At 34.0% G+C, this 57,671-nt stretch carries 54 protein-coding genes and 3 tRNA genes (2 of these 57 only partly in view); 21 read left to right on the top strand and 36 right to left on the bottom strand.

The features are described 5' to 3' along the window. Together GAPWK_RS13945 and cysE are read left to right on the top strand one after the other, a co-directional pair. A protein-coding gene (locus GAPWK_RS13945) for an oligosaccharide MFS transporter (RefSeq protein ID WP_038517635.1) crosses the window boundary here: on the top strand, positions 1-190 show its 3' portion. 1,046 nt of this gene lie to the left of the window's left edge; the window shows 190 of its 1,236 coding nt (coding positions 1,047-1,236); its start codon lies off the left edge, out of view; its stop codon occupies positions 188-190. A 172-nt stretch (positions 191-362) separates the two neighbouring features. Then, positions 363-1,142 (top strand): serine O-acetyltransferase, encoded by a 780-nt coding sequence (gene cysE / locus GAPWK_RS13940; protein ID WP_038518644.1) that lies wholly within the window; start codon positions 363-365, stop codon positions 1,140-1,142. Between the two features lie 58 nt (positions 1,143-1,200). Here cysE and GAPWK_RS13935 read toward each other — a convergent pair whose 3' ends face one another. The 6 genes from GAPWK_RS13935 to GAPWK_RS13910 all read right to left on the bottom strand — a co-directional run bounded on the left by GAPWK_RS13935 (position 1,201) and on the right by GAPWK_RS13910 (position 7,691). Continuing rightward, positions 1,201-2,037 carry a mechanosensitive ion channel domain-containing protein gene (locus tag GAPWK_RS13935; protein ID WP_038517632.1) on the bottom strand — a complete coding sequence of 279 codons (837 nt, stop codon included), beginning with the start codon at positions 2,035-2,037 and terminating at the stop codon, positions 1,201-1,203. Positions 2,038-2,097: 60 nt separating this feature from the next. Then, complete coding sequence (gene slmA / locus GAPWK_RS13930) at positions 2,098-2,691, bottom strand: nucleoid occlusion factor SlmA (RefSeq protein WP_025316823.1); 594 nt, start codon at positions 2,689-2,691, stop codon at positions 2,098-2,100. Continuing rightward, positions 2,688-3,146: a dUTP diphosphatase gene (gene dut, locus GAPWK_RS13925; protein WP_025316822.1), complete on the bottom strand. Its 459-nt coding sequence runs from the start codon at positions 3,144-3,146 to the stop codon at positions 2,688-2,690. The genes slmA and dut overlap by 4 nt, the downstream gene beginning before the upstream one ends. Next, positions 3,130-4,356 carry a bifunctional phosphopantothenoylcysteine decarboxylase/phosphopantothenate--cysteine ligase CoaBC gene (coaBC, locus tag GAPWK_RS13920; protein ID WP_025316821.1) on the bottom strand — a complete coding sequence of 409 codons (1,227 nt, stop codon included), beginning with the start codon at positions 4,354-4,356 and terminating at the stop codon, positions 3,130-3,132. The genes dut and coaBC overlap by 17 nt, the downstream gene beginning before the upstream one ends. Before the next feature lie 53 nt (positions 4,357-4,409). After that, positions 4,410-6,071 (bottom strand): DNA repair protein RecN, encoded by a 1,662-nt coding sequence (gene recN, locus GAPWK_RS13915; RefSeq protein WP_025316820.1) that lies wholly within the window; start codon positions 6,069-6,071, stop codon positions 4,410-4,412. Between the two features lie 267 nt (positions 6,072-6,338). Beyond that, positions 6,339-7,691, bottom strand: a complete 1,353-nt coding sequence (locus GAPWK_RS13910; protein WP_025316819.1) for an Nramp family divalent metal transporter — start codon at positions 7,689-7,691, stop codon at positions 6,339-6,341. Between the two features lie 350 nt (positions 7,692-8,041). Between GAPWK_RS13910 and GAPWK_RS13905 the strand changes: the two genes are divergently transcribed. Further along, positions 8,042-8,593, top strand: a complete 552-nt coding sequence (locus GAPWK_RS13905; protein WP_025316818.1) for a YagU family protein — start codon at positions 8,042-8,044, stop codon at positions 8,591-8,593. 171 nt (positions 8,594-8,764) lie between these two features. Here GAPWK_RS13905 and GAPWK_RS13900 read toward each other — a convergent pair whose 3' ends face one another. Continuing rightward, entirely contained in the window at positions 8,765-9,025 is a 261-nt protein-coding gene (locus GAPWK_RS13900) for a hypothetical protein (RefSeq protein WP_025316817.1), read from the bottom strand. Between the two features lie 200 nt (positions 9,026-9,225). Here GAPWK_RS13900 and metE point away from each other — a divergent pair, with 200 nt between their 5' ends. Together metE and metF are read left to right on the top strand one after the other, a co-directional pair. Next, positions 9,226-11,499, top strand: coding sequence for a 5-methyltetrahydropteroyltriglutamate--homocysteine S-methyltransferase (gene metE / locus GAPWK_RS13895; protein ID WP_025316816.1), 2,274 nt, complete (start codon positions 9,226-9,228; stop codon positions 11,497-11,499). 112 nt (positions 11,500-11,611) lie between these two features. Continuing rightward, on the top strand, positions 11,612-12,487 hold the full coding sequence (gene metF, locus GAPWK_RS13890; protein ID WP_025316815.1) for a methylenetetrahydrofolate reductase [NAD(P)H]: 876 nt from the start codon (positions 11,612-11,614) through the stop codon (positions 12,485-12,487). 40 nt (positions 12,488-12,527) lie between these two features. Here the strand turns inward: metF and GAPWK_RS13885 are convergent. Together GAPWK_RS13885 and GAPWK_RS13880 are read right to left on the bottom strand one after the other, a co-directional pair. After that, positions 12,528-12,604 (bottom strand) — tRNA-Met (locus GAPWK_RS13885). A gap of 662 nt (positions 12,605-13,266) precedes the next feature. Continuing rightward, positions 13,267-14,538: a 3-deoxy-D-manno-octulosonic acid transferase gene (locus GAPWK_RS13880; protein ID WP_080692519.1), complete on the bottom strand. Its 1,272-nt coding sequence runs from the start codon at positions 14,536-14,538 to the stop codon at positions 13,267-13,269. Positions 14,539-14,727: 189 nt separating this feature from the next. Between GAPWK_RS13880 and GAPWK_RS13875 the strand changes: the two genes are divergently transcribed. Beyond that, positions 14,728-15,147, top strand: coding sequence for a GFA family protein (locus tag GAPWK_RS13875; protein WP_025316813.1), 420 nt, complete (start codon positions 14,728-14,730; stop codon positions 15,145-15,147). Between the two features lie 59 nt (positions 15,148-15,206). On the opposite strand, the gene carB is transcribed toward GAPWK_RS13875, so the two are convergent. Then, positions 15,207-18,422 carry a carbamoyl-phosphate synthase large subunit gene (gene carB / locus GAPWK_RS13870; RefSeq protein WP_038517629.1) on the bottom strand — a complete coding sequence of 1,072 codons (3,216 nt, stop codon included), beginning with the start codon at positions 18,420-18,422 and terminating at the stop codon, positions 15,207-15,209. A gap of 1 nt (position 18,423) precedes the next feature. Continuing rightward, positions 18,424-19,584, bottom strand: a complete 1,161-nt coding sequence (gene carA, locus GAPWK_RS13865; protein WP_025316812.1) for a glutamine-hydrolyzing carbamoyl-phosphate synthase small subunit — start codon at positions 19,582-19,584, stop codon at positions 18,424-18,426. Between the two features lie 268 nt (positions 19,585-19,852). Between carA and argF the strand changes: the two genes are divergently transcribed. Continuing rightward, a complete protein-coding gene (gene argF / locus GAPWK_RS13860; protein WP_025316811.1) occupies positions 19,853-20,863 on the top strand; it encodes an ornithine carbamoyltransferase in 1,011 nt (336 codons plus the stop codon). 92 nt (positions 20,864-20,955) lie between these two features. After that, the gene (locus tag GAPWK_RS13855; RefSeq protein ID WP_038517626.1) at positions 20,956-21,456 is read left to right on the top strand and encodes a phosphatidylglycerophosphatase A family protein; all 501 of its coding nucleotides are present in this window, start codon (positions 20,956-20,958) and stop codon (positions 21,454-21,456) included. Between the two features lie 99 nt (positions 21,457-21,555). On the opposite strand, the gene nadK is transcribed toward GAPWK_RS13855, so the two are convergent. Beyond that, positions 21,556-22,431 (bottom strand): NAD(+) kinase, encoded by an 876-nt coding sequence (nadK, locus tag GAPWK_RS13850; RefSeq protein ID WP_025316810.1) that lies wholly within the window; start codon positions 22,429-22,431, stop codon positions 21,556-21,558. 158 nt (positions 22,432-22,589) lie between these two features. Between nadK and grpE the strand changes: the two genes are divergently transcribed. Then, positions 22,590-23,174: a nucleotide exchange factor GrpE gene (grpE, locus tag GAPWK_RS13845; protein WP_025316809.1), complete on the top strand. Its 585-nt coding sequence runs from the start codon at positions 22,590-22,592 to the stop codon at positions 23,172-23,174. Between the two features lie 56 nt (positions 23,175-23,230). Here the strand turns inward: grpE and def are convergent, their stop codons facing one another. After that, on the bottom strand, positions 23,231-23,743 hold the full coding sequence (def, locus tag GAPWK_RS13840) for a peptide deformylase (RefSeq protein WP_025316808.1): 513 nt from the start codon (positions 23,741-23,743) through the stop codon (positions 23,231-23,233). Positions 23,744-23,901: 158 nt separating this feature from the next. Here def and dprA point away from each other — a divergent pair, with 158 nt between their 5' ends. After that, on the top strand, positions 23,902-25,005 hold the full coding sequence (gene dprA, locus GAPWK_RS13835; RefSeq protein ID WP_038518641.1) for a DNA-processing protein DprA: 1,104 nt from the start codon (positions 23,902-23,904) through the stop codon (positions 25,003-25,005). A gap of 86 nt (positions 25,006-25,091) precedes the next feature. Here the strand turns inward: dprA and rraA are convergent, their stop codons facing one another. From rraA to GAPWK_RS13810, 5 genes are all read right to left on the bottom strand, one after another. Then, positions 25,092-25,580 (bottom strand): ribonuclease E activity regulator RraA, encoded by a 489-nt coding sequence (gene rraA / locus GAPWK_RS13830; protein WP_025316806.1) that lies wholly within the window; start codon positions 25,578-25,580, stop codon positions 25,092-25,094. A gap of 90 nt (positions 25,581-25,670) precedes the next feature. After that, positions 25,671-26,573 (bottom strand): 1,4-dihydroxy-2-naphthoate polyprenyltransferase, encoded by a 903-nt coding sequence (locus GAPWK_RS13825; protein ID WP_025316805.1) that lies wholly within the window; start codon positions 26,571-26,573, stop codon positions 25,671-25,673. A 72-nt stretch (positions 26,574-26,645) separates the two neighbouring features. Further along, entirely contained in the window at positions 26,646-27,833 is a 1,188-nt protein-coding gene (locus GAPWK_RS13820; RefSeq protein WP_025316804.1) for an ABC transporter permease, read from the bottom strand. A gap of 14 nt (positions 27,834-27,847) precedes the next feature. Further along, the gene (locus GAPWK_RS13815; protein ID WP_038517623.1) at positions 27,848-28,987 is read right to left on the bottom strand and encodes an ABC transporter permease; all 1,140 of its coding nucleotides are present in this window, start codon (positions 28,985-28,987) and stop codon (positions 27,848-27,850) included. Beyond that, a complete protein-coding gene (locus GAPWK_RS13810) occupies positions 28,969-29,940 on the bottom strand; it encodes an HlyD family secretion protein (RefSeq protein ID WP_025316803.1) in 972 nt (323 codons plus the stop codon). The genes GAPWK_RS13815 and GAPWK_RS13810 overlap by 19 nt, the downstream gene beginning before the upstream one ends. A 336-nt stretch (positions 29,941-30,276) precedes the next feature. Here GAPWK_RS13810 and GAPWK_RS13805 point away from each other — a divergent pair, with 336 nt between their 5' ends. Beyond that, positions 30,277-31,566 carry an NAD(P)/FAD-dependent oxidoreductase gene (locus GAPWK_RS13805; RefSeq protein ID WP_202961666.1) on the top strand — a complete coding sequence of 430 codons (1,290 nt, stop codon included), beginning with the start codon at positions 30,277-30,279 and terminating at the stop codon, positions 31,564-31,566. A gap of 100 nt (positions 31,567-31,666) precedes the next feature. Next, positions 31,667-32,266: a YiiX family permuted papain-like enzyme gene (locus GAPWK_RS13800; RefSeq protein ID WP_025316802.1), complete on the top strand. Its 600-nt coding sequence runs from the start codon at positions 31,667-31,669 to the stop codon at positions 32,264-32,266. Between the two features lie 6 nt (positions 32,267-32,272). Here GAPWK_RS13800 and rnhB read toward each other — a convergent pair whose 3' ends face one another. From rnhB to fabZ, 4 genes are read right to left on the bottom strand one after another with little or no spacing between them, the layout of a single operon-like run. Beyond that, positions 32,273-32,863, bottom strand: coding sequence for a ribonuclease HII (gene rnhB, locus GAPWK_RS13795; RefSeq protein WP_025316801.1), 591 nt, complete (start codon positions 32,861-32,863; stop codon positions 32,273-32,275). A 35-nt stretch (positions 32,864-32,898) separates the two neighbouring features. Continuing rightward, a complete protein-coding gene (gene lpxB / locus GAPWK_RS13790) occupies positions 32,899-34,041 on the bottom strand; it encodes a lipid-A-disaccharide synthase (RefSeq protein WP_025316800.1) in 1,143 nt (380 codons plus the stop codon). Further along, entirely contained in the window at positions 34,041-34,820 is a 780-nt protein-coding gene (gene lpxA, locus GAPWK_RS13785; RefSeq protein ID WP_025316799.1) for an acyl-ACP--UDP-N-acetylglucosamine O-acyltransferase, read from the bottom strand. The genes lpxB and lpxA overlap by 1 nt, the downstream gene beginning before the upstream one ends. A gap of 42 nt (positions 34,821-34,862) precedes the next feature. Further along, entirely contained in the window at positions 34,863-35,309 is a 447-nt protein-coding gene (fabZ, locus tag GAPWK_RS13780) for a 3-hydroxyacyl-ACP dehydratase FabZ (RefSeq protein WP_025316798.1), read from the bottom strand. 237 nt (positions 35,310-35,546) lie between these two features. Here fabZ and fkpA point away from each other — a divergent pair, with 237 nt between their 5' ends. The 3 genes from fkpA to tusC are packed head-to-tail and all read left to right on the top strand — an operon-like array spanning position 35,547 to position 37,161. Further along, positions 35,547-36,392, top strand: a complete 846-nt coding sequence (fkpA, locus tag GAPWK_RS13775) for an FKBP-type peptidyl-prolyl cis-trans isomerase (RefSeq protein ID WP_025316797.1) — start codon at positions 35,547-35,549, stop codon at positions 36,390-36,392. 17 nt (positions 36,393-36,409) lie between these two features. After that, positions 36,410-36,778 carry a sulfurtransferase complex subunit TusD gene (gene tusD, locus GAPWK_RS13770; protein WP_025316796.1) on the top strand — a complete coding sequence of 123 codons (369 nt, stop codon included), beginning with the start codon at positions 36,410-36,412 and terminating at the stop codon, positions 36,776-36,778. Between the two features lie 29 nt (positions 36,779-36,807). After that, on the top strand, positions 36,808-37,161 hold the full coding sequence (gene tusC, locus GAPWK_RS13765; protein WP_025316795.1) for a sulfurtransferase complex subunit TusC: 354 nt from the start codon (positions 36,808-36,810) through the stop codon (positions 37,159-37,161). Positions 37,162-37,350: 189 nt separating this feature from the next. Here the strand turns inward: tusC and nagE are convergent, their stop codons facing one another. Next, positions 37,351-38,832, bottom strand: coding sequence for an N-acetylglucosamine-specific PTS transporter subunit IIBC (gene nagE / locus GAPWK_RS13760; protein ID WP_025316794.1), 1,482 nt, complete (start codon positions 38,830-38,832; stop codon positions 37,351-37,353). A gap of 247 nt (positions 38,833-39,079) precedes the next feature. Between nagE and nagB the strand changes: the two genes are divergently transcribed. Genes nagB through GAPWK_RS13745 form a run of 3 tightly spaced genes read left to right on the top strand, consistent with a single transcriptional unit; the run spans position 39,080 to position 42,308 of the window. Beyond that, complete coding sequence (gene nagB / locus GAPWK_RS13755; protein ID WP_025316793.1) at positions 39,080-39,886, top strand: glucosamine-6-phosphate deaminase; 807 nt, start codon at positions 39,080-39,082, stop codon at positions 39,884-39,886. 11 nt (positions 39,887-39,897) lie between these two features. Next, entirely contained in the window at positions 39,898-41,040 is a 1,143-nt protein-coding gene (gene nagA, locus GAPWK_RS13750) for an N-acetylglucosamine-6-phosphate deacetylase (RefSeq protein WP_025316792.1), read from the top strand. A 35-nt stretch (positions 41,041-41,075) separates the two neighbouring features. After that, positions 41,076-42,308: an ROK family protein gene (locus GAPWK_RS13745; protein WP_025316791.1), complete on the top strand. Its 1,233-nt coding sequence runs from the start codon at positions 41,076-41,078 to the stop codon at positions 42,306-42,308. A 46-nt stretch (positions 42,309-42,354) separates the two neighbouring features. Here GAPWK_RS13745 and asd read toward each other — a convergent pair whose 3' ends face one another. The 10 genes from asd to GAPWK_RS14370 all read right to left on the bottom strand — a co-directional run bounded on the left by asd (position 42,355) and on the right by GAPWK_RS14370 (position 51,996). Then, complete coding sequence (gene asd / locus GAPWK_RS13740) at positions 42,355-43,458, bottom strand: aspartate-semialdehyde dehydrogenase (RefSeq protein ID WP_025316790.1); 1,104 nt, start codon at positions 43,456-43,458, stop codon at positions 42,355-42,357. Between the two features lie 176 nt (positions 43,459-43,634). After that, positions 43,635-45,704 (bottom strand): prolyl oligopeptidase family serine peptidase, encoded by a 2,070-nt coding sequence (locus GAPWK_RS13735; RefSeq protein ID WP_025316789.1) that lies wholly within the window; start codon positions 45,702-45,704, stop codon positions 43,635-43,637. Positions 45,705-45,919: 215 nt separating this feature from the next. Then, a complete protein-coding gene (locus GAPWK_RS13730) occupies positions 45,920-46,351 on the bottom strand; it encodes a PTS sugar transporter subunit IIA (RefSeq protein WP_025316788.1) in 432 nt (143 codons plus the stop codon). Between the two features lie 17 nt (positions 46,352-46,368). Next, on the bottom strand, positions 46,369-47,367 hold the full coding sequence (locus GAPWK_RS13725; protein WP_025316787.1) for an SIS domain-containing protein: 999 nt from the start codon (positions 47,365-47,367) through the stop codon (positions 46,369-46,371). Between the two features lie 2 nt (positions 47,368-47,369). Further along, a complete protein-coding gene (locus GAPWK_RS13720) occupies positions 47,370-48,449 on the bottom strand; it encodes an SIS domain-containing protein (RefSeq protein ID WP_025316786.1) in 1,080 nt (359 codons plus the stop codon). A 12-nt stretch (positions 48,450-48,461) separates the two neighbouring features. After that, the gene (locus tag GAPWK_RS13715) at positions 48,462-49,283 is read right to left on the bottom strand and encodes a PTS system mannose/fructose/sorbose family transporter subunit IID (RefSeq protein ID WP_025316785.1); all 822 of its coding nucleotides are present in this window, start codon (positions 49,281-49,283) and stop codon (positions 48,462-48,464) included. Beyond that, positions 49,264-50,097 carry a PTS mannose/fructose/sorbose/N-acetylgalactosamine transporter subunit IIC gene (locus GAPWK_RS13710; RefSeq protein ID WP_025316784.1) on the bottom strand — a complete coding sequence of 278 codons (834 nt, stop codon included), beginning with the start codon at positions 50,095-50,097 and terminating at the stop codon, positions 49,264-49,266. Before GAPWK_RS13710 ends, GAPWK_RS13715 begins: the two co-directional genes overlap by 20 nt. Positions 50,098-50,114: 17 nt before the next feature. After that, entirely contained in the window at positions 50,115-50,582 is a 468-nt protein-coding gene (locus GAPWK_RS13705) for a PTS sugar transporter subunit IIB (protein ID WP_025316783.1), read from the bottom strand. Positions 50,583-50,593: 11 nt separating this feature from the next. Beyond that, the gene (locus GAPWK_RS13700; protein WP_025316782.1) at positions 50,594-51,277 is read right to left on the bottom strand and encodes a GntR family transcriptional regulator; all 684 of its coding nucleotides are present in this window, start codon (positions 51,275-51,277) and stop codon (positions 50,594-50,596) included. Beyond that, positions 51,274-51,996 carry a GntR family transcriptional regulator gene (locus tag GAPWK_RS14370; RefSeq protein ID WP_025316781.1) on the bottom strand — a complete coding sequence of 241 codons (723 nt, stop codon included), beginning with the start codon at positions 51,994-51,996 and terminating at the stop codon, positions 51,274-51,276. Before GAPWK_RS14370 ends, GAPWK_RS13700 begins: the two co-directional genes overlap by 4 nt. A 1,306-nt stretch (positions 51,997-53,302) precedes the next feature. Here GAPWK_RS14370 and GAPWK_RS13690 point away from each other — a divergent pair. Together GAPWK_RS13690 and GAPWK_RS13680 are read left to right on the top strand one after the other, a co-directional pair. Next, positions 53,303-54,193: a pepsin/retropepsin-like aspartic protease family protein gene (locus GAPWK_RS13690; protein ID WP_025316780.1), complete on the top strand. Its 891-nt coding sequence runs from the start codon at positions 53,303-53,305 to the stop codon at positions 54,191-54,193. Between the two features lie 1,019 nt (positions 54,194-55,212). Next, positions 55,213-55,425 (top strand): hypothetical protein, encoded by a 213-nt coding sequence (locus GAPWK_RS13680; RefSeq protein WP_025316778.1) that lies wholly within the window; start codon positions 55,213-55,215, stop codon positions 55,423-55,425. Positions 55,426-55,691: 266 nt separating this feature from the next. Here GAPWK_RS13680 and GAPWK_RS13675 read toward each other — a convergent pair. From GAPWK_RS13675 to GAPWK_RS13665, 3 genes are all read right to left on the bottom strand, one after another. Beyond that, a tRNA-Pro gene (locus GAPWK_RS13675) sits at positions 55,692-55,768 on the bottom strand. A 21-nt stretch (positions 55,769-55,789) separates the two neighbouring features. Beyond that, positions 55,790-55,865, bottom strand: a tRNA-His gene (locus GAPWK_RS13670). A gap of 124 nt (positions 55,866-55,989) precedes the next feature. Beyond that, positions 55,990-57,285, bottom strand: coding sequence for an L-cysteine desulfidase family protein (locus GAPWK_RS13665; RefSeq protein ID WP_025316777.1), 1,296 nt, complete (start codon positions 57,283-57,285; stop codon positions 55,990-55,992). 359 nt (positions 57,286-57,644) lie between these two features. Here GAPWK_RS13665 and GAPWK_RS13660 point away from each other — a divergent pair, with 359 nt between their 5' ends. Further along, positions 57,645-57,671, top strand: the 5' end (the start) of a protein-coding gene (locus GAPWK_RS13660; protein ID WP_025316776.1) for a response regulator transcription factor. Its footprint extends 654 nt past the window's final position; 27 of the gene's 681 nt are visible here — the first part of the coding sequence; the start codon lies at positions 57,645-57,647; the stop codon falls past the right edge of the window.

The following is a 57,671-nucleotide window of genomic DNA, read 5'->3' as shown; positions in this document are numbered from 1 at the left end:
TACTTTGTATTTAGTCGGCTTTAATATTTCATCAAATGTTGGTGTTATTGTTTTATCATGGTTAGTGGGTAAATTATTTGATAACACAGGTTATTCAACAACATTTTATGTATTGGCAAGTATTGTGTTATTTATTTTGATAATCTCAATATTTACTTTAAGTGATGATAAAAAAACCAAACAACCATAATATCAAAACGTCTGGTATGCCGTATTATTTAGTATCAAAATGGGAACATTTGCTTTCCATTTTGATTTTTAATTAGGATAAATGAATACAAAACTTGCTTCCTGCATAAGTTTGCGAAACAATGTTAGCAATGCTATTTAATATATAAGGACTTGTTGTGAACGATGCAAAAATAGTTGTTAAGCCTGATTTGTTATGGCAAACCATCCGGCAAGAAGCATCTAAATTGGTCGAAAGTGAACCGATGCTTGCTAGTTATTTCCATGCTACTTTACTCAATCATGAAAACCTAGGCAGTGCTTTAAGCTATATTTTAGCCAATAAGCTTGCGACACAGGTTATGCCTGCTATTGAAATTCGTGAAATTGCTCGGCAAGCCTATCAAGCGGATGAAAATATTATTAAGTCAGCAATAAGTGATATTATTGCTGTTTATATTCGTGATCCCGCGACCAATCATTACTCAACTCCACTTCTTTATTATAAAGGCTTTTTATCATTACAAGCTTATCGAATCGCACATTGGCTTTGGCGGCAAAATCGCAAGTCTTTGGCGATTTTTTTGCAAAGTCAGATTGCAATAGTGTTTGGCGTTGATATTCACCCTGCAGCTAAGATTGGCTGTGGGGTAATGTTTGATCATGCAACGGGTATTGTCATTGGTGAAACTGTTGTTATTGAAAATGATGTTTCTATTTTACAATCAGTGACGTTAGGCGGTACGGGCAAAGAAAACGGTGATCGTCATCCTAAAATTCGTGAAGGGGTGATGATTGGCGCCCATTCGACTATTTTAGGTAATATTGAAATTGGAAAAGGGGCTAAAATTGGTGCCGGCTCAGTCGTTTTGGAACCTGTACCGAAACATACAACGGTTGCAGGCGTTCCTGCCAAAATTGTTGGTTGCCCTGACTGTGATAAACCTGCATTAAATATGGATCAAGATATTTAGTTTTATAAGGAAATTTGTATTCCGTTGCTGATTAACAACGGAATACATCAATTGAAGATTATGACTGGGTGTTTAGATTTACATCCATAGTTGGGTATGGAATATTAATACCATTCTCGGTTAATCCATTTTTAATATTTTCCAGTAATTCAGCTTTAACCGGTCCGTAATTGGCATTTGTTGTCCAAACTAAAACATTGAAATTCATTGATGAAGCATCTAACTGATCTAAGCGAATAGTCGGCTCTTTATTTGTTAAAATATTGCTAGTTTTGTCAACGGCTTGTTTTAAAACTTCATAAACTTTTCGAATGTCAGAATCATACCCAACATTAACAACTAGATCTAATCGTCTTTCTGGTAATCTGGTATAGTTAATAATATTGGCGCCGACTACCTGACTATTGGGTATTACTACTAATTCGTTGGTTGGCGTAACGATAGATGTTGAAAAAATTTGAATCGAATCAATAACCCCTTTTTGGTTATTAATAATCACGGTTTCACCCACTTTGAACGGACGGAAAATAATTAGAATAACCCCAGCAGCAAAGTTAGACAGTGAACCTTGTAATGCCAAACCGACAGCTAAACCTGCAGCACCAATAATGGCAACAATTGATGCAGTTTGTACGCCAAGTTGCCCTAACACAGCCACAAGTGTCATTACAATAATGGCATAATAGGATAAAGAACTTACAAATTTAACTACTGTTGGATCAACATTACGATTTGTTAATATTTTTCTAAGTTGACGTGCGACAAATCTAGCAATAGCTCGTCCAAGGATAAAAATAAGAATGGCAAAGCAAAAATGAGCAATATAACTAAGTACTACACCATCATATTTTTCAATAATAGAAATGGCATTATTGATTAGATCTTCAAAATTCATTTAATTATCCTTATCAATTGGTAATAGGCATTAGGTGAAAATATCTTGCAATAAAATAGATCAAACGAGCTGTTTAGCTAATAATGTCCAGCGAGTATCAAAATTAGTTGTAGGTAGATATTTAAAACCTGAACGAGAATAACGCACCATCATACCTTCACAAAAAGCAAGTAATTGGCTAGCTAAAATCCGTTCATCAGTGATAAAAGCAACACCTTCACGAAGCTTTCTTTCTCGTATAACTTGTTTTATCTGCGTTTCGATTCGCTCAAAGAGTTGACTTATGCGTTCTTGCAACTGTTCTTGCTCAAACATCAATGCATGACCTGTCATAATTCTGGTTAATCCCGGGTTTTTTTCAGAAAAACCTAAAATTAATGCCAGAATAAGTTTTAGACGAGCTAAGGTGTTTTGCTCATCTTTCATAATTATATTAATGCGAGATAATAAGATATCTTCAATATAAACAATTAAACTTTCAAACATTTTTGTTTTACTTGGGAAATGTCTATAAAGAGCCGCTTCAGAAACACCTACCGTAGCTGCTAATTTGGCGGTAGTTATTCGCTGAGTACCTTCATTGGATTCAAGCATTGTTGCTAATGCTTGTAAGATATCTTCTTTGCGATTTTTATTTTTATTGTTCACAATCATTTTTTACCCGAATGCCCAAATCCACCTTCACCACGAGCTGACTCAGTAAATTCATCAACAATATTAAATTCTGCTTGCACAACAGGTACGATAATTAATTGGGCAATACGATCGCCTGCTTCAATAACAAAAGGTGTCTGGCTGCGGTTCCAAACAGGAACGAACAATTGGCCTTGATAATCTGAATCAATTAGACCAACTAAATTACCAAGCACAATACCATTTTTTGAGCCCAAGCCAGAACGAGGCAGTACCAATGCAGCTAAGTTAGGATCGGCAATATGCATTGATAAACCTGTTGGGGTTAAAATGGTTTCACCTGGTTTAATTTCGGTAGTTTTATCAAACATAGCACGTAAATCAATACCAGCGGATCCTTCAGTTGCATACGTTGGCAGTGGAAATTCATTACCTAAACGTTTGTCTAATACTTTAATATCAATTTTTCTTTTCATCATGACTCGCTTTATATCGTGTTATAACTGCTTCAAGTAACTGTGACGCTAATTGTTGTTTACTGCTTAATGGTAACGTTTGCTCACCATTTTGCCAATAAAGAGTTAATGCATTTTGTTCAGAATTAAACCCGATTGTTTGGTCTGAAACATCATTAGCACAGATTAAATCTAAGTTTTTTGTCGTTAATTTTTTCAGTGCATAATCTTTCATATTATTCGTTTCAGCGGCAAATCCGACAACAAAAGGGCGATGGCTCTTTAATGCCGCTACGCTTGCAACAATATCAGGATTTTTAACTAACTTTATGACTAATTCATCATTATCATCAGTTTTTTTGATTTTTTGGGGAGCAATTGTTTTAGCATGATAGTCTGCAACCGCGGCACAAGCGATAAAAATTGTTGATTCTTGGGCATGACTTAATGCTGCTTCATACATCTGTTTAGCACTTTTTACATCAATACGATTGACATTATTTGGTGTATCTAGATGAACAGGACCACTAATTAAGGTCACTTTTGCACCCATTTGAGCTGCAGCTTTGGCAATAGCAAAGCCCATTTTACCTGAGCTGTAGTTGCTAATATAACGTACAGGATCGATTTCTTCAATGGTTGGACCCGCAGTAACCGTTATTGAGATCCCAGTAAGTGTTGATGTTGTGGAAAAATAATTCTCAATTTTTTCCACAATCGTTTGTGGTTCAAGCATACGGCCGGGGCCAACATCACCACAAGCTTGAAAGCCACTATCAGGCCCTAAAATTAAGGTATTTCTAGATTTTAGTATTGATAAGTTATGCTGTGTCGCAGCAGCTTTATACATTTGCTGATTCATGGCTGGAGCGATGACTATTGGGGCAGGTGTTGCTAAACAGAGCGTTGATAATAAATCATCTGCAATGCCGTTAGCCATTTTAGCGATAATATTTGCTGTCGCGGGAGCAATTAATACTAAATCAGCCCATTTTGCCAATTCAATATGGCTCATAGACAGTTCTGCTGATGGATCAAATAGATCATTGGATACCCGATTTCCAGAAACCGCTTGCAGTGTCATTGGTGTGACAAAGTGACTTGCCGAATCAGTCAGTACGACATGTACTTGTGCCCCAGCTTTTTTTAAATGACGGACAAGATCAGGACATTTATAAGCAGCAATGCCACCAGTTATCCCTAATAAAATATGTTTACCAGATAGACTCATGATCTCGCTATTCTCCCATCCAAAATTAAAGGCGTTATATTACCATAATTAAATTAGATAATAAGTAACTCTTTCGCATTGGCAAGTGTTGCATCGGTAATTTTATCCCCACCTAATAACCGAGCAAGCTCATTTAAACGTCCATTTTTATCTAATCTTTGCATATCTGTTGTGGTTTGTTTGCCACTCGTCTGTTTACTCACAAAGTAATGTTGATTAGCTTGTCCAGCAACTTGCGGTAAATGTGTTACGGTAATAACTTGTGTTGATTCTCCAAGTTGCCTTAATAGCTGTCCGACTTTAGCGGCAGTTGGTCCACTGATACCCACATCAATTTCATCAAAAATTAACGCTGGAGTATCCATTTTTTGCGCTGTTAGTACCTGAATTGCTAAGGCAATACGTGACAATTCACCACCGGATGCAACTTTAGCCAGCGGTTGTAAAATTTGCCCTGCATTGGTGCTAACTAAAAAGGTAACTTGATCTGCTCCACTTTCATTTAATCGATTTTCGTCAAAAGTGATATCGATACTCAATTGCCCATTTGGCATAGAAAGTTCATGCATAATTGTTGTTACTTTCTTAGCTAATGTTTTACTTACCGTTACTCGTTTTTGGTGTAATTTAGTGGCAAGTTCTAGGGCAATTTGATGATATTTGCTAATGTCTGCTTTTAACTGTTCGCCTTGTTCATCTTGTTGATTAATCTGTTTAAATTCATTAAGTAAATTATGATGTAATTCAGGCAATGCTTCTGGTGCAATATGATGTTTGCGTGCTAATGCAATTTGCTTAGATAATCGTTGCTCAAGTTGCATGACCCGCGCTGGATCAATCTCTAAACTCTCACTGTAGTGACGAAGTTCATAACTGGCTTCTTTTATTTGAATGGCTGCTTCTTCCAGCATGTTAAGAATATTATTTAACGTTGGATCGAGCTCGGATAATTCTTGCACACTGTTTTTAACACTGCTAAGTAAATTGCTAACATTATATTCATCAGCCTCATCTAATATCATGATTGACTGTTGGCTGAGGTTAATCAACTGTTCACTGTTTGATAGTCGTTTATATTCTTCATCAATTTGTTGGTACTCACCTTCAATCGGCGAAAATTCGTTTAATTCTTTTAATTGATATTGTAAAAGTTGCAGATGTGCTTCACGGTCTTGTCGTGTGGTTTCATATTGCTGATAAGCTTGGCAAGCAGTTTTCCAATTTTTATGAGCTTGGTGCATTTGTGCAAGTAGTGTTGGTTCATTCATATAATGATTCAACAGTAGTTGCTGATAGTCACTGCGTAAAAGCCGTTGAGGTTCATGTTGTCCATGAATTTGAATAAGCATTTGCCCTATATCTTTAAGTTGGGATATGGGCACGGCTCGACCATTGATGAACGCTTTAGAACGACCATCTTGATTAATCACGCGGCGTAAGATGCATTCATTACCCTCATCAAGTTGATTTTCTATTAACCACTCATATGCAGCGGGTGTGTCATCAAGTATAAAACTTGCTGATATATCTACCCGATTTGCCCCATTGCGGATGGCTGAGGCATCAGAACGATTTCCTAAACATAGTCCTAGAGCATCAATTGCAATGGATTTCCCTGCTCCTGTTTCTCCGGTAATTGCGGTCATCCCTGTTGTAAAATCAACTAACAACTGATCGACAATAGCAAAATTATTAATAGTAAGTTGAGTTATCATAATAATTAAATACATGCAGCTGATTAAAATTGAAACGAGTATATCAACAAAAACACTGTAAATAAATACAGTTTTTTAAATAAAATAATGATTTTGTTTTGTTCTACCAGATGGAATTGTTGTGTTACCTAGATTTTATCTTGTTTTCAATGTTTATTTATCTCATTTAATAAATAAGCAAGTAGATAACAATGGATGATAATTAAGGAGAAAGAAATTAAACAAGCCATTGATCAGAAAAATCTCAATGGCTCGGAAGATAGTTAACTAATACAATGAACTAATCACTTCATAAATTAATTGTAGATTTAAAATAATAAGCGAAATCGTCGCTATCCAACCTAAAATAATGGTTAACTTACAATTCACAAACTCTTTCATGATTTTTTTATTTGAGGTGACTAAAATTAAAGGAATCATTGAAATTGGTAAGGCAATGCTTAAAAAGACTTGAGTATAGATTAATAAATTCTCAACAATATTTTCTTTATCTCCCCAGATATAAATACATAAAATCACAGGAGTAACTGCCAATCCTCGACTGATTATTCGTCTAGCCCAGAGCGGAATAGATAAATGAATAAATCCTTCCATGACTATTTGCCCTGTCAGGGTACCTGTGATTGTTGCGTTTTGACCCGATGCGAGTAAAGCAACAGCAAATAAAGTTGCCATAATTGAACTTGCCACAGGACCAACCATATGTGGATCTTTCAATGCATCATAAAGTTGGGTAAATCGACCAAGATTGTCGGGATCATTGCCATAAAAAAGTGCGGCCCCAAGAATTAATAATAAACAATTTATGATAAATGAAAATGACAATTGTATATTGGAATCGATCGTTGCATATTTAATTGCATCTTTTAGGCTTGTTCTGTTTTGCCTATCATATTTTCTAGTTTGAACAATAGACGAATGCAGATACAAGTTATGTGGCATAACGGTTGCACCCACAATACCAAGTGCAATCACTAATGCGGAATCATGTCCTTTGATTGAGGCAGTAAAAATATCAGTTCTAGGAATAAAACCATTTATGATATCACTAAGTTCAGGAGAGGCTCTTAAAACTTCATAAGCGAAGATAATAAATATTGTCGCAATTAAACAAAAGACGATAGCTTCTATTTTTCTAAAACCAAACTTCATTAAAATTAAAAGGATAACCACGTCAAAAACGGTTAATAGCACACCAATTAATAATGGAATATCAAATAATAGATTTAAGGCTACTGCACTACCAATGACTTCGGCAATTTCTGTGGCAATAATTGCTAATTCAGTCGATATCCACAAACAAAAAGATATTTTTTTACCGACCATTGATTTTGTGGCTTGGGCAAGATCCATACCCGTTACTACACCTATTTTCACACACATTGCTTGAAGGAGCATTGCAATTAGGCTAGAAATGAGTATTACGGATAGTAATAAATAGCTATAAAGTGCACCACCTTGAATGGACGTGATCCAGTTGCCTGGATCCATATAACCAACAGCAACTAAAGCACCCGGACCAGAAAAAGCCCACAGTTTTCGAAGAAAACTTGCATTAGGATCGGGAATATAAACCGTATTATTGATCTCTTCTAAACTTACTGTGGATATTTTTAACATAATTAAACCTCTAAATTAATATAGTGGTATTATAGTTGATAATGAGAATCATTATCAATTAAAAATAATTATTTTATTCTTTTAAAAATTATAATTGAGGTGATGTGTATTATTTAGATTTAAAAGTGTATATTATTTATCCTAATTCAGTTTATATATTGGTATAGCTATACCTGTTATGATTGAATAAATATGGTTTCATTTCTCAATAATTATAACAAAACGCAATTATCTGTTTTAAATAAAAATTTCTAAAACGTATCCTGCAAGTCTTAAGTAAAACTTATTTTAACTAATTTATTGTGTATTCTCATTTAAAAATCTATTAAATATAGTAAGGAATCACTCAAATGTTTGGAAATAAAATAAATCGTAAAATTATCATTTGGACTACACTCATTGGTGGTTTTATTAGTTCATTAGTCAAGTGGGGATCGGAAGTGAATATGCCACCTCGTGTTCCCGGTGAAATTTCGCCGCCAGCAGCACATATTGATGCTTGGCTTGGTTGGTTAGGTATTAATTCCCATTCCCTTGATTATATTTATCAAGGAGCAAATGTTTTAGGTGCTGTGACACTTTATCACTGGCTATTTAGTTTTGCATTTGCATTTGTTTATGTATTTATTGCCTTTTTTTGGAATAAAATTCGACTTTGGTATGGTGCCTTTTATGGGTTGATTATTACGGTTGTTATGCATGGCTTTTTTATTCCATTGTTAGGCTTCCGTCATCCAGCTTATGATCCAGAAGGTACCGTTGGCTGGTTATGGAATTTAAATGGCTATGAATTATGGAGTGAAATTTTAGGTCATATTTATTGGGGCGTCTCCATTGAAATCTGTATGATTGCTGTACTTGCCCATTTTTCAAGACCAATTTATGGAGAGTGGCATAAATAATTGACTTATTTTGCAATCCTTCCATTCTAAAAAATAGAAGGATTGTTAATCTTAATTATATTGATTATTTTTTTAAATTTATTTGTATAAAACGGTTGGATTAACTTTAACTATTCTATCAGCATTTATAATATTAATTTTTTGTTTAACCCTTGCTTATCAACGTTCTTTTTATTTAATTGCAATAATAATATTGTTAATGGGTACAAAAAGAATAACTGAAAATAATAATGCAATACCAATATAATCAATGCGTTGCTTGTTGGATTTTAATATACAGTAATAAAAATTCACAACACAGTTAAAACCAAAAATAATGGTAATAATAATGTTGTGAATTATTTTTGAAGATAAAACGACATTATTGTTATCACCCAACATAGGCAAAATTAAAATGACTTCTAAAATATAAAGGTAATATAAAAATTTCATTTTTGTCATTCCTTTAAAAAACTAGTTTTACATTATACTGTTATCCTTAAAATCTTCTAATGATTATTCGTTATAACGATAAAAAAGCAATTTGATATAGTTAAAAACTATATCAATTAATAAAAAACTAGAATTATTCAATAACATTTTTTTTTGCTATCTTTTTAATCACGCAAGAATAGTGATTAAAGGAAAATAAAATGAATACAGCAGTTATTGGATATCCTCGTGTTGGTAAACTTCGTGAATTGAAATTTGCAACCGAAGCCTATTTTAAAGGTAATAAAACCCAAACCGAATTATTAAGTGAAGCTAAAGCATTACGTGCCGAGCATTTACAACAACAAGCTTCGCAAAAAATTGCATTTATTTCGTCTAATGACTTTTCATTTTATGATGCAGTATTAGATACCGCTTGCTTACTTAATGTTATTCCTAAACGTTACCAAGATTTGGGATTACCAGAACTTGATCGTTATTTTGCTATGGCTCGTGGCTATCAAGGTGAAAAAGGTGATGTGCGTGCGCTAGCAATGAAAAAATGGTTTAACACCAATTATCATTATTTAGTACCTGAAATAGAAGATTCAGTGCAGATCAAAGTAGCTGGTAGCAAACCGTTTGACGAATATCAAGAGGCCAAAGCGTTAGGTATACAAACTAAACCTGTTGTTGTTGGTCCATTAACGTTTTTCAAATTAGCACAATATTTAGGTAATAAACAGTTTGTTGACTTTAAAGCTGATATTATTAAAGCTTACCAAGAAATTATTCAAAAATTCACAACACTTGGCGCTGATTGGATTCAAATTGATGAGCCAATTTTAGTCACTGATCTTAATAAAGAAGATATCGCTTTATTTACAGAGCTCTATCAAGCAATCTTATCCGTTAAAGGTACCACTAAAGTGGTTCTACAAACCTATTTTGGTGATGTACGTGACTGTTACAAAGAGTTAGTGGCTCTGCCGTTCGATGGTATTGGTCTTGATTTTGTTGAAGGTAAACAGTCATTAGCATTGCTTGAAAATAATGGTTTCCCTTCGGATAAAGTATTATTTGCTGGCGTAGTGAATGGTAAAAATATTTGGAAAAATAACTACCAAAAAACTTTAGCATTACTTGGGAAAATTAAGCAAAAAGCAGCTAAAGTTGTAATTAATACTTCGTGTTCATTGTTGCATGTACCTTATACATTACAAAATGAGACTAAATTAACTATTCAACAACGTGCTTACTTTGCGTTTGCACAAGAAAAACTGCAAGAATTAGCAGAGCTTGGTCAGTTATTTAATGAAGCTAACCCAGAAAATAGTGAGACTTATAAAGCTAACCAAACCCTGTTTACTCGTGAACGTGAAGGGGCAAATCAAGATGTTCGTCAAAAAGTTGCGGCATTAAGTGCATCTGACTTTACTCGTTTACCTGAATTTTCAGTACGTGAAGCAGAGCAGAAAAAAGCATTTAATTTACCATTGTTACCAACTACAACGATTGGTTCATTCCCACAAACACCTGATGTGCGCTTAAATCGTGCTAAATTCAAAAAAGGTGAAATTTGTTTGAATGAATACACAGAATTCAATAAGAAAAAAATTGCCGAATGTATCAAATTACAAGAAGAGATCGGTATTGATGTGTTGGTGCATGGTGAATTTGAACGAAATGATATGGTTGAATATTTTGGTGAAAGCTTAAATGGTTTTGTCTTTACTGAAAAAGCATGGGTGCAATCTTATGGTACTCGTTGCGTTAAGCCACCAATTGTATGGGGTGATATTTCACGTTCTAAACCAATTACGGTTGAATATTCAAAATATGCACAAAGTTTAACAGATAAACCTGTTAAAGGCATGTTGACAGGCCCAGTAACGATTCTTAACTGGTCATTCCCACGTGAAGACATTTCACAAAAAGAATCTGTATTCCAAATTGGTTTAGCTATTGGTGATGAGGTGCTCGATCTTGAAGCGGCTGGTATTAAAGTCATTCAGATTGATGAAGCAGCACTTAAAGAAAAATTACCATTGCGTAAGGCAGATTGGAACAGCGAATATCTAGATTGGGCTATTCCAGCGTTCAGATTAGTACATAGTAAAGTTCAAGCAGATACGCAAATTCATACTCATATGTGTTATAGCGAATTTGCTGACATCATCAAAGACATTGATGCAATGGATGCGGATGTTATCTCGTTTGAAGCATCACGTTCTAATTTACAGTTGATTGATGTGCTTAAAGCCAATAATTTTAAAACAGAAGTGGGACCGGGTGTTTATGATATCCATTCACCGCGTGTACCGCCTGTAGCTGAAATTAAAGGTACTATCGAGAAATTGCTTGCGAAGATCGATGAACAAAAATTATGGATTAATCCAGATTGTGGTTTAAAAACGCGTGGTGAAAAAGAGGTGGTTGAAAGCTTACAACACTTAGTTCAAGCCACATTAGAAGTAAGAAAAACACTCAAATAATACTGTTTTTCAAAATAATTTAACTTTGTTAAATCTGATATTGCCGCCGCCTCATTAGGCGGCGGAAACGTCAATAAGGAAAAATAGTAATGATAACCAATGGATAATGCAGATGAAAACAAATCTACTTTTTAATCAAAAAACGGTGTTCTCCTTTGAGGTTTTTCCTCCTAAAAAAACATCACCTTTAGAAACAATTTACAGTACTTTGCGCGAACTCGGTTATTTTAAACCTGATTTTATTAGTGTTACCTATGGTGCAGGTGGTAGCTTGAATGGCCAAACTACTATCGATATTGCTCACTCAGTTAAGCATACTTATGGTATCGAAAGTGTCGCTCATTTACCGGGTATCAATTTTGATAAAACCGAGATGAAAAAAATCCTTCACGATCTTAAATGTGCAGGTATTGATAATGTGCTTGCGTTACGAGGTGATATCAATCCAAACGTAAAACCTAAAGACGATTTTCGTTTTGCAAGTGAACTTGTCTCTTTTATTAAAGAAAATGGCGATTTCAACGTAATCGGTGCATGTTATCCTGAAGGACACCTTGAAGCGACAACCATTAAACAAGATTTAATTCATTTGAAAGAAAAAGTGAACGCAGGTACCGATCAGCTGATTTCCCAATTGTTTTTTGATAATGACTATTTTTATGCCTTTTTAGATAAAGCGCGTGATATGGGCATTAATGTACCCATTGAAGCGGGAATTATGCCAGTAACGAATAAAAACCAAATTGAACGTATGGTTTCAATGTGTGGTGTTAATCTACCTAAGAAATTTAAGCAAATGATGGAAAAATATGAACATCATCCAGATGCATTCCGTGATGCAGGTATTGCTTATGCTATCGATCAGATTGTTGACCTAGTTTCGCAAAATGTTGACGGTATCCATTTATATACCATGAATAATAGCTATATCGCTCGAAGAATTAGTGAAGCAGTATCAACATTACTTGCTGTTCCAAAATCAAAATAGCTTTATCATTAAGAAAATTTAGAATAGGGTTTGGAGGAATTGGTTGCGGGGGCTGGATTTGAACCAACGACCTTCGGGTTATGAGCCCGACGAGCTACCAAGCTGCTCCACCCCGCGTCAAAGAGGTGAGCTATATTATAGTAATAAAATAATAAAGCAATAGTATTCTTTACTGAACGTATCATTTTTACACATTTCTTAACAAATAAGCGTGATTTATATACTAAATGCAATCTGCTTGTGGATATTTTTTACAAAATGCTACTTAAATAAGTTTACCGATTAATTTAGGTTTGGTGTAATTAGAATGATTAATTAGGCTTTATTTACGAATAAAAGCAATTTATATGCTGAAATGATATACATATCTGAATAATTTTTACAAATATTCTGCTTAAATAAGTTTACTGATTAATTTAGGTTTGGTGTAATTAGAATGATTAATTAGGCTTTATTTACGAATAAAAGCAATTTATATGCTGAAATGATATACACTCATGAATAATTTTTACAAAAATTCTGCTTAAATAAGTTCACTGATTAGTTTAGGTTTGATGTGATTAAAACGATTAACAAGGCATTATTTATGAATAAAAGCAATTTATATGCTGAAATGATATACATATCTGAATAATTTTTACAAATATTCTGCTTAAATAAGTTTACTGATTAATTTAGGTTTGGTGTAATTAAAACGATTAACAAGGCATTATTTACGAATAAAAGCAATTTAAATGCTGAAATGATATACACTCCTGAATAATTTTTACAAAATCACTTTAATTATTTTTAATCCATTGCTCTATTTCTTTAAAATGATTAATTAAAATGTGTTTCTCATTTTCGATATTCACCATAAATTTGTTGTAGATATCAATTCTGTCATGTGTTGATAGATGTTTTATCTGTTGTTCTATCGAGTCTGTATCATGTTTTATATTGGTAATGATACGACGTAAAAATTCATCCATATATTGTTGAGAAGAAAAATAAGAACCGTAATAAACCATAGAACCATATAAAATGGGTTCAAATAAACTGTGTCCTTTCAAACTCGGATCAAAAGAGCCAAAAACGATGGTTGCATGAGATAATGAATAAATTTTACTGAGCACACCATAACTTTTTACAAAAGTAATCTCCGCAGTGATATTGTCAGCATTGTTCCATTGCGTTATAACAGCAAAGCGATTTTGATACACTTCTTCCCATTTTTTTATTAAATTATCAAATAGATGTATATGTCTAGGAACAAGTATAATTTTATAATCCAATTTAACCAATTTAGCTAACAGCTCAGATACTGTATTAAGTTCTTCAGGATGGAAATTTGAAAGAGTAATTATTTTTCTTTCACTGTTTATATTTTTAATATCTAAGACTGTGGTATTTAAAGGGAGTTTATAACTTGGTGTTACCGAAATAGAAACATTAGGCATTACAGGTAGCATTTTTGTTTTTAGTTCGGCGGTTTGTACAAACACTTTTTTTATCGGAGAAAACAGTAACGCTTGATAATAGCGATTGTTTAAACGATTAATGGTTTTATCTGAAAAATGCCCGTTGAGTAAAATGATTTCCCGGTTAAGTAGATCCATTGTAGCAAGAAAATTAGGCCAAAAATCATGCTCAATAATTATTGCTTTTCTAATATTGAAATGGTGGATAAATAAACTTTGATGAACTAAAGAATCGAAAGGAAAATATACTATTGTTATATCATTTGGTTGGTTAGTTAATTTTTTATAAGCCTGAATTGTTATGACGGTAAGAATAATTTTTTGTCTAATTTGTGGTTGAAAAAAGCTAATTAAGTTAATTGCAGCGTCTGCTTCACCTAATGAAATAGCATGAATCATAATGCAACTATTTACGTTAGGTTTAGAAAATAGAAATCCTAGAAAATAGTGCTGACCGATATGCCTCAAGTTATCTTTTAAACTCACTTTTTGCCTACATCCTTTGAAAAAAGAGTAAATAGCAATGAGTGGTAACGAGAACAAAATAAGTTGCACGATAGCGAATAAACAAACCTTAAATATTTTTTTCATTTTTGGAGTTAGTTATAAAAAATAACCAATGATAACATTTTATTAAACTTATTAGATTACACTTATTCTTTATTTTACCGATTTATTAGACTGAATATTTTAACAAAATTTTATTTTATGGTTTAATTACCATTATGCTAACATCATTAAAATTACATAATGTTTATTTAACTGGAAAAGGGAAAAAATATGTCAACTCAATATCATGGATCTTGTTTGTGTGGAAAAGTTAAATTGTCTGTTCCATTTGCCAATACGGATTTTAGTGCATGCCATTGCCAAACTTGTCGTAAATGGAGTGCTGGGCCTTTAATGACCTTAGCGCACAGTGGTGATTTAACGATAGAAGGACAAGAGAACGTTACCCATTTTAACTCATCACAATGGGCGGAAAGAGCATTTTGTAAAGAGTGTGGCTCTCATCTTTATTATCATTTAAAAGGTACGCAAAATTATTATATTGCTGCTTGGATCTTTGACGATATTAAGGATTTAAAATTCACGGCTGAAGTCTTTATTGATAAAAAACCAACTTGCTATGCGTTTGCTAATCAGACTCACAAATTAACCGAAGCAGATATTTTAGCAATGGCTGAAGGAAAGGCTTAAAAAATAAATTATAACTTAATGTATTTATAAAAAAGACGAGCATTGCTCGTCTTTTTGGTTTATTGATAAAGTGCCTGTAATGGTATCACACTGTGAGCAGGATCGTAATCTAGTGCCGACGTTGTGGCATAAGCAGCATTCATAGTGGTATCGTAATGGACTTTATATTGGATAGCACTACGGCGCAGGATTTTAGAGGCTTCAATAGCAGCTCGCCCTGACGTTGTGTTAAGAATATAACTGTATTCACCATTTTTGATATGATCATGAATATTTGGTCGACCTTCATTTTCTTTCTTGACAATTTGGCAGGCAATTCCTGCTTGTTGCAATGCTTTTGCTGTGCCAAGTGTGGCATCAATACTAAATCCATGAGCGATTAATCGTTTAGCAACTTCTAATAGACGTGGTTTATCTTGTTCACGAATAGAAAGTAATGCTTTGCCGGATTTTTTCATATTCGACAAGCTGCCAAGCTGTGCTTTGGCAAAGGCTTCGGCAAATGTTTTACCAATTCCCATGACTTCACCAGTTGAGCGCATTTCTGGTCCTAAAATTGGGTCAACACCGCTAAATTTATTAAATGGTAATACTACCTCTTTAACGGAATAATAAGGCGGAATCACTTCTTGAGTGACATTTTGCTTGGTCAGCGATTGGCCTGTCATAACGCGGGCAGCAATTTTAGCCAGTGGTAAACCTGTCGCTTTCGAGACAAATGGCACCGTACGGGCTGCACGCGGATTAATTTCAATTAGATAAACTTGATTATCTTTGACAGCAAATTGCCCATTCATTAAACCTTTTACATTAAGTTCAAACGCCAATTGTTTCGCTTGTTTTCGCAGTTCAGCTAAAATTTCAGGGCTTAAGGTATGAGTTGGCAGTGAACAAGCTGAATCACCCGAGTGAATACCGGCTTGTTCAATATGTTCCATAATGCCACCAATAACGATTTGTTCGCCATCTGCAATCACATCAATATCCACCTCAATGGCATCATCTAAAAAGTGGTCAAGTAGTACCGGCGCATTATTGGATTCACTTACTGCGGTTTTAAAGTAGCGTCGTAAATCTTGTTCATTGTATACAATTTCCATTGCTCGTCCGCCTAATACATAAGATGGACGCACCACAAGTGGATAACCGATTTGCTCTGCCTTGATTACCGCTTCATCAATATCGGTTACGGTGGCATTAACAGGCTGTTTTAATTTTAATTTATCGACTACTTCTTGAAAGCGTTTGCGATCTTCGGCTCTGTCTATGGCATCAGGTGAAGTACCAATAATTGGAATTCCGGCAGCTTCAAGGGCTCGCGCCAATTTCAGCGGAGTTTGTCCACCATACTGTACTATCACGCCATTAGGTTTTTCAACGTGGGCAATTTCAAGCACATCTTCAAGGGTAACCGGCTCAAAATAGAGTCTATCGGAAGTATCATAATCGGTTGAAACCGTTTCGGGATTGCAATTTACCATAATGGTTTCAAAGCCGTCTTCGCGTAAAGCTAAAGCAGCATGTACACAGCAGTAATCAAATTCAATCCCTTGTCCAATACGATTAGGTCCTCCTCCTAAAATCATAATCTTTTTACGATTAAATTGTGGATTGGCCTCACACTCTTGTTCATAGGTTGAGTAAAGATAAGCAGTATCGGTTGAAAACTCGGCTGCACAGGTATCCACACGTTTATAAACTGGGTGAATATCATATTGTACGCGCAGATCTCGCACGGCTTGTTCTTGAGTATTAAGCAGTTTAGCAATACGAAGATCCGAAAAGCCTTTACGTTTAAGTTGCCATAATGTCTCTTGATCAAGATCATTAATGGTTTGTTGCTTTAAGCGGTTTTCTATTTGCACTAGTTCTTCTATTTGCACTAAGAACCAGCGATCAATATGAGTTAATAAAAACACTTCATCAAGTGTGAAACCCGCTCGAAAAGCATCGGCTATATACCAAATGCGATCGCTACCTGCTTCATGTAGTTCGTAACGAATTTTAGCAAGGTTCTTTTCATCGCTAACATCATCGATTTTTTCATCTAATCCGCACGCACCGACTTCTAAACCGCGAAGTGCTTTTTGCATTGATTCTTGGAACGTTCGGCCAATTGCCATCACTTCGCCTACTGATTTCATTTGCGTGGTTAAGCGATCATTGCAACCAGCAAATTTTTCAAAATTAAAACGTGGGATTTTAGTAACGACATAATCAATAGACGGTTCGAAAGAAGCAGGAGTTTTACCGCCAGTAATATCATTGGAAAGCTCGTCAAGTGTATAACCGACGGCTAATTTAGCTGCAATCTTGGCAATAGGAAAGCCTGTAGCTTTAGAGGCTAACGCCGAAGAGCGTGATACCCGAGGATTCATCTCAATGACAATTAATCGTCCCGTTTGTGGATCAACCGAAAATTGCACGTTTGAACCGCCAGTTTCAACACCAATTTCGCGCAATACCGCAATAGAGGCATTACGCATGATTTGATACTCTTTATCTGTTAAAGTTTGTGCTGGCGCAACCGTTATTGAATCACCAGTATGAATGCCCATTGCGTCAAAGTTTTCAATCGAACAAACAATAATACAATTATCGTTTTTATCGCGCACAACTTCCATTTCATACTCTTTCCAGCCAATTAGTGATTCGTCGATCAGTAGTTCATTGGTTGGGGATAAATCAAGTCCACGAGTACAGATTTCTTCAAACTCTTCTTGATTATAAGCGATGCCACCGCCTGTTCCGCCCATAGTGAATGATGGACGAATAATACAAGGAAAGCCCACTTGTTCCAGTACCGCATAAGCCTCTTGTAATGAGTGAGCAATACCTGAACGTGCGGTATCCAGCCCAATTTTTTTCATTGCCTGATCAAAACGTTTGCGATCTTCAGCTTTATCAATCGCATCTGCGGTTGCGCCGATCATTTCAACATTAAACTCTTTTAATACACCCTGTTTTTCAAGTTCTAATGCGCAATTTAATGCCGTTTGTCCGCCCATTGTTGGTAAAATGGCATCGGGTCGCTCTTTTTCAATAATTTTGCGCACACATGTCCAATGAATTGGCTCAATATAGGTGGCATCCGCCATTTCAGGATCGGTCATAATGGTTGCCGGATTGGAGTTAACTAAAATTACTCGGTATCCTTCTTCACGTAATGCTTTACATGCCTGAGCGCCTGAATAATCAAATTCACAAGCTTGACCAATAACAATTGGGCCTGCGCCAATAATTAGAATACTTTTAATATCTGTTCGCTTAGCCATATTATTGCTCCTGCTTATAAATTTTAATTAATTCGATAAAGTGATCAAAAAGTGGCGCAGCATCGTGTGGACCAGGACTGGCTTCAGGGTGTCCTTGAAAACTAAATGCAGGTTTTTGATTATGATGAATCCCTTGTAATGAACCATCAAATAAGGATTTATGTGTAGCGCGTAAATGTGCTGGCAAGGTGCTCTCATCGACAGCAAATCCGTGATTTTGCGCGGTAATCATGACACGATTATTTTCCAGATCTTTAACCGGATGATTCCCTCCATGATGACCAAATTTCATTTTAATGGTTTTTGCACCGCAAGCGAGCGCTAAAAGCTGATGCCCTAAACAGATACCAAAAACTGGAATATTGGTGGTTAAAAACTGCTTAATTGCCTCAATGGCATAAGTGCAAGGGGCGGGATCTCCAGGACCATTTGATAAAAATATTCCATCTGGGTTTAATGACAATACTTCATTTGCAGGTGTTTTAGCGGGTACAACTGTTAATTTACATCCTCGTTCAACTAACATCCGTAATATATTTTGTTTAACGCCAAAATCATAAGCAACCACATGATAAGGTAATTCACTTTCCGCTTTTGGTGTAGGATGCTCTTGTTGCCTTGTCCAAATACCATAAGTCCATGTGTAACTTTCCTTACAAGTCACTTCTTTAGCCAAATCTAATCCACTTAACCCTTTATAATTTAGTGCTTCCTGTTTGGCATTTTCAGCTTTATCTAATAAGGTCTGTTTATCATTAGCGGTAATAATCACTCCATGTTGTGCCCCTTTTTCACGTAAAATACGAGTTAAACGACGCGTATCAATATCCGCAATTGCAATCACATTGTGTTTTTTTAAATAACTGGAAAGATCCATTTCACTTCGGTAGTTGCTCGCAATTAAAGGTAAATCACGAATAATTAGTCCTTTAGCATAAATTTGGTTAGATTCAGCATCTGCACTATTCGTTCCTACATTACCAATGTGTGGATAAGTGAGAGTAACTAATTGTTCCGAGTAAGAAGGATCCGTTAAGATTTCTTGATAACCTGTCATTGAAGTATTAAATACTACTTCCCCAACAGTTTGTCCATTAGCACCAATTGATTTGCCAATAAATTGCGAACCATCTTGTAACATAAGGAGGGCATAAGTTTGCATGATTAAAAAGGCCTTTTGAATAAGTTGTCATTATTTTTGAATAAAAATTCAAATTCACTTATATGTTAAGTTACATTGATTGGCATTTTATTACACTTTTTTATACAAAAAAAGCAATATTGTAAAAATTATTTTAATAATTAAATCTAATTTTTTAGACTTTTTAACAAGATGATAAAATATAAAAGTTATTTTGATGTTTAACTTGAATTTGCATAATTATTCACATAGAATCGTGTGAATATTTACGGTTATTAGGAGCCACATTATGCACGGTTTTTATCAACGTCACTTTTTACGCTTACTCGATTTTACCCCTGCCGAAATCAATCAATTAATCAATCTGGCTATTGAATTAAAACAAGCTAAACAGCAAGGGCTGGAACAAAAGTATTTACTCGGTAAAAATATTGCCCTTATTTTTGAAAAAGATTCAACACGTACTCGCTGTGCATTTGAAGTGGGTGCATTTGATCAAGGTGCAAATGTTACTTATTTAGGGCCGAGTGGTAGCCAAATTGGTCATAAAGAGTCAATTGCTGATACTGCACGTGTGCTTGGTCGTATGTATGATGGTATTGAATATCGTGGTTATGGACAAGAAATCGTTGAAACTTTAGCAAAATACGCGGGTGTGCCTGTATGGAATGGTTTAACTACCGAAGCTCATCCAACCCAAATTTTAGCTGATTTTATGACCATGAAAGAACATATTGGCGATAGAGCATTGAGCAGTGTTAAATTTGCCTATTTAGGTGATGCACGAAATAATATGGGAAATTCGTTAATGGAAGGTGCAGCATTAATGGGTATGGAAATTCGTTTAGTTGCACCAAAAGCCTGTCAACCCGAAGCTCAATTAGTGCATAAGTGTCAAGAGATAGCCAAAACGACAGGTGCTAAAATTATTTTAACTGAAGATGTTGCTTTAGGTGTTAAGGATGTTGATTTTCTTTATACCGATGTATGGGTATCAATGGGTGAGCCTAAAGAAGTGTGGGACGAGCGTGTAAAATTATTAACGCCATATCAAGTCAATCAAAATGTAATTAATTTGACTCATAATCCAAATGTCAAATTTATGCACTGTTTGCCGGCTTTCCATGATATGAATACCACTGTTGGTAAACAAATGGCAGCACAATATGGTTTAAAAAATGGCTTAGAAGTGACGGATGATGTGTTTGAGTCGAAACACAGCATCGTATTTGATGAAGCTGAAAACCGCCTCCATACGATTAAAGCGGTAATGGTTGCAACGTTAGCGAAAGACGAATAATATAGTTGATCATTATAAATACCTAGTTTTACTAAGCAACTTTTTTGCCGACTTTAAGTCGGCATTATTTTATCTAAAAGACCTTTAACATAATGACAAAACAAGAGCGAAATAAAGACTTTAAAAAATATGTGCAATTAACAAACCCTATTCATTTACTTGCGGTGGGTTTAGGGGCGGGTATGTCTCCTATTATGCCAGGCACAATGGGATCGGCTATGGCAATTCCACTTTGGCTGCTATTTAATGGTTTGCAACCGTATTTATATTGGGTTTTAATTGTTGTCGCCTTTATTTTTGGTTGTTTTTTATGTCAAAAAACGTCGGATGATACTCATACTCATGATTCAGGACATATAGTATGGGATGAATTTGTTGGGATGTGGATTACCCTATTTTTTATTCCACAAATCTCTGTTTTATGGGTTGCTATTGCTTTTGTCGCTTTTAGAGTCTTTGATATGGCAAAACCTTGGCCGATTCGCTGGTTTGATAAACGAGTGCCAGGAGGTTTTGGTATTATGGTTGATGATGTAATTGCGGCTATCTTTTCTTCAGTGACTGTTTATGTGATAACTTTGCTAATTAAGTAACAGCTTTTATTGCTAACATAAATAGAAATTGATTGTAATAAACCGCATCAAAATAGAAGAGTACAATTGATTCGAATTAAGACAGAAACTAAACATTAATTAAAACATTTTTTGTGACCAGCCTAATTTACTTGAAAGATTATTAAAGTAATCATAATCCACAGAGTGAATTAAATTAAATTCATATGAAGAACGGCGGATAATGACATCGTGTGATGGTTTTACTGGTAAAATTATTTGGCTGTCACAAGCAATATTCAAATCCAAGGCTGTCGTTGGGAATTTAAGATGAATAGGACTGTCTCCTTTAATCACTAATGGTCTAACGGCTAAAGAATGCGGAAACATTGGTGTAATAATCAAGGCATCTAAATGAGGTGCTAAAATAGGTCCACCAGCCGATAGTGAATAAGCTGTTGAGCCAGTCGGTGTGGCAATAATTAACCCATCAGCACGCTGCGAAAAAGCATTGAGTTCATTAATATAGACATCATAATCAATCATATGTGCAACCGTATTTGGGGTTATTACAATTTCATTCACAGCGAAGCCTGAGTTAATCATTTTGCCATTATCAAATATGGATACTTCTAATAAAAAACGTGGATCATCGACATATTCACCCGCAATAACTGGACTTAATTGTTCAATCACCTGTTCATGCGAAATATCAGTCAAAAAACCTAGATTACCTCGATTAACCCCAATTACTTTGATTTTATAGTGAGATAAGTACCGTGCTGAGCGTAACATGTTGCCATCTCCACCAACTACAATAGCCAAATCAGCTTGCTCACCAATTGTTTCCAACGAGGCATAATGACTAACTGGGAATTGAATATATTCGGCTAATCTATCTTCTACTAATACGCGAATACCAAGTTTAATAAGCCAATCATAAAGCACTTGATGAGTTTCAATTGCTTCTAATTTACGTGGCAGTCCAATTAGACCAATGCATTTAAATGGAATCATTATAAAATATCCTTACCTTATTTTTTCATAAACATCTGTATTTTTTCGGTATAAATTAAAAAAATTACAGATCAATGTATCGATAAGCTTGTAATAATAAAAATTGTCCCCATAATAACCGTTATTCATTAAGTTTTCGACTACATTTGGAGTACCTTATGACAGAACAAGATAAAAATATGTCAGAAAATGAAGCTAACATTGACACCCCAGCAGAAGAAACAACAGAACAACAAGCAGCAGCGCAGCCAAATTTAGAAGAGCAATTGAAAGCAAAAGATACTCGTATTGCCGAGCTTGAACAAGCTTTACAATTAGCTAAAAAGAATGAAAGCGAAGCGATGATTCGTGCACGCGCTGAAATTGATAATGTTCGTAAACGCGTTGAGCAAGATGTCGATAAAGCACGTAAATTTGCATTAGAAAAATTTTCAAATGAATTATTACCAGTTATTGATAACTTAGAACGTGCTTTATTATCTACTGACAAAAATAATCCAGAACATCAAGCAACCGTTGAAGGTTTAGAACTGACATTAAAATCGTTCTTAGACACAGTTAAAAAGTTTGGTATTGAAGTCGTTAGCACGGAAGATTCTCAACTAAATCCTGATGTGCACCAAGCAATTAGCATGGTTGAATCACCAGAACATCAATCAGGACAAATCGTTAATACAATCCAAAAAGGTTATACTTTAAATGGTCGATTAATTCGTCCTGCGATGGTTATTGTTGCTAAATAATAGTGTCGCTGTAGATAGTAGATGGTTTAACCGCCATCTATAAATGGCGGTTAAATTTATTTATTACGTTGCTCTTCACGTGTCAGTTTTTTCATCTTTTGTTCAATTCGCTGACGTTTTAATGGTGAAAGGTAATCGACAAATAATTTACCTTTTAAGTGATCCATTTCGTGTTGTATACAAATAGCAAGTAGGTCGTCGGCATCAATTTCATAAGGATTTCCATCACGATCTAGTGCTTTGATTTTAATTTTTTCCGCTCTTGGTACAAATCCTCGACAATCAGGTATTGATAAGCAACCTTCTTCAATTCCTGTTTCGCCTTCTTGACTGATTACTTCAGGATTAATAATCACATAAGGTTGGCTTTTGTCTTCAGTTACATCAATTACAATGATCTGCTCATGTATGTCCACTTGTGTTGACGCAAGACCAATGCCTTTTTCTTCATACATGGTTTCAATCATGTTATCAATAATAGTTTGTAACTCAGGCGTAAATTGGGTGACGGGTTTAGCAACTTTGCGGAGTCGCTCATCAGGGAAACGTAATACCGGTAAAATAGCCATAGATTATTCGATCTACTCCTCAAAATTCAGATTAGTTCAGTTTTTTATTCATTGTAAACATTTATCATGTCATTGAATAGCCCTTATTGGCTATTGGTAGTATTTATCTTATCTATTCAGAAAATTAAATTTATTTAACATGAGTGCAAAAAGTTATGATGAGTAAATATGAATTCTTATTACGAATTTCAATGCTTGGACAAGGAAAGCTTGCTATTTTTAAAAAAATTAGCCAACTTTTTGGCTCAGATCTACCTAATATAATTAATAATGTATCATTTTTACTTGAAAAATTAGCATTGACTCAAGAGCAACAAAAAAATTTTTTAGCTACCTCTTATTTTCATTTTGAACCAATACTTGAATGGCTTGATACTCCTTATCCTCAAAAGCATTTGATTGCCTATTGTGATTCAGATTATCCGATTTTGCTTAAGCAAATCAGTTCACCACCAATATTCCTATTTGTTATGGGAAATTGTCAGCTATTACATTCTCCACAAATTGCTATGGTTGGTAGCCGTGAGTTCAGTGAATATGGCGCTCAATGGGGACGATATTTTGCTGGTGAATTAGCCATTAATGGGTTAACTATTACCAGTGGTTTGGCTCTGGGTTTAGATGCGATTTGCCATCGTGGTGCACTTGAGGTTGCGGGTAATACTATTGCTGTACTCGGTAGTGGATTAGCTAATATTGCACCAAGGTCAAACTTAATTTTAGCTAATGATATTTTAGAGCAAAATGGTGCGATAGTATCAGAATTTTTACCCTTTGAAAAAGCTAGAACAGAATATTTTCCTCGGCGTAATCGAATTATAAGTGGGCTAAGTTTAGGTACTTTTGTTGTTGAAGCATCAGAAAAAAGTGGTTCGCTAATAACCGCCCGTTATGCGCTTGAGCAAAATCGTGATGTGTTTGCACTACCAGGTGATATTGATAACCAAAACTGTGGTGGAACACATTATTTAATTAAGCAAGGTGCCTATTTAGTTACTGAACCAATTGATATTTTGGAGCATTATAGCCGTTATTTATCAACAATAAATCGACAAACAAAAGACGATGAAGATATCAATAATTGTATTTTGTATCCTGAAATTTTTGCTGTCATTCATCATCAACCCATTGCAGTTGATACAATTGCAGCCTTGGTTAATTTATCGATTCCTGAACTTACCAGCAAATTATTAGATATGGAAATAGCTGGATTAATTATGACCGTAACAGGGGGATATATTCGCAAGCGAACAATCAAATAATAGGTAATTTGTTGTCAAAAAGTTTGAGGTAATGGCTATGTTTCAGTAAAAAACCGCCGATATATATCGGCGGCAAGAATGATATGTTAATCTTCTATTTCTAATGCTATTTCGGACAGAATAATACCTGTATTATCGGCATAGACAAAATCACCCGAGAAGAAAGTTACGCCACCAAAGTTAACGCGAATATCAACTTCACCAACGCCTTGATTTTCAGCTCCTACAGGAATTGCGGTAAGTGCTTGAATCCCAATTTCAGCTTCAGCTAAGTAGTCAACTTGGCGAACAGCACCATAAACAATAATTCCTTCCCATTGATTTTGTATTGCAATATCAATTAGTTCTGCATCAATCAACGCACGACGCACTGAACCACCGCCATCAATTACCAAAATTTTACCTGTGCCATCCGTTTGCAGAGTTTCAAAAAGTAACCCATTGTCTTCGAAACATTTAACTGTCACAATTTGTCCAGAAAATGATGTCACGCCACCAAAATTACTAAATATAGGTTCCACTACGTTAACATCTTCTGGGTAGTAATCGCAAAGAATTGAAGTATCAAACTCCATCATCAGGTCTCCTTTTGCTGTCGTATTTTAATACTATATAGTATCACGCTAACATCAAGTAACACGATATTAAATTTAAATAATCGTGAGCTAGCTCAAAATTATCCCCAAACAATAAAGTAAATTAATCAATAAAGCAAGTTTGACCATTTGTAATAGTAAAGGGAACGCATCTTTTGCTGTTTTAAAATGAAAAACGGCATAAATATGTTCAATTAACAAAGGTAGACTGAGCATAAATAGCCAACCCCAACGAGGATTTAGATAACTATAGGAGAATATGCTAAATGAGCATAATGAGCTCACCAATAATAGAAGGTGATAAACTCGCCCACGATCTTTGCCCATTAAAACTACCAGTGTTCGTTTGTGATTCATTTTATCACTGTCTATATCACGAAGATTATTAATATTAAGCACTGCAACGGACAATAATCCACAGCCTAAAGCTGGCAAAATAATTGGCATTGGTAATGTTTTTGTTTGTAAGTAATAGCTTCCTGCTACACTAATTAGCCCAAAAAAGATAAGCACAGATAGGTCTCCAAGACCTATATAACCATAAGGTTTTTTACCTACCGTGTAAGTTATTGCTGCAATAATAGATAATATTCCTAATAGTATAAAATTTAAAATTTCATAAATATTATTACAAGCTAAATAAATTAAAGTCAGTCCAAATAAAATACATAAAAAAGTATTAATCCATAATGCTTTTTTTAATTGATTAAGCGTAATTAAACCTAACTGCAAACCACGTTTATGCCCATTTAAGTTTTGTCTATCACTGCCTTTAATTGCATCGCCATAATCATTGGCTAAATTTGATAAAATTTGTAGTAATGATGCGGTAATGATTGATAAGAGCATAATCAGTGGATCAAAAGACCAATTCCAATACGCAAGTGCATTACCCATCAAAATAGCACAAAGTGATAATACTAATGTTTTAGGGCGTAAACTAATAATCCATGGATAATATTTATTGGGCATACAACATATTATTTATTTTAAAAATCAAGCATTCATCATATCAGTAATCAATAATATATTCACGTTTTAGTACTAACTAATTGACGGTTTATTATTAATTTTTGAATTTTTAAGACGTAAAAATTTCTTTAATTTTTTGAAATATCCTCTGACTTTTCCTTCTCGTAGTGCAGCAATGAAAAAGCCTAATGAACCATATATTACACCAAGGAAAAGAATCATAAATATATTAAATAAATTATCTGTTAAACCTAATCCCATCTGATTTACGCCAGCAATCATATTCGTTGCCCATGTTGATGGTAGCATTCTTGATACCGTTTGTACCCATAAAGGCATAGCATCAAGTGGCCATATAGTACCTGATAGGTAAAATACAGGCGTTGTTAAAAAGGCTAAAGTTAAATAGATCATCTCTGTTCGGCGTAAACATTCTGTAAGCAATTTGCTTAAGCCCAAAATTCCCAATAATAGAGGAAATGTCATGATAATAATTTCAGGTATGCTAGATAATTGCCGATAGCCGAGTAGCCATGGCAATAATCCAAACAGAACTATAGATAAAAATAACCATATTGGAATAATGCCGAATAAACTTCCAAATATAACAATCCTTGGTGGCTTACCTTGTGGCAAGGAATGTAAGGTAATATTAATTCGCGTTGAGGCAATTAAAAAGGAGTGTTGCAACAACATGACTAGTAGTCCAGGAAAGGTTATCGCCGCAAAACTGATACCAGCATTATAAAGCGGCATTGTTTGAGCTTTTATTGGCGATAAAATGATATTAATTTGTTGATCAGAAAAACCACCATTACGCATTACCCGCGTATTATATTCGGTCAATATTTGTTGATATATTCCCTTAATATCGACTTGTATCAAACCATTAGCTAAACGGCTAGAAGCATCACCATAAGCAGGAATGGTTACCTCTTCACCATTTAATAAGCGTTTTTCAAAATCCCTTGGAATGGTAAACACAGCAAACAGTTTGCGATTGTTTATATCATCATAAGCTTGTAATGAATTTTCATAAGTAAGCACATTGATTTTAGAACTGGTATTTAAAGAACGAATCAAACTGCGGCTTGTCGCGGTATGATCTTGATCGACAATAGCAACGGGTAAATTAGTGATAGTACCATTAAGATAAACAAGACTCATTAACGAGACAGACAATAACAGCAATAACCACATTGGTCGCATTAGCATATAGAAAAACATCTTTACAGCTGAAGAAAAAAATAGCTTAAGCATCCAAATATTGCCTCTTACTGTGAATGTAAACGTTTGACTAAACGTTTTCTAACTAATACTGTAATAATTATTGGATAGATCATTAAAATACTACAGGTTTTTAATACGGATAGATAACTAGAATGCCGTAAAAATAGATCGAACAATTTATTGAGTGCATAAGTTAAAGGTTCAAGTGATGAGATAAATCTAGCTATCCACGGCATAGATAACTCTGGCACAACTACGCCTGAATAGGTTAATGCAAGACCAACTAAAACCCCAATATAGGTATATGCATCTAATGTTGTTTTAGTAAATGTATAAAGCAAAATACCAATACTTTGTGCCGCAATTACATAAAAGAAGACCACTATCATCATAGCAAATGGCGAACCAGAAACTCGAGCATCAGAAAATAAAACCAGCATTGCTATTTCAAACATTAATAACATGGTATACCAAATGGTATAAGGGGCTAATTTACCTAATACAAACGGATAATTAGGTCGAGTCCGTTTGGGTAATTGCGACAGAATATAAATAGTTGTCGTAACCACAAATAATTGCAATAAATGTACTACTGCAGAGAATTGCTGGAAGTACATGGAGTTACCACTCGCATTAAATAGCCCATCATAATTGAAATTAACTTGAGCCAGTTTGGGAACAGGCAAACCAATACTTGTTGCCATGGTAGTACGATATTGGGTGTTTAATGATGCAATTAACCCTGAATAATCCATTATTGAATATAAACCCGCACTATAATATAGAGCATTATAATAAAGCATTGGTGTTGGTTGACGACCAGCTAACACATCTGCTTCAAAATTAGGTGGTATATAAAGAATGGCATAAATTTTGGCTTTTTCTAAATCATGCTCAGCCATTTTTAGCTGGTTATCATAATTGATCAAATTTGCATGGGCGCCAGCGTTAAGATCCCGTACTATTTCACGAGATAAAGTACTTTTATCTTGATCAACATAGCCTACAGGTAGATCAAACAGTACACCTTTGTGAAAAATACTACTAATTAAAACAAAGATGATTAGTGGTAAAATCCACATTAACCAATGGAAAGTAAATCGCTTAAATATAACTGGTATTTCATCGTTAAAAGCGTCTTTAAAGCGATGCCAGAAGTCTAAAACTAGTTGTCTATTTTCCATAATGCACTCATACCTGCGCGTAAGCCTTCTACAGGTTTAGTTGGATAAAGTCTAATTTCAAACGTTTTTAAATCAAAATCACCGGTCGCACGAGTGGCTCGTTTGGTTGCATAATCACCCATTGGTGAAATAAAACGAACTTCGGCTTCAACTTCTTTGTTACCAAGTGCGGGAACTTCTAGCTTAATATGATCACCTTTATGTATATGAGGCATAATATTTTCACGAATATTAAACACAAAATAAGCTTGTGGTAATCGAATAACGGTTAATAGTGGACTATTGGCATTGAATAATTCGCCCACTTCAGCAGGAATCGATCCTATTTCTCCATCTATTGGAGCTTTAACTTGCAAGTCATCAAATTGAATCTGTAATTGCTTAAGTTGTTCTTCAGCTTCTTTTAATTTGGCATCATAAATTTGTCGTTGTTCAACACGATCACCATTTCGAGCTTGATCTAAATTAGCCTGTGCTGATAAAACTTGTTGATAAGCAGCATCACGAGTTTTCAGTGCATTATCTAATATTGATTGTGATACAAAGCCTTTAGCTGAAATTGCTTTATTACGATTATACTCTTTTGAGGCATTGTTATAAGCTACTTTAGCTTGTTCAAGTAATGCTTCATAATAGCGAATACTTTCTTCACGTGTACCATGTTCAGAAAGTGATACTTGGGCTTGTGCTTGATCACGAGCTGCTTCAGCTGCCCTAACTTGTGCTAAAAGCTCAGGACTATCAAGCGTAATTAAGACATCGTTTTGTTTGACATCGTCTCCGCGATTGACATGAATAACTTGCACTCGCCCCTTTGCTTTAGAGGAAATGCTAACATTAGGTGCATCAACTTCGCCTTGCAAAATAAGTTCGCTATTATGAGCACGAATTAAGATCGTCATCGAAATTAATATAACAATCAATGCTATAACAATAAAAATTTTTTTATTCATAAATTTGTTTTGAGTGACAATTGTAAGATAAGGCCTAAAGAACTAGGATAATTGTATGTAATCAAGAATTAACATACGTCATTAATGATATACTATATCATACGATATAGAGTTTTGTTTAAACAATCAAAGCTATATTTTTAAACCAAAATAAAGATTAATTGGAATAATTTATAACTTGATTGTTCACATTCTATTTCACCCTTAGATAAATTTCAATAATTCTAAACCGCCATTTTAATAGATTTCATTTATGAATGTTATCAGTTAAAAGAAATAGATAAAAACCTACTTATTTAGTAAGATATTTTTAATTAAATTAATAAGGTTCTAATTATGCAAAAAATAATAATTATAGGTGGTGGTGCTGGCGGCTTAGAACTCGCTACTGATCTAGGTGATAAATTAGGCAAAACAGACAAAGCTCAAATTACCTTAGTTGATAAAAATAGTTATCATCTATGGAAACCATTATTACATGAAGTAGCAACGGGTGTACTTGATGAGCAAGTTGATAATATTTATTATGCATCTCAAGGACAACAGCATAATTTTGAATTTACCCAAGGTACATTTACCGATCTTGATCGAGATTGCAAGACAATTACGGTTATCAACCATAATGATGAAACTATTTATATTGATTACGATATTCTAGTTATCGCTATTGGTAGTACTTCTAACGATTTTGGTACACCTGGTGTCAAAGAACATTGTATTTTCTTGGATGATCAAAATGCAGCTATTCGCTTACGGGAAACATTAATCAATAAGTTCACCAGTTTTTGTTCAATCATTGATGATCATCAAAGCACTGATGAAGATAAAATCCGAATTGCAATCGTTGGTGGTGGAGCAACCGGTGTTGAATTAGCTTCTGAATTACCAAACATGATAGAAAAATTTGGTGCCTGTGGTCGTAATAAAATGTGTTCGGATCTTCTAGATGTGTCTGTTATTGAAGCAACCGATCGTATTTTACCTGCTTTGCCAGAAAAAACGGCGATAAGTATTACTAAAACCCTCGAAAAACAAGGTATTCATGTATTAACAAAAACCATGATTACGAAAGCTGAAAGTGATGGGTTTTATCCAAAAGAAGGTGATACCATCAAAGCAGATATTATGATTTGGACTGCGGGTGTTAAAGCGCCTGATTATTTAAAAGAAATTGCTGGTTTAGAGTCTAGTCGTTCTAATCAATTAGTTGTCAAACCAACATTGCAAACTTCTCGTGATGATAGTATTTTTGTTATTGGCGATTGTGCTTATGCAATGCAAGATAATGGTCATGCTTCACCACCTACTGGTCAAGCTGCTCATCAAATGGCAAAAATTTGTTACGAAAATATTATTAAATTATTAAATAATGAACCTTTAAATACATTTAAATATAATGATAAAGGTACAGTAATTTCACTACATAATACGGCTGAAGGTGTAGTTAAATTAATTGGTAATAGTGAAATGGGTGTTAAAGGATGTCTTGCTTTAATGATTCATAAATTACTTTATCGTATGCATCAAGCAAATTTACTTGGTATTTTTAAAACGATTCGTTTTGCTCGCGCCAGTAAATTTATGTATAAAACCAAATCAACTTCTATTTTTAGTAATCGTGATTAATTATTAAAAAAAGACTAACAGCTACTTAAAAAATTTTTTAAGTGGCTGTTTTAGATTATACTATTATCTAAATTGATATAAATTTTATAGGTAATAGTTAATGCGTTTTATTTTCATTTTTGGTTTACTTTTTGCTAGCTGCACTGCTTTAGCAAATTATCAACCACTAGATGGCGATATTATTTTCCAATCTTCTCAATCCAACCAAAGTAAAGCCGTTGAGCAGGCAACTAAGTCCCCTTATAGTCATATGGGTATCATTTTTACTAAAGATGGCAAACCTTATGTTTTTGAAGCCATAAGTAAGGTGGTTTATACGCCGTTAGATAAGTGGATAAATCGCGGAAAAAATAAAAAATATGTGATAAAGCGTTTAAAAGATCATACCTTATCACAAAAAGAAATTACCAATTTAAAACAGGTCGCTAAAATATTTGAAAACAAACCTTACGATATTTGGTTTGGGTGGGATGATAACTATATTTATTGTTCAGAATTAGTTTGGAAAATTTATAACAAAGCGCTTAACTTAAAAATTGGTCAACTACAAACGATTAAAGATTTTAATCTGTCATCACCAGCGGTTAAACAAAAATTAAAAGAGCGCTATGGTAATAAGATACCTTATCAAGAAACGGTAATTTCACCTGTTGCGATGTTTAATTCACCACTATTAATCACTGTTGATAAGCGCTGGTAATTTACTTTAGCATAGCAGTAATTTTTTTATTGGTGCAAAGCTTTTACGGTATAAATGGTTAATGCCATGTTTTTCAATTGCCATTAAATGATCTTTGGTTGGATAACCTTTATGTTTAGCAAGACCATATTGGGGATATAGTTTATCTAATTCAACCATTTCACGATCGCGTGTGACTTTAGCTAAAATCGATGCGGCACTGATTTCTGCCACTAATAGATCACCTTTAACAATTGATTGGGTTTGAATGCCAAAATTGGGGCAACGGTTGCCATCGACTAAGACATAATTCGGTTTGATTTTTAAACCAGATACCGCTCGTTGCATAGCCAGCATAGTGGCATGTAAAATATTCAACTCATCGATTTCATCCACCGATGCTCTGGCAACACACCAAGCTAATGCATTATCTTTAATCACTTCAAATAACTGTTCACGTTTTTTTTCAGTAAGTTTTTTTGAGTCGGTTAAACCAACGATAGGTTTAGTTGGATCTAAAATAACTGCTGCAGTAACGACATCACCACATAGCGGTCCTCTTCCAACTTCATCAACACCAGCTATTAATGTGGCATCAGGGTAAGTAAATTCTAACAACTATATAAATCCTCTAACAGCGTATTTTTAAAACACTAATCCTTTAAAACATCTAATACTGCTTGTGCAGCTTGTTCATCAGCATTACAACGAATTTGTTGATGTAATGTGAGAAAAGTATTTTTAACTTCGGTATTATCTCCTTCTAAAAAAGGGATAATATGATTGGCGATATTTTCTGGTGTGCAATCTTGTTGTAATAGTTCGGGTACAAGTTCTTTTCCCGCTAAAATATTGGGTAAAGAAACATAAGGCGTTTTGATTATTTTTTTAGCTAACCAAAAAGTGAATGCTTTCATTTTATATCCCACCACCATTGGGCATTTGGCTAACATACATTCCAATGCTGCTGTGCCAGATGCCAAAATAGCGGCATTACTTGAAATCATTGCTTCGCGCGCTTGACCATCTAATAGCTGTACTTCAAGATTAGGGGCGATTTGGGCTTTGATCTGTTCAAATTCTTTACGTCTTTTGGCATTAACTAACGGTACCACAATATGCAAATCAGGATAACGGTTGCGTAATAATTGTGCTGCTTTTAGAAATGGTTCTGACAGAAAAGAGACTTCTGCGTGACGGCTACCTGGCAATAAAGCCAAACAAAGACAATCAAGAGGGATACCTAATTGCTGACGCATTGCTTTTTGATCTGGATTTAGTGGGATATCATCTGCCATTTTATGACCAATAAAACGGCATGGAACATCAAACTTATCATAAAACGCTTTTTCAAAAGGTAGAAAGGCCAAGATAAGATTGGTATTGCGTTTAATTTTAAATACTCGTTTTTGCTTCCACGCCCAAACCGAAGGACTCACATAGTGAATGGTTTTAATGCCTGCTTGTTTAAGTTTACCTTCTAACGAAAGATTAAAATCAGGGGCGTCAATACCAATAAAAATATCAGGTTTTAACTCAATAAGGCGTTTAGTTATATCACGACGAATAGCTAAAATACGACGTAATCGACCTAACACTTCAACAATACCCATGACCGATAGCTCATCCATTTCGTACCAAGCTGTACAGCCTTCAGCCTGCATTTGTGGTCCAGCAATTCCAATAAACTCAATATTGGGATGATGATTTTTGAGTGCGCGAATTAAACCTGCACCAAGAATGTCGCCCGAGGTTTCCCCTGCGACTAACGCAATGATTAATGGTTTATTTATCATTAACGGATGATGCCACGCGTTGAACGTGAAAAGAAATCAATAAATAATTGGACTTCAGGATACTGTTTAGCTATGGTTTCAATCTCTACTTTGGCATCGTCTAATGTTAAGCCGTTTCGATAAAGGACTTTATAACTATTGCGAATCGCTTGCAAAGCCTCTTTGCTAAATCCACGGCGTTTTAAACCTTCATAATTTACACCGTGAGGCGTTGCATGATTACCTTGGGCAATAACATAAGGTGGTACATCTTGGGCAACTCCAGAGCACCCACCCACCATAACATGTGAACCAATAACACAAAATTGATGTACTGCTGTCATGCCACCGATAATTACATAATCGTCTAATTGGACATGCCCGCCTAAAGTTGCATTATTAGCTAAAATGCAGTGATCACCAATGACACAATCATGAGCAACATGCGCATTAATCATGAATAAATTATCACTGCCAATACGCGTTAATTCACCACCCTGCACGGTGCCACGGTGAATGGTTACACTTTCGCGAATCATGTTACGATCACCGATTTCAGTGCGCGTTGGTTCACCACGATATTTTAAATCTTGGTTAACTTCACCAATTGAAGTAAATTGATAAATTTGATTATCTTTACCAATTTTGGTGTGACCATTGATGACTACATGTGATTTTAAAAAAGTCCCATCACCAATTTCAACATTTTCACCAATAAAGCAAAAAGGTCCAATTTTGACATTATCGCCAATCATAGCCCCTTTTTCTATTACTGAACTTGGATGTATTTCCGTTGCCATAGCATTTCCTTAATACTGTTTCTGGGATATTTAAAATCAATATTATTTACGAGCACACATCATTTCGGCTTCGCAAACTAAATTACCATCAACAGTGGCAACACCATGGAATAATGCAATGCCGCGACGTTCTTTAATATATTCAACGTCTAATACGAGTTGATCGCCTGGCACAACTGGGCGTTTAAAGCGCGCTTTATCAATGGAAGCAAAGTAATAAAGCTGTCCAGGCGATAACTCTTCAATACTTTTAAATGCCAAAATTCCAGTTGCTTGAGCCATAGCTTCTAAAATTAATACGCCTGGTAAAATAGGTTTACTTGGAAAGTGACCCTGAAAAAATGGTTCATTCACAGTAACATTTTTTATCGCTTTTAATGTTTTACCTTTTTCATAATTGATTACACGGTCAACCATTAAAAATGGATAACGATGAGGTAATAAACTGATAATTTCTTCAATATCAAGGGTATTAAGTTCGGTAGTCAAAATAGCTATCCTTTTACATTATTTGCTATAAATTGTACTCATTATAACTGAGGATGCGGCTTTCACTCAAGAATGATTTGAATGATGCTTTTCTTTTATGCGAATCTGTTTAGGCTATGTTATTATAATTTATTTACATAAATGATTTGTAAATACTATATTATCTTACATTAAATCATTTATAATAGTTCGGATAGTAAAATTGAGCTATAAAAGTTTCTAACTCGGAGAGGTAGTATGAAATCATTGATTAAAATGACATTAGTAAGTAGTGCAATCGTATTAGCATTGGTTGGGTGTGATGATAAGAAAAATACAACAGATAATACTGATAATAACGCCGTCAACAGTAAAGTGACCATTTCAACTGATGCACAAAAAGAAGCTTATGCATTAGGTTCCTCGTTTGCTTCATACATGACAACAAATTTAGAGCAAAATGAAATTAGCCCAGACAAAGAATATCTAATTAGTGGTTTTAACGAAACATTCCGTGGTAATTCTCAACTCTCAAAAGATGAAGTTAAAGACGTTTTAGAAGCATTTGGTAAACGTATCCAAGAAGAAGCCAAAGCTCGTTTTGACAAAGAAAAAGGCGAAAATACTGCTGCTGGTGATAAATTCCGTGAAGAATTTGCTAAAGAAAAAGATGTTAAACAAACAAAATCAGGATTACTTTATCAAATCATAAAAGAAGGTTCAGATCGCCATCCAAAAGCTGATGACACTGTTATTGTTCATTATACAGGTACTTTAACAGATGGTCGTAAATTCGATAGTTCTTATGACCGAGGTGAAACTGCAACTTTCCCTCTTAATGCGGTAATTAAGGGTTGGACTGAAGGAATTCAATTAATTGGTGTTGGCGGTAAAATCAAACTTGTTGTACCACCAGATTTAGCATATGGTGATCAAAGTTTTCCTGGTCAAGATGATAAAGCAGGTATTCAGCCAGCATCAACATTAGTGTTTGAAGTTGAATTACTTGGTATTGATGGCGATAACAATAACAATGATAAGACCGAACAATCAACACCAGATCAAAACAAAGACAAAAATAAAAACAACGATAACGCTAAATAAGACTTAGCTGATTGATTTTGAATGATTCATTAAGTTATACACTTGTTATTATGGGTCCTGCATATGGGACCCAATCTGCTTATTTTGCCTATCAATTTGCGCAAACTTTGCTATCCAAAACTTCTCATACAATTAAAAATATCTTTTTTTATGCAGATGGTGTCTATAATGGTAATAAGTTTACCGATCCCGCTAGTGATGAATTTGATTTAGTATCTGCATGGCAGGCGTTAGCAAAAGAATATTGCTTAACGTTAACTATTTGTGTTGCTGCAGCTCAAAGACGAGGTGTTATTGAAACAAATCTTGCTGATTGTTTTCAGTTAACTGGACTTGGTGAATTAAGTGCATCTATTACAGAAACAGATCGCACTATCCAATTTTAGTATTAAAATTTTAGTGTTAAGGCTGTTAAATGAAAAAAGTTGCGATTATTATTAGTTCTCCACCTCATGGCAATGCTAAAGGCCGAGAAGCATTGGATATAGCCTTAGCTACATCCGCAATTAATCATATTTCTGTCTTTTTTGTTGATGATGGCGTATTTCATCTGTTATCTAACCAATCTCCAGAACATATTTTAATGCGTGATTATATTGCGACTTTTAATATGCTTGAACTTTATGATATTGAAGATGTTTATGTATGCGAGTCTTCACTTAACACAAAAAACCTTGTTAAGGTAGAGCATAATATTGCTTGTAAAGTTATTAATAAACAAACATTAAACCAATTATTAAATATTCAAGAAGTAATCTTAACATTCTAATTTTTATACTGAAACGTATATATAACCTGAAATTTTTTTACAAATAAGATTTATAAAAGAACGTTATTTTATGGATAGGCTTAATATATTTTTTTGAGATTAAATGGAACAAAATAAATAATCCACACTATTTTTTATGTTGTATAAATAGCGTGGATTATTTTATCAATCAATTATATTAATTTTTTACTAGACTATTTTTTTCATATGATCAGCGATTTTTTCCGCTTGCTGACCAACAACAATTTGTACGCCTGTTTTCCCTAATTTAATTACCGCCATAGCACCAAGGGCTTTTGCAGATTGTTCATCAATTAGATCAGTGTCTTTCACACTTAAACGTAAACGTGTAATACAAGAATCAATATTAGTTAAATTTTCTTTACCACCAACAATAACTAGATATTGTTCTGCAAGTGCTGATACATCGCCAACTGCATCTTTCGATGAAGTGTTTTCAGTTGATGATGAGTCAGTTACCACATCGTCTTCACGTCCTGGTGTTTTTAAATTGAATTTGACAATCACAAAACGGAATACTACATAGTAAACTACAAAGAATACTAATCCTTGGAGAATTAACATATACCAATGTACGGCTAATGGATTACGTGATTGCAGTAACATATCAAGCAAACCTGCACTAAATGCGAAACCTGAAATCCATTGCAAACTAGCGGCAATAAACAAAGAAATACCCGTTAAAATAGCATGTATTACATAAAGTACTGGAGCTACAAACATAAAGGCAAATTCTAATGGTTCAGTAATACCAGTAAAGAAAGCGGCGAAAGAAGCTGCTAACATAATTGAAGCAGTTTTATCTTTATTTCCTTTTTTCGCTGTATGATACATAGCTAATGCTGCCCCTGGTAAACCAAACATCATAATTGGGAAGAAACCAGCTTGATAACGGCCGGTAATACCCGCAATTGCTTTACCGCTATCAATGGCATTTTGTCCAGCTAAGAAGTTAGGGATATCATTAATATCAGCTACGTTAAACCAGAATACTGAATTAAGCGCATGATGCAATCCAACAGGAATAAGTAGACGGTTAAAGAATCCATAGATACCTGCACCAATTGCACCTAATCCTTTAATTTCATTACCAAATGCAACTAGGGCTTGATAAATATGTGGCCAAACGTAAAGCATTGCAAAAGCAACAAACAACATTACAAATGAAACAATAATAGGTACCAAACGTTTACCACTAAAGAATGCAAATGCTTTATGTAATTCAATATTACTAAAACGATTATATATTTCAGCAGAGATTACACCAACTAAAATACCAATAAACTGGTTTTGATTAATTTTATTAAACGCTTTAGAAACCTGATCTATTGGTGTGTTTGTTAATAATGATACAGAATCTGGAGATAGTAATGTTGTGATGACTAAAAAACCAACTAAGCCACTTAAAGCAGCAGCACCATCTTTATCTTTAGACATACCATATGCGATACCAATAGCAAATAGTATTGCCATGTTATCAATAATTGCGCCACCAGATTTAATTAAAAAAGCAGCAACAATACTATTTTGTCCCCATCCTTGAGGATCAATCCAGTATCCAATGCCGAGTAATATTGCAGCCGCAGGTAAAACTGCGACAGGCACCATAAGTGAGCGCCCGATGCGTTGCAAATAAGCTAAAATTCCCATAAGTTTACCTCGTATAATTTTGGGGATATATTAAATTAAAGATGATATTTAATTTTATCTTTAAGTGAATATAAAAGATTCAATACTATTTCACCTTATATTATTTTACTTCGCAAATTAATTATGCGTTTTATGTGATTTATGTCACGATTTTTTTTGATTAATTTAGTTAATATAGTAAAATACAGCCAACATATTTTTTTTATAAAAAAAAGTTATTTAATTATATCAAAAGAGGTATTATCGCATGAGGCTTATTCCTTTACAAAATGCACAAGAAGTTGGGGCCTGGGTGGCACAGCGCATTGTAAAAAAAATCAATGACTTCAAACCGACAGCGGATCGTCCGTTTGTTTTGGGATTACCAACAGGTAGTTCACCATTGGTCATGTATGAACAACTTATTAAACAATATAAAGCAGGTAAGGTAAGTTTTAAACATGTGGTTACGTTTAATATGGATGAATATGTAGGACTTCCAGAGGATCATCCAGAAAGTTATCACACATTTATGTATGAAAATTTCTTTAACCATATTGATATTGATAAAAACAACATCCATATATTAAATGGTAATGCAGCAGATATTGACGAAGAATGCCGTCAGTATGAAGAAAAAATTAAAAGTTATGGTAAGATCAATGTGTTTGTTGGCGGTGTTGGGCAAGATGGACATATTGCTTTTAACGAACCAGGCTCTTCGCTTTGCTCTCGTACTCGCATTAAAACATTAACCGAAGATACACGAATTGCTAACTCCCGTTTTTTTAATAATGATGTTAACCAAGTGCCAAAACATGCATTGACTATTGGTGTTGCAACTTTAATGGATGCACAAGAAGTCATTTTATTAGTTTGTGGTCATAATAAGAGTTTAGCACTGCAAGCAGGAGTTGAAGGTTCGGTTAATCATCTTTGGACTGTGACTGCGTTACAAATGCATCCAGCATCGCTTATTGTTTGTGATGAGCCAAGTACTGATGATCTTAAAGTAAAAACCTTAAAATATTTTAAACAAATGGAAGCTGATAATCTAAAAGTGACCGTTTTATAAAGGATAAACCAATGTACGCATTAACAAATTGTCGTATCTATACAGGTTATGAAATTCTTGAAAATCACGCCGTTATTATCGACGGCGATAAGATTGCTAAGATCTGTAAACAAGACGAACTATCTGCAAATATCACTATTGAAGATTTACAAGGTGCTATTGTTGCGCCTGGGTTTATTGATATCCAAGTAAATGGTTGTGGTGGTGTGCAATTTAATGAAACACTTGATGCGTTAAGCGTTGAAACATTAGAAAAAATGCAAGAGACTAATCTTGCTTATGGGTGTACTAGCTATTTACCGACTTTAATCACATCAACAGATGAATTTATGATAAAAGCGGTAAAAGTGATGCGTGAATACTTAGTTAAACATCCTAACCAAGCACTGGGTTTACATCTTGAAGGACCTTATATCAATCCTGAGAAGAAAGGCATCCATGATGAAAATATCATCCGTCTACCATCTCAAGAAATGATCGACTTCCTTTGTGATAATGCTGATGTTATTAAAATTATTACTTTAGCACCAGAAAAAGTTGAAGCTCATTTTATTAAACAACTGGTTAGTGCTGGTATTCATGTTTCAGTTGGGCATTCCAACGGTCATTATGATGATTGCCGTCGAGGTTTTAATGCTGGTATTCGTCTAGGCACGCATTTATTTAATGCTATGCCATATATTACTGGGCGTGAGCCTGGTGTAGTTGGTGCAATTTATGATGAATCTGAAGTTTATGTTGGTATTATTGCCGATGGACAACATGTTAGCTGGGCAAATATTCGAAACAGCCATAAAATCAAACAAGATCATTTGATTTTAATTACTGATGCTATGTTACTGGCGGGTTCAAATTTAACATCAGCGGTATTTGCAGGTAAAACCATTTATTATAAAGATGGTCGTTGTGTTGATGAAAAAGGTACATTAGGCGGTTCAGCCTTAACTATGATTGATGCTGTGAAAAATGCAGTCGAGTATGTCGGTATTGCATTGGATGAAGCATTAAGAATGGCAACCCTTTATCCTGCAAAAGCAATTGGTGTTGATAAAACTCTTGGTACAGTTAGTGAAGGTAAAATAGCTAACTTAGTTGCTTTTGATCGTAATTTTACTATTGCTAAAACGGTTGTTAATGGAGAGATCAACGGCTAGAATGTAAGATAATTAATGAAATATTGAGATATCGTATGACTTTTAATTATCTAAACCTAGTTGGAAATGCTGATCTTATCAAACAGTTGAATTATGCCATGATTTATCGTTTGATTGTTCAGCATGCTCCTATTTCTCGTATTCAATTGGCTGAAGTTAGCCATTTAGCGCCAGCCAGCATTACTAAAATTACTCGTCAACTAATTAAGAAAAAACTAATTAGAGAAGTCGATGCACAACAATCAACTGGAGGACGTCCTGCAGTTTCAATTGAAGCTAAATTCAATAATTATCAAACAATTGCTGTCCAACTCAGTCGTTCTCAAGTAACACTTGAACTTTATAATATTGGTGGTAATTGTTTAGTATCGAATGTATATCCATTAACACACTTTACTCAGGAGCTTGCGCAAAAATATCTGATTAAATTAATTGAGCAATTTATCCAAGAGCATAGTAAAAGAATAAAAAATTTGATTGCTATATCAGTAGTACTTCCAGGATTGATTGACTCTGTTCGTGGTATTATTCGTTATACGCCTCATATTCAAGTTAAAGAATGGCCATTATCCGAAGAATTACAAAAACAATTTAATGTTTCAATTTTTTTAGGTAATGATATTCAAAGCTTAGCATTAGCAGAAAGTTATTTTGGTACGACACAAAATGTTGATGATTCGATTTTAATTCGCGTTCATCGAGGGGTCGGGTCAGGAGTAATTATTAATCAACAATTACTGACTAATCATAATCAAAGTGCATGTGAAGTTGGCCATATTCAAGTCGATGCATTAGGTGAACGTTGTCATTGTGGCAATTTTGGCTGTTTGGAAAATCGAGTGGTTAATAAAGCGATTGAGCTTCGAGCCAAACAGATGATTGAGCAGGGTTATCCAACTAAATTAAGTTTAGATGACTGTAATATTGCCAATATTTGTAAATATGCTAATCAAGGCGATGAACTGGCAATTAAGTTAGTCAAAGATGCCGGAGAAAATCTTGGTAGAGCTGTTGCAATGATGGTCAATATCTTTAACCCACAACAAATTGTGTTAGCTGGAGAATTAACTAAATCACCAGAAGTATTGTTAAATGCGGTAAACAGTGCGTTAAATGCACAAAGCTTAGAAGAATTAAGAAAGAATCTTACTATCAATTGTTCATCACTCAATGATTGTTCAGCAATTGGTGCATTTGCATTGGTACAACAAGCTTTATTTAATGGTTCATTATTAATGACATTGCTAGAAAACAATATGCCAGCATAATATATTTATAGCATAAAAAAGCCCGTTAACCGGGCTTTTTTGTTGATTAAGCTAAGATACGAAGCATTCTTCTTAATGGTTCGGCTGCACCCCATAATAACTGATCGCCAACAGTAAAGGCAGATAAATAGTCTTTACCCATATTAAGTTTGCGTAAACGTCCAACAGGTGTAGTTAATGTACCTGTAACAGCAGCAGGAGTGAGTTCTCGCATTGAAAGTTCACGATCATTTGGAACAACTTTAACCCAATCGTTATGCGCAGCAAGTAATTTTTCAACTTCTGGAACACTGATGTCTTTTTTCAACTTAATTGTGAATGATTGGCTATGACAGCGTAATGCACCGATACGCACACAAAGTCCATCAACAGGGATAATTTCGCTAGTACCTAAAATTTTATTCGTTTCAGCTTGACCTTTCCATTCTTCTCTACTTTGACCATTATCTAAAGCTTTATCGATCCAAGGAATTAAACTACCAGCTAATGGAACACCAAAATTATCCGTTGGTAAGCTGCCATCTCGCATTTTTTGGGTAACTTTGCGTTCTATATCTAAGATAGAAGAATTAGGATCCTGTAGTTCTTTAGCTACTTCAGCATTAAGCATTCCCATTTGTGTTAATAACTCGCGCATATGACGAGCACCACCACCAGAAGCCGCTTGGTAAGTAGAAACAGATATCCAATCAACTAAATTTTCTGCGAACAATCCACCGAGTGACATTAACATCAAACTTACCGTACAGTTACCACCAACAAAGGTCTTTATTCCTTTGTCTAAAGCGGCATGGATGTTAGCTTTATTTACAGGATCAAGAACAATAATAGCATCATCTTCCATTCGTAGAGTTGATGCGGCATCAATCCAGTAACCTTGCCAGCCTGTTGCACGTAATTTTTTATAAATTTCAGACGTGTAATCACCACCTTGGCAGGTCACAATAATATCTAATGCTTTTAACGCATCAATATTATCTGCACTTTGTAATGTTCCTGTTTTACCGCCAAAAGTAGGCGCAGCTTGACCAGCTTGTGATGTAGAAAAGAAAACAGGGTTGATATAATCAAAATCATGTTCTTCAACCATTCGTTGCATAAGAACAGAACCAACCATTCCTCGCCAACCGACAAAACCAACATTTTTCATAGTTTATTTCCAATAAGTAGATGTTATAGGTAAAGATTATCTACTATTAAAACAAAATATTGTAATAAAACAAGTAAGATAAGAATTATTTTTGTAGTAGCGGATATGATAACGTGGTGTTATATATGATTTTATAGGCAAAACTGAATGTTATATAAGAACTAGCATATCATAAGCTAGTCAGTAATATTGGTTTTCCACATAAAAAACACCATCATGTTGACAAAATTATTAACAAAATGACCAGCATCTTCATTAGCAATTACCAAGACCTTTTTGTCTAAAGAGGTGCGATTGATTTCATTAAGTCGAGCTGAAAATTTTGCACTCTGCCAAGGAAATACACGCTCATCTTTCAATCCAACTGAAATCATAACCGGCGGGTAGTTAACATCTTCACGTAGATTAAGATAAGCATCGATCGTTTGCAGATTATTAAATTCCTGCTTATTAAAAGGTGAACCAAATTCCAGAAAATTAGCATTACCAATTGGTATTTGATCTAAACGGCTCATATTCAACATACCTGAGGTGATTGATGCGGCGGCAAAAAGTTCCGGATGTGTTGCTAATGCCATGCCAATTACAATGCCACCAGCACTGGCACCACTAATGACTAGCTTGGATGAGTTTGTGTAACGATGATCAATAAGGTATTTCGCGCATTTGATGAAATCATTGACTGAATTTATTTTATTTTTTCCTTTTCCATCATGATGCCATTTAGGTCCGAGTTCTCCTCCTCCACGAACGTGGGCAATAGCTATAATTCCACCTTTTTCAAGCCAAATTAAACGGGTGGTATCATAATTATTAGGATATTCACTTTCACCATAGGCTCCATAAGCCGTTAACCAAGTTGGATTATTGCCATCAAGTTTGATTCCTTTACGATGAATAAGGGTAAGAGGAATAAGTTCGCCATCATTGGATTTAATCCATTTTTGCTCTGATTCATAATCTGCAAATAGTGATGCGTTAGTCTTTATTATTTTAGAATCTTCAATTAACTGACTATCAGGATCATATTGCCATATTTTTGGTGGCATATTCCAATTTTGTTGGGTAAATAAAATCTCTTTATGATCTGAACTAGAAAAAATAGCCGTTACCTTATTATCATCACTAATAGGAATCGGTTTGATGTTATGCAGATCGGAAAAAGGAATAGTCACGAATTTATACTTTCCAGATTCATAATAAGCAAGATAAATAGCATCTTTACTGGCTGCAAACCGAGTCAATTGACCTTTTTTCCATTCAATTATTTTTTCTTCTCGAGAATGAATATGATTAAGGTCTAATCGAGAAAGAGTATAACCTGAAAAGTTGTTATATTTAGCCAAATAAAGCCAATTATCTCGCAACAAAAAATTCGTTACATTTTGTTTTCTATCGATGATCTTTTTCCAATGTTTGTTTTCCAGATTAAGAGAAGTATAGTCGGTTAAATACAAATCTATGGTATCACCAGATATTGAAGATTCCACTGAAGCAATCGCCCAATTAGCAGACATAGATAAGTCGGTATATTGGTCAGTATTAGCTTGATAATTCTCAATATTGACTTTGCCAAAAATAGCTAAATCCTTTTCAATATTGGTGCCTAAGCGATGAAGATAAATTTCTTCCGTTCCTGATTTTCGATTATCAGAATCAGCAAAATCATTACGATGATAGAAAAAAGATGCATTATCATTCGTCCATACTAAATTGGGTTCAGTAATACCAGATATGCTATCGGATAGATGTGACCTATTTTTTACATTAATCACATTGATAGCTGAAACTTCAGAGCCATTTTCAGAAATAGCATAAGCAACATACTTACCATCATTTGATGGGTAGAAATTATATATACCATATCCTACTGGCGGATCGACTAATAATTTTTCTTTGCCGAATCGATCTTTAACAAACAAACGGTTATAAGGATGGTCTGCCGTTTCTTTTAGGTAAAAACAATTATCACCAACACGCTGAATATTCCTAACGAATGATTGGGAATCATAGGCTGTTAAGGTATTAAATCGTTTTACTACAGAAGCTTTCCAAGGCAGTGCATTAAGTATTTTTTGGGTTTCATGTGACTTTGTTAATAACCATTCATTGGTTCGTACTTGATCGGTTTCCATCCAAGCATAGTTGTCGATTGATGAATAAGAGTTTTTAGATACACAACTAATGCAGTTCATTAATGATAAAAAGATGATAATGATATAAAAATATTTTTTGAATAAGAACATTATCGTTTCCCTTTATCATATTTATAAAAAATGAAACTTAAGTAATTACCTATTTCTATCATTTATATCATGATATATCAAATGGTTATTATTATTTATTTGTATTGATTCACAATTTACCAATACCTATAGATTATTATTGCTATTTAAATAATTTATTTTGATAAAAAAAGCCCGATAATTCGGGCTTATTTAAGTTTGGTGAGTTGTCGATTTTAGAAATCTTCATCACTTGATTCATCTACACTCATTGAGGCCATATTATACCGCTCAATTCCTTGAGTTCCAGCTTGTATAATATCTGGCAACAATGTTGGTAGATTTACATCATCACGTTGCATAAAAGTTTCTAACAACATGGGCACATTTACACCAGTGACTATTTCTATATTAGGAAAATCAGCCATCAATCTAACTAAAGTATTAAATGGTGTTCCACCTTTTAAATCAACAAAACATACAATCTCTGATCCAAAAGCTTGTAAATCTTTTAGTTTTTGTTGCAGTTGTTGTTGAAAATCATCTGTTGATTGTCCCATTGCAAACGAAACAGCTTCACACTGAGATTGTTTACCACAAATCATTTCAGTTGTTTCAATTAAGCCTTTCGCTGTTGAACCATGTGTACTGACTAATACAGAAATCATCGAGTTAAGTTCCTATTTTAGTAATCTAAACAACGATAATAACGACGGATTGTCATTGGATGACGATTTAAATGTTCAACATAAGCATCGATACGATTATTAATAGCACGGAAGACAAATGGTGAAAGGTGTCCACGATATTTTTCTGAAATACCCGGTAATTCATAATCTTTGGTATCAATAATGGTGTAATTACCACAGATCTGAGGTAAGAATTTAGCTACTCTTTCACTTAGTGGGCGCTGTGTATCTTCACCAACATAAACCGTGACCGCAGTATCACGATCGATAACTTCTAATGTGCCATGGAAAAACTCTGCTGATTCAATTGATTTTGATCGTAACCAGTGTTGTTCTTCCCAATAACACATAGCATGAGAATAAGTTGCACCCCATTGATTACCCGCACCAACAAAATAGTGCATTGAGTCGTTATGGTGTTTTTCAGCAACTTCTTGACCAAATTTATCGGCTTTTTTCGCTACAGCAACAATATTTTTAGCAAAATGTTGATCCATTTCTTTATAAAAATCATTATAATCAGGGTATTCACCAGCTAAATACATTAAACGATCTGCTGTCATAAAGAATTTTAATTGTTCATTCATTGGGTAAATAACCGCGTGATCTGCCATATTTCCTAATGGTGTATCGGCTTTATCTATGAAAGCGAACACTGTTGAACCAACTTCTTTTTTTATTTTATCAATAGCCGCAACTACTTCCTGTGTTGTACCTGTTACAGATGAAATAATAATCAATGTATCTTTAGTTATACGTTTGTTTCCTGTTACTAGATATTCAGTTGCATGTTGAACAAAAGTTTCAATAGCTGTTTTTTCTTTCATATGGACAACCGCTTGCATTGATGATGCATAAGTACCACCAATACCTAACCAACAAACATTGCTATAACCACGCTCGTGGATTTTATCGATAAATTCATTGATTTGTGGCCTTAATGCTAAAGCACCATTCATGCTGTCTAATTCTTTTTTTTCGTCATATTTTCTCATTTTTAAATCCTCTTAATTTTCGAGCTAGTTATTTCATCAAATTCTGGATAGGTTGATTTTTCAAGATTATGACCTTTTAATCTTGAAACTTGGTAACTTAATAGATGAACGGGTACAGTCATAAACAATGATGCATATAGTTCGTCTATATCAACATTAAGGCACAAGTCTTCTTCTTTAAGATTGTTACTATTATTGGCGTAAATAGTTGAGACATTTTTAACATATTTGTCTAAAAAGACTTTCAGTAAGTTTGCTCGTTGAGCTAACTGACCGTGGGGTTCAAGAAACACAATATGATCATCCTCATGTAATCCTAAATATGGACCATGCATATATTCTTCGAGTTCTTTACCAAAAGCGGTATTGCGTACGGTTTCTGTAAATTTTGTTTCGCCTTCTCTGGCAACTCCGTAGGTTGCACCATAACCAATAAATATTACTCTTTTAGCGTGATAAAACTGATTTTGGTATTGATTGACCCACATTTGGGATTGTTCAATTACTTTAGGAAGTAAATGAGTAACTTTCTGAAGTTGATCCAGATAGCTGTTAAATTGTTGCTCATTTAAATTACCATTTTTTTGAGCAATAACTAAGGAAATCAATATCAAATCAAGAATGGTTACGCTATAACCTGCACTGACATAAGGCATTTCCTCAATTGGAATTCCCATAGATAACACGTGATTACTAACTTTATACAGTGGGCTATTGGGATTGCTGGTAAGCGTATAGATGGTTTGGTTGCTTTTTATAAATTCTTCAACTAAATGGATGGTTGAATAACTTTCTCCACCTTGTGAAATAGCAAAATACAAAGTATTAGGATCACTGAAATGTAAATAATTAGCAGCGATTGACGGATCTTCGATATAAACAGGTACCTTTAATATTTTACTCATTAAAGATCTTGCACCATAAGCTGCATTAGAACTTGAACCCGTTGCAAATATGACAATTGAGTTAAGTTGTTTAATTTTGCTTAAGTCAATATGTTGGGTGAACAGTGTTTGATAATTATCCAAGATGTTCTGATAATATTCAGGCTCTAATGCAACATAATCAGCGATACTTTTCATTTTTTCCCCTTATTATCCTAATAATCCACTCCAAGCGCCAAAAATACCGATACAAGCTATAAGTAATAAAATCAAAGGTGCTTTAAAGCCTTTTTTATCTAATAAAAAGATGAATAAGGTAAATAACAAAGGTAATATTTGTGGCACAATACCATTAAAAATATCCTGTAATGATGTTGCATCGTCACCAGATCCTATTGTTAATGGCATATTTAGTGTCACCATCGTCGCCACCATAGCCCCAACAACCGATAACCCCAAGATAGAAGCGCCATAAGATAATTTATCCATCAAACCCGTCTTTTGAACTTTTTCAATAAAAGATGCACCAATGTTATAACCAACGAATAGACCATAATAACGAGCTAAAATAGCTGGCACATTGAAAATTAATAGAAATAGCAGAGGTCCTAAAATATTGCCTTGCATTGCTAATGAAGTACCAATACCTGTGGCAATAACTCGTAAAGTACCCCAGAAAAATGAATCACCCAAACCACTTAATGGTCCCATTAATGCAACTTTGACATCATTAATTGAACTTTCATCAAAATCATCATTCAAGGCATTTTGTTCTTCCATAGCAATGGAAATACCTAACGGGAAAGTAACTAACCAAGGTGTAACGTTATAAAACTCTAAATGTCTTTGATAAGCATTAGTTAATTGTTCTGGTTTTTGACTATAAATTTTTTCTAAAGCAGGGCGGATCGCAAAAGAATAACCTAGATTCATTTGTCGTTCATAATTCCACGACCATTCTGCAGTAAAAGAACGCCAAAAGGTTCGCATTAAATCGTTTCTAGTTAATAGTTTAGAATTCTTCATTTTCATAGTTGATCTCCTGTCCTACTAAAGCATTGCCTGAATGATTATTAACTTCTTGATTGTCTGAGGTTGTTAATTTTTTACCGGTAAATGAAGAGTAACCAGTAAGAATTAACGCCATACACGCGCCAAAAATGGCAACACCAGTGACAGGTACTTTCATATATACTGCTACAGCAAAACCAAGAATAAAGAATGTTGCATTGGTTTTCTTAATCATAATTTTCATTAACATAGCAAAACCAAATGCAGGTAATAAGCCCGTTGCGATACCTAAACCATTAATGACAAAATCTGGAATAACGTCAAGCAAGCCTTTGATTGCTTCACTACCAAATAGATAAGAAAATCCAACTACTAATCCAATTGGGAGGTTGATGGAAAAGAAACCACCGAAGATATTCATCCGATCAACCCCTTTACCGTTTCCTTCGCTCGCATACCTATCTGCTTTATGAACAAAGTAAGGTAAAATAAATAAGAAACATAAGTTTTTAACAATTAGTACCAGAGAGGCAATAGGAATTCCCAAAGTTAGAGCGACAGCCGTACTTTTACCTGCTCCAATTGCAAAAGCAGTTCCTAGTACACTACCTGATATAATTTCTGGTGGGATAGATGCCCCAATGGAAAATGAACCAACAAAGGCTAATTCTAAGGTTGCACCAATAATAATACCTTGTGTGATATCTCCCATTACTAGTCCTGCTAAAGTACAGGTAACGAGAGGTCTTGATAACATTGATGAACCTAAAAAATATTCACCATTAGCTAACATAGCAATCAAGGCCAAAATAATTGCTGTAATAACAATACTCATTTTGTATTCCTTTTAGTCTATTTTTCAAATTTCTGCTTAGATTCATTTGGTATTTGTTGTATATAAACTTCAACACCATCTTGCTGTAATCCAGCTAATAGTTCTGATTCTAATTCTGTTAAATTGATCGTTTTAGAGTAATTCTTAGTTCCATCACGAGGTTTAGTTCCTCCTAAGTTAAGGCTAGTTATTTTTCCTTGAGTGCCTCGGATTAATTTTTCTGCATCCGCAACGGATTCAACAACGATTAACATTTGATATTTATCCGTTACACCCGAGTTAATTGCTTCAATACTGTCATCAACAGACTTCATTACCAATTTTGCGTTTTCTGGCTTAGCTAAACGAATTGCTGATTTACGAAGTTCATCACCTGCTACAGCATCATTGGCAACTAAAATTGTATTAGCTCCAACATTTTCAAACCATGAAACAACGACCTGACCGTGAACTAAACGGTGATCAACACGTAATAATTTAATCATTTGAGTACCTCCTAGGTGAAATCAACCACATATTTAGTATTACTAGCAAACTTATATTCAATGGCTATTGGTTCTCTATTAATATCAAAATAGTGATTAGAAATTTTAAATAATGGATCGTTAATTTTGCATCGTAACTGTTTTGCTAATTCAGCATTTGCCACAATTAGCTGCAAATCTTGCTCTAATATATCGACCTTTTTTTTACCCGAATTAGTGATTTCGAGTGCTGATAAAACTTTGATTATAGATATTTGGAAATCGGGAAAATTATTAAGAGGTAAGAGAAAAATTTCTTTAACTACACTGTTTTTTGCAACTTCTAAAAAACTAATGTAATAGATTAGCTCGGAAGGTTTTATCTTTAATAATTGGCTATAGTAACTTCCGGCTTGCCTTAAATAGGTCTCTTTAATAATTTTTTTATGATTCTGGTAAATATGTGGTTTGATAATCCCTGTCATTTCTAAAATATTTTGGGTAGATAAGGTTGGGGCAACAAATAAACCAACTCCTTTTTTCCTAACCACCATATTTTTATCAACCAGCAAATCAATTGCTTTTCGAACAGTTGTTCTACTGACGGCATAATCCTTTTGCAACTGTCCTTCTGGTGGTAATTCAGATCCAACCCTATAATGTCCAGTATTTATCTCATCCATTAAATGAGAGGCTACTTTTTCAAATAACTTCATTGATGTGTTACCTCATAATTGAAGATATTTTTAGCCGATAAATGATATCGAAATCGATTGCCAATTAAATACTGATCGGTGTGTTCAAATGGTTGGAAATTATTATCAAAACTATAGCTTGATACTTTATAAATTGGTGTACCTTCAGCAACTTGTAAATATTTGGCCTTATCATCAGTAGCTGCCTCATAAGTAATCTCTTCTCTACCGTGGCTTGGTGTAAAATGGTAGTGTTCTTTTAAAAATTCATAAAGAGAAGTACCGTTTAAATCTATTTTATCTAAATTTTTAAATTTTGATGATGGTAAATAAGTAATTTCATAAGAGAGGGGATCTTGGTTTAAAAAGCGTTGTCGAATAATTCTAATTAACTGATCATTTGAACCAAAGAATTCTCTCAAATCAGCAGGCATTTTAATTATCTGGTTGGAAAGTACTTTTATTTTTATTTGAATATCATCTTCTTTTTGAACTTCTTCACTAAATGAAGACATCTTTAGCATATTAATTTCAAAAACTTTATGGCATGGTAGGTTTTTATCATTTTGAAAAACATATCCTTCCATTGCTAAATCATTCAACGCATTTCGTACTGTGGTCCGACTGACACCAAAGTATTCGGCAAGACCTCTTTCTGTCGATTTATCTTTAATTATGCTCAGATTAGCTCGAATTTTTTCTTCAACATCTGTTTTTGCAGCGATATCACGATATTCCAAAGGTCACACTCCATCTGTGGGCTTTTATATCTATTAGATATATCTTAATCCATATAAGATGTTTTAAAAAATAATAAAAAAAATACATGTTGTCAATTTTGAGTACCAAAATTGATATAGAGATCACACTTTTTATCGTAATCCAATAAAATTATTCAGATAAAATTAATAATAGCGATTAGCCTATCTAATTCAGGTTATCAATGTTAATAAATGAAACCGATTTAGTATTAAAAGGATGAAACAATCAGCAGATAATAAAAAAGCCCATTCATTGAGTAAGCTTTTGGTAATGAGATCGTCATTGATATTCCAAGCAGATAAGTCAAATAACGAGCATAAATAACCGCATCTGATTTTGTAGACAAAATACAACAGTATTCATTGGTGCTCTACTCGTGATTGCATATAGACATCAGCTTATTTTTTGTAACCAGTGAAATATATTTATTATCTAACGGATGGAATATCCCATTTTGGTTAACTAAAATTAGTAAAACTAAAAAGCCTACCACATTAGATAAATTACTCCTCAACAAAAAAACAGTATTACTGTTCCGTTTGTACTGATAGTCATTTTGTTATCCAACTCGCAACTGGATAAGTAACCAATTAGTATTAACACTACAGCAAAGCCAGTCCATGAATTTTCTGGAACAGCTATTCAGACCTTGAAACAAATTGACAATAATGGTATTGCCTTATCCGATCAGCATTTAATAAAGTAATTTAAAGAAACCATGTTAACACAAGAATTTATCATCCTCCCTAGTATTTTTATAAGCAATATGATGGAATTTCAACAGACAACAGCAGATTACCAAAATCGATAAAATATCTGCCTGGAGGTATATGCAAAAAAACTTTAAAATTTAGAAACTAAAAATATAAAGAATACAGTTATTTATATATTAATTGTTGAAAATTATGAAAAAACCAAAAAATTTAAGTGATATTGATAATTGTTATCATTTTTGTTAAAGTGATGATGTTGTTCGCTTTTTTAGCACCATTATTTTAATTTAACTTAAAAGAAATTATGTTTACTAAAAAATAAAACTGTGGATTCTTCGGAATCAAATGGTCCTCAAATGATAGATCTTAGTGGAAAAATTGAGTTTGGTGAATGGTGCGAGGGCTTTCATTTGGGTTAAAGGTAGTACATCAAGAGGTCGTAAGGAAATTATTGGTAGGATTGGTTATGAATGGCGATTCTAGCCTTTAACTGAGTTCTAAGATTGGAATAATATGTGATAATTTAAATATCTATATAAGGTTACGATCTTATTGTTATAGAGATACTGCAATGAAAAAAAAATTAATTATCGCTATTTTAGCATTATTTACCGCGGTCACCCAAGCTAAAGAAGTCGAATGGTTACTAAATGAAAATGAGCTTGGGCAACAAATAATATCATTGAAAATCAATAATGAGAATGTTGATTTCAAATTAGACACTGGCTCGATAACTGCTTTAAGTTTACCTTTAAATATAATTAATAAAATTGAAGATAAAGTTGAAAAAAAGGATAAACTAAAATTCACTGATGGGTTAGGAAATGTTCACTATAGTCGACAATTCGTTGTACATAATTTGATAATTAACGATTTGTTTTATGAACAGTTAGAAGTCGATGAATATCAACCTTGGGGATTTGTTGTCGATGTTGAATCGGGTGATAAGATAACCACCCAACAGCAACAAGAAATAAATGAAAAACAGATAGCAGTCGCAGGCTTAGGTCTATTTATTGATAAAATGGTGACATTTGATGTTCGAAGTCACAAGTTGACCTTATCTGATGATTTCACTACTCAATTAGCAAGCGATTGGTTTGAAATTCCCTTTTTTACTAGTTCCAAAGGACATTTGTTGGTAAATGTTACAGATAATGAAAAAAATTATATATTAGCATTAGATACTGGTGCTGGTTCTAATGCAATTATGTCACAAAGACTATCTAAACAAGCGGAATTAATAAAGAAAGAGGATTTACCATTTCCTATTACTGAGCTTTCATTTGTCGATATGCCAAATGTTAAAGAATTTTTCGCTGTACTTGATGAGATTACCGATGAAATGCCATTTGATGGAGTATTAGGTTATGGATTTTTTTATAATCATATAGTTAAAGTTGATTTTAAAAATAGAAAAATATGGGTAAAACCTTACCCAGAAGAAGTTGAAAATCAATAAAGTTTGCATTTAAATTGTTGTATTTACGCAGTATCACGATACTAAATTTACAATATATTTTAATATAGATATAGGTTTTTATATATAAAATATGGCAAGTGTATTTAAACACTAGAATATAGCAAATATTTGAGTAACTAAACAATTTTAGTATATTAAAGATTAGTTTCAATAATATGAATGAATCAGATGAATCCCTCTTTAGAAAAGAATGCTTATAAAACAATTGGATAAATATTGTTTGTCAAATAATGATTATTACCACTTATAGCATAAAGCGGATAAATGCACTGTTTCTAATTATATTTATTGCAATGATTTTTCTCTTAATTTTTTTTGATTATGGTAGAAAAATTCATGTAAATGGCGCTTTACTTCCGGTGGATGGAATATTTACTATTTTATCTTCAGATCCTAGCATCGTTGTTCAAATTTTGGTAAAGGAAAACCAAACAATTAAAATGGGACAACCTCTATTTATTCTAAGAAATTTAAAGTACAGTTCTACTTATGATGTGGTATAAAAGTTTTGTCTAATAAAAATATCCTAACACTCCCGCATAAAATTATTTTAGAGCAAAATAATGCAAAAAAATCTCAATACAACAGACAAAAAATCTAGAAGAAGAAAAAATTATTTTACAATCTCAAATAGCAGTACAAACAGAACATATTGAAATTGCTGATGAAATATCACAAAAGAACAAAAAGCTTTTTAACTCAGATTCTGTTTAATAACTGACAATCAAAATTACTTGACCAAAAATCTATATTATTTGACCTTAAACAAAAGTTAGAATCTACAAATCATAAAATTTATGATTTAGATGTTCAATTACTCCAAATACCATTACAAGAAAAAAGATAAACGTCAACATATTGAACAATAAATAATTTCAATTGAAAAAGAGTTTATCGAAAATGAGCAACTAAAATTGATAACTATTGTCGCATCAAAAGATGCGCTCATTTGTACTATTATGGTTTCAAAAGGGTAAAGCATTAGTGATAATGTTATTATGACAACACTATTGCCTGAAAATTCTAAATTAGAGGCTAATTTATTTAATCCATCGAGCGCCATTGGTTTTATTAAAGTCGGCTTACTTGTATCTATTCGATACGATGTACTTCCATTTCAGAAAATTGGTCAACAGAAAGGAATAATCGATGAAATTTCGGGCAACACGCTATATTTGAATGAATTAACATCGCTAGGTATTTACTCTTAACAATTTAATAATGAGAAAAATGCGTATTACCGAGTTAAAGTGAAATTAAGTCATTAAAATATTTTATCGTATGGTAAGAATTACTCTCTAAAATAGAGATATCTTTAGAATCAAATATTTGGCGTGCGGTGTATTCTATAAATGTCAAAGACGGCTTATCTGATTTTTTTACTAAATTGTTTAGGAAAATATTCTAAGTTTGAATTAGGTTAATCGCTATGATAATAAAAAAGCCTACCCATTGAGTAAGCTTTCTTATTTAAAATTGGTCGGCGAGAGAGGATTCGAACCTCCGACCCACTGGTCCCAAACCAGTTGCGCTACCAAGCTGCGCTACTCGCCGTTAGATTTTTACTCTATAAAATGGGGTGGCTAATGGGATTCGAACCCACGACCACTGGAATCACAATCCAGAGCTCTACCAACTGAGCTATAGCCACCATAGAAGTAGGACGAAATATTACGCATAAAAAATAACATTGTCCAGTATATTTTTTCAAAAATATACTGATTGCTTATATTAAGAGCGTTAAAAGCTTAATATTTTACCGCTGATTGATGTGTTTAAATTTTATGTGACATAATATCAATAATTTGAGTATCGGTTGTTTTCATACTCTTGCTAACAATGGCTCCAAGATTATTAATTGAAGCTTCAACGCTATCGCAAACTATACCTTCTTTACCTGTCACACGAATACGATTTAATGCCATTAAAACAGCTTTAAAACTTGAAGATACCGAAGTTGATACTTTCATAGCGCAGCTATTTGAAGCTCCATCACAAATAATGCCCGATAAATCACCAATCATACTACAAATAGCCATTTCAACAGGTTCATATTGGCCTTTACCCAGTAACCATGCCATACCCGCTGCTGATCCCATTGCGGCTGTTGATGCAGCACAAAGTGCTGATAATGGTGGAAATTTACTATGTATATAAATTGCAATAGTATGAGATAAAATCAGAGCTCTAGCTAGTTGCTCTGTTGTTGATTTTAAGTAATCGGCAACTACAACTACTGGCATTGTTGCGGTAATACCTTGATTACCAGAACCTGAATTACTCATCGCAGGTAAAGTTGCACCGCCCATTCGGGCATCTGATGCTGCGGTTGTGCGAATAATCACTTTAGATAACAGGTCATCAGCCAACAACCCCGTTTTTGTTTGTTTGTGTAGGGTAGCGGCAATTTTTAAGCCATATTCTCGTCTTAATCCTTCCTGAGACAAGGCATCGTTTAATTCAGCAGAATGTAAAATAAATTTGATATCATCAAAATTAGATTGCGTTGCAAACTCATATATCTGTTTGACTGACATATGAGTTATGATTGATTCCTTTTTAGACTCCTTTTGTGTTTTATTATCTGCTTTGAAAATTACTTCACCATTTTTTTCTATTAATATTATGTTGGTGTGTGAGCTTTCAATACATACTCTAACATGATCGCCTTTAGCATAAATATTGGCTTCAGAATAAATTGTCGTATTATTATTAGCAATTTGTACACTCACTTTTTGTTCTTTTAGTAGAGCTTTAGCTTGGTTAATTTGTTTAGGTGTAATCTTATTTAGTACTTCAAGACCTGCTTCTGCATCACCGCCAATTGCTCCAATTGCTGCTGCAATTGGCAATCCAACCATACTTGTTCCAGGAACAGTAACTGCCATACCATTTTTCATTAAATTTGGTGAAACATAAGCATCAATATGGCTGATACTATTTTTATCAAGATATTTAGTCGCAACAGCTGACGCTAAAGCAAGAGATATAGGCTCTGTACAGCCTAATGCAGGTAAAACCTCATGTTTTACCAATTCAATTAATTCTTGCCATAGTACTTGTTGTTCCATTTTTTATCTCCATATTATCGCCTATAATAAATAGTGCCAGATGGTGAAACATTTAATAAAAGATATATAATATTTAGTTTAAAATTTAAGGTTAAGCTTGCAAAGTAAATAATTAAATATTTTGTACTAGAATAAATAAAGGTTATTATTTAAAATATTTTTAGAAGGAAAATAATGTTAATCTTTTAAAAAAAGTTTTTTCAGTTTAGCATTAATCTAAAATTTTTGTTTTGTTAAACAGTGAATTAAATAATCGAGAACTGTTCAAAATATGTAATATTTTAGTAAAATTACCTGACTTTTTTTTTATTATTGTAATAATGTAACTACATAAAATTAAATAATAATGGCGATATATGATAAATATTTTGTTAATTGATGATGAT

The organism is Gilliamella apicola (assembly GCF_000599985.1).
In the GTDB taxonomy this organism is placed as follows: Bacteria; Pseudomonadota; Gammaproteobacteria; order Enterobacterales; family Orbaceae; genus Gilliamella; species Gilliamella apicola.
This window is presented reverse-complemented; position numbering and strand designations above follow the sequence as displayed.

Bases quoted from the DNA above. Each gene is read 5' to 3' on its own strand.
- slmA (WP_025316823.1), bottom strand. From the start codon at position 2,691: ATGATTGTGAACAATAAAAATAAAAATCGCAAAGAAGATATCTTACAA.
- GAPWK_RS13720 (WP_025316786.1), bottom strand. From the start codon at position 48,449: ATGAAAAGTATCGCTGATTATGTTGCATTAGAGCCTGAATATTATCAG.
- GAPWK_RS13935 (WP_038517632.1), bottom strand. From the start codon at position 2,037: ATGAATTTTGAAGATCTAATCAATAATGCCATTTCTATTATTGAAAAA.
- metF (WP_025316815.1), top strand. From the start codon at position 11,612: ATGAAAACAAATCTACTTTTTAATCAAAAAACGGTGTTCTCCTTTGAG.
- GAPWK_RS13910 (WP_025316819.1), bottom strand. From the start codon at position 7,691: ATGTTAAAAATATCCACAGTAAGTTTAGAAGAGATCAATAATACGGTT.
- def (WP_025316808.1), bottom strand. From the start codon at position 23,743: ATGGCTATTTTACCGGTATTACGTTTCCCTGATGAGCGACTCCGCAAA.
- fkpA (WP_025316797.1), top strand. From the start codon at position 35,547: ATGAAATCATTGATTAAAATGACATTAGTAAGTAGTGCAATCGTATTA.
- dut (WP_025316822.1), bottom strand. From the start codon at position 3,146: ATGAAAAGAAAAATTGATATTAAAGTATTAGACAAACGTTTAGGTAAT.
- GAPWK_RS13875 (WP_025316813.1), top strand. From the start codon at position 14,728: ATGTCAACTCAATATCATGGATCTTGTTTGTGTGGAAAAGTTAAATTG.
- GAPWK_RS13705 (WP_025316783.1), bottom strand. From the start codon at position 50,582: ATGATTAAATTATTACGTGTTGATCACCGTTTAGTTCACGGTCAGGTC.
- GAPWK_RS13805 (WP_202961666.1), top strand. From the start codon at position 30,277: ATGCAAAAAATAATAATTATAGGTGGTGGTGCTGGCGGCTTAGAACTC.
- nadK (WP_025316810.1), bottom strand. From the start codon at position 22,431: ATGATTCCATTTAAATGCATTGGTCTAATTGGACTGCCACGTAAATTA.
- GAPWK_RS13810 (WP_025316803.1), bottom strand. From the start codon at position 29,940: ATGAATAAAAAAATTTTTATTGTTATAGCATTGATTGTTATATTAATT.
- carA (WP_025316812.1), bottom strand. From the start codon at position 19,584: ATGCAAACTTATGCCCTCCTTATGTTACAAGATGGTTCGCAATTTATT.
- lpxB (WP_025316800.1), bottom strand. From the start codon at position 34,041: ATGATAAATAAACCATTAATCATTGCGTTAGTCGCAGGGGAAACCTCG.
- tusC (WP_025316795.1), top strand. From the start codon at position 36,808: ATGAAAAAAGTTGCGATTATTATTAGTTCTCCACCTCATGGCAATGCT.
- carB (WP_038517629.1), bottom strand. From the start codon at position 18,422: ATGGCTAAGCGAACAGATATTAAAAGTATTCTAATTATTGGCGCAGGC.
- GAPWK_RS13820 (WP_025316804.1), bottom strand. From the start codon at position 27,833: ATGCTTAAGCTATTTTTTTCTTCAGCTGTAAAGATGTTTTTCTATATG.
- nagE (WP_025316794.1), bottom strand. From the start codon at position 38,832: ATGGGAATTTTAGCTTATTTGCAACGCATCGGGCGCTCACTTATGGTG.
- nagB (WP_025316793.1), top strand. From the start codon at position 39,080: ATGAGGCTTATTCCTTTACAAAATGCACAAGAAGTTGGGGCCTGGGTG.
- GAPWK_RS13745 (WP_025316791.1), top strand. From the start codon at position 41,076: ATGACTTTTAATTATCTAAACCTAGTTGGAAATGCTGATCTTATCAAA.
- GAPWK_RS13690 (WP_025316780.1), top strand. From the start codon at position 53,303: ATGAAAAAAAAATTAATTATCGCTATTTTAGCATTATTTACCGCGGTC.
- GAPWK_RS13725 (WP_025316787.1), bottom strand. From the start codon at position 47,367: ATGAGAAAATATGACGAAAAAAAAGAATTAGACAGCATGAATGGTGCT.
- GAPWK_RS13715 (WP_025316785.1), bottom strand. From the start codon at position 49,283: ATGAAAATGAAGAATTCTAAACTATTAACTAGAAACGATTTAATGCGA.
- grpE (WP_025316809.1), top strand. From the start codon at position 22,590: ATGACAGAACAAGATAAAAATATGTCAGAAAATGAAGCTAACATTGAC.
- GAPWK_RS13710 (WP_025316784.1), bottom strand. From the start codon at position 50,097: ATGAGTATTGTTATTACAGCAATTATTTTGGCCTTGATTGCTATGTTA.
- GAPWK_RS13855 (WP_038517626.1), top strand. From the start codon at position 20,956: ATGACAAAACAAGAGCGAAATAAAGACTTTAAAAAATATGTGCAATTA.
- GAPWK_RS13815 (WP_038517623.1), bottom strand. From the start codon at position 28,987: ATGGAAAATAGACAACTAGTTTTAGACTTCTGGCATCGCTTTAAAGAC.
- metE (WP_025316816.1), top strand. From the start codon at position 9,226: ATGAATACAGCAGTTATTGGATATCCTCGTGTTGGTAAACTTCGTGAA.
- GAPWK_RS13700 (WP_025316782.1), bottom strand. From the start codon at position 51,277: ATGAAGTTATTTGAAAAAGTAGCCTCTCATTTAATGGATGAGATAAAT.
- rraA (WP_025316806.1), bottom strand. From the start codon at position 25,580: ATGGAGTTTGATACTTCAATTCTTTGCGATTACTACCCAGAAGATGTT.
- nagA (WP_025316792.1), top strand. From the start codon at position 39,898: ATGTACGCATTAACAAATTGTCGTATCTATACAGGTTATGAAATTCTT.
- GAPWK_RS13730 (WP_025316788.1), bottom strand. From the start codon at position 46,351: ATGATTTCTGTATTAGTCAGTACACATGGTTCAACAGCGAAAGGCTTA.
- GAPWK_RS13680 (WP_025316778.1), top strand. From the start codon at position 55,213: ATGACAACACTATTGCCTGAAAATTCTAAATTAGAGGCTAATTTATTT.
- asd (WP_025316790.1), bottom strand. From the start codon at position 43,458: ATGAAAAATGTTGGTTTTGTCGGTTGGCGAGGAATGGTTGGTTCTGTT.
- GAPWK_RS13880 (WP_080692519.1), bottom strand. From the start codon at position 14,538: ATGAAAAAAATATTTAAGGTTTGTTTATTCGCTATCGTGCAACTTATT.
- lpxA (WP_025316799.1), bottom strand. From the start codon at position 34,820: ATGGCAACGGAAATACATCCAAGTTCAGTAATAGAAAAAGGGGCTATG.
- argF (WP_025316811.1), top strand. From the start codon at position 19,853: ATGCACGGTTTTTATCAACGTCACTTTTTACGCTTACTCGATTTTACC.
- GAPWK_RS13665 (WP_025316777.1), bottom strand. From the start codon at position 57,285: ATGGAACAACAAGTACTATGGCAAGAATTAATTGAATTGGTAAAACAT.
- GAPWK_RS13825 (WP_025316805.1), bottom strand. From the start codon at position 26,573: ATGCCCAATAAATATTATCCATGGATTATTAGTTTACGCCCTAAAACA.
- GAPWK_RS13735 (WP_025316789.1), bottom strand. From the start codon at position 45,704: ATGTTCTTATTCAAAAAATATTTTTATATCATTATCATCTTTTTATCA.
- GAPWK_RS13900 (WP_025316817.1), bottom strand. From the start codon at position 9,025: ATGAAATTTTTATATTACCTTTATATTTTAGAAGTCATTTTAATTTTG.
- GAPWK_RS13905 (WP_025316818.1), top strand. From the start codon at position 8,042: ATGTTTGGAAATAAAATAAATCGTAAAATTATCATTTGGACTACACTC.
- GAPWK_RS13800 (WP_025316802.1), top strand. From the start codon at position 31,667: ATGCGTTTTATTTTCATTTTTGGTTTACTTTTTGCTAGCTGCACTGCT.
- dprA (WP_038518641.1), top strand. From the start codon at position 23,902: ATGAGTAAATATGAATTCTTATTACGAATTTCAATGCTTGGACAAGGA.
- recN (WP_025316820.1), bottom strand. From the start codon at position 6,071: ATGATAACTCAACTTACTATTAATAATTTTGCTATTGTCGATCAGTTG.
- coaBC (WP_025316821.1), bottom strand. From the start codon at position 4,356: ATGAGTCTATCTGGTAAACATATTTTATTAGGGATAACTGGTGGCATT.